Annotated in this window: 45 protein-coding genes, 1 tRNA gene and 1 pseudogene (1 of these 47 running past the window's edge); 26 read left to right on the forward strand and 21 right to left on the reverse strand. The window is 44.6% G+C overall.

All coding sequences use genetic code 11. The annotated features are described in order from the left end of the window. From GVV58_RS05930 to rplL, 8 genes and pseudogenes are all read left to right on the forward strand, one after another. A pseudogene (locus GVV58_RS05930) lies at positions 1–123 on the forward strand (elongation factor Tu); the annotation flags it as partial. Positions 124–175: 52 nt separating this feature from the next. Further along, a tRNA-Trp gene (locus GVV58_RS05935) sits at positions 176–251 on the forward strand. Between the two features lie 74 nt (positions 252–325). Continuing rightward, positions 326–766 carry a preprotein translocase subunit SecE gene (secE, locus tag GVV58_RS05940; RefSeq protein WP_005095267.1) on the forward strand — a complete coding sequence of 147 codons (441 nt, stop codon included), beginning with the start codon at positions 326–328 and terminating at the stop codon, positions 764–766. A 7-nt stretch (positions 767–773) separates the two neighbouring features. Next, the gene (gene nusG, locus GVV58_RS05945) at positions 774–1,307 is read left to right on the forward strand and encodes a transcription termination/antitermination protein NusG (RefSeq protein WP_004278615.1); all 534 of its coding nucleotides are present in this window, start codon (positions 774–776) and stop codon (positions 1,305–1,307) included. A gap of 119 nt (positions 1,308–1,426) precedes the next feature. Next, positions 1,427–1,855 (forward strand): 50S ribosomal protein L11, encoded by a 429-nt coding sequence (gene rplK, locus GVV58_RS05950; RefSeq protein WP_004278614.1) that lies wholly within the window; start codon positions 1,427–1,429, stop codon positions 1,853–1,855. 3 nt (positions 1,856–1,858) lie between these two features. Beyond that, positions 1,859–2,554 (forward strand): 50S ribosomal protein L1, encoded by a 696-nt coding sequence (rplA, locus tag GVV58_RS05955; protein ID WP_005095271.1) that lies wholly within the window; start codon positions 1,859–1,861, stop codon positions 2,552–2,554. A gap of 300 nt (positions 2,555–2,854) precedes the next feature. Further along, on the forward strand, positions 2,855–3,361 hold the full coding sequence (gene rplJ / locus GVV58_RS05960; protein WP_005095272.1) for a 50S ribosomal protein L10: 507 nt from the start codon (positions 2,855–2,857) through the stop codon (positions 3,359–3,361). A 48-nt stretch (positions 3,362–3,409) separates the two neighbouring features. After that, the gene (gene rplL, locus GVV58_RS05965; protein ID WP_005095274.1) at positions 3,410–3,775 is read left to right on the forward strand and encodes a 50S ribosomal protein L7/L12; all 366 of its coding nucleotides are present in this window, start codon (positions 3,410–3,412) and stop codon (positions 3,773–3,775) included. Between the two features lie 63 nt (positions 3,776–3,838). On the opposite strand, the gene GVV58_RS05970 is transcribed toward rplL, so the two are convergent. Next, on the reverse strand, positions 3,839–4,090 hold the full coding sequence (locus GVV58_RS05970; protein WP_034608820.1) for a hypothetical protein: 252 nt from the start codon (positions 4,088–4,090) through the stop codon (positions 3,839–3,841). Here GVV58_RS05970 and rpoB point away from each other — a divergent pair. From rpoB to GVV58_RS05985, 3 genes are all read left to right on the forward strand, one after another. Next, positions 4,084–8,172: a DNA-directed RNA polymerase subunit beta gene (gene rpoB, locus GVV58_RS05975; protein WP_005095277.1), complete on the forward strand. Its 4,089-nt coding sequence runs from the start codon at positions 4,084–4,086 to the stop codon at positions 8,170–8,172. The genes GVV58_RS05970 and rpoB overlap by 7 nt on opposite strands. A gap of 177 nt (positions 8,173–8,349) precedes the next feature. Then, positions 8,350–12,540, forward strand: coding sequence for a DNA-directed RNA polymerase subunit beta' (gene rpoC / locus GVV58_RS05980; protein WP_005173031.1), 4,191 nt, complete (start codon positions 8,350–8,352; stop codon positions 12,538–12,540). Between the two features lie 211 nt (positions 12,541–12,751). Then, positions 12,752–13,117, forward strand: coding sequence for a hypothetical protein (locus GVV58_RS05985; protein ID WP_005095281.1), 366 nt, complete (start codon positions 12,752–12,754; stop codon positions 13,115–13,117). A gap of 57 nt (positions 13,118–13,174) precedes the next feature. On the opposite strand, the gene GVV58_RS05990 is transcribed toward GVV58_RS05985, so the two are convergent. Next, on the reverse strand, positions 13,175–13,669 hold the full coding sequence (locus tag GVV58_RS05990; RefSeq protein ID WP_205668332.1) for a DUF4442 domain-containing protein: 495 nt from the start codon (positions 13,667–13,669) through the stop codon (positions 13,175–13,177). A 117-nt stretch (positions 13,670–13,786) separates the two neighbouring features. Between GVV58_RS05990 and GVV58_RS05995 the strand changes: the two genes are divergently transcribed. The 5 genes from GVV58_RS05995 (at position 13,787) to htpG (ending at position 19,669) form a co-directional block, all read left to right on the forward strand. Then, the gene (locus GVV58_RS05995; protein WP_100355509.1) at positions 13,787–14,662 is read left to right on the forward strand and encodes an alpha/beta fold hydrolase; all 876 of its coding nucleotides are present in this window, start codon (positions 13,787–13,789) and stop codon (positions 14,660–14,662) included. A gap of 100 nt (positions 14,663–14,762) precedes the next feature. Further along, positions 14,763–16,127 (forward strand): Na+/H+ antiporter NhaC family protein, encoded by a 1,365-nt coding sequence (locus tag GVV58_RS06000; protein WP_005173021.1) that lies wholly within the window; start codon positions 14,763–14,765, stop codon positions 16,125–16,127. A 331-nt stretch (positions 16,128–16,458) separates the two neighbouring features. After that, positions 16,459–17,064 (forward strand): OmpW family outer membrane protein, encoded by a 606-nt coding sequence (locus GVV58_RS06005; RefSeq protein ID WP_159516169.1) that lies wholly within the window; start codon positions 16,459–16,461, stop codon positions 17,062–17,064. Between the two features lie 182 nt (positions 17,065–17,246). Next, positions 17,247–17,591: a lysozyme inhibitor LprI family protein gene (locus tag GVV58_RS06010; RefSeq protein ID WP_005095291.1), complete on the forward strand. Its 345-nt coding sequence runs from the start codon at positions 17,247–17,249 to the stop codon at positions 17,589–17,591. A 158-nt stretch (positions 17,592–17,749) separates the two neighbouring features. Continuing rightward, positions 17,750–19,669: a molecular chaperone HtpG gene (gene htpG, locus GVV58_RS06015; protein ID WP_159516170.1), complete on the forward strand. Its 1,920-nt coding sequence runs from the start codon at positions 17,750–17,752 to the stop codon at positions 19,667–19,669. Positions 19,670–20,097: 428 nt separating this feature from the next. Here the strand turns inward: htpG and GVV58_RS06020 are convergent, their stop codons facing one another. The 4 genes from GVV58_RS06020 to GVV58_RS15455 form a co-directional block, all read right to left on the reverse strand. Continuing rightward, the gene (locus GVV58_RS06020; RefSeq protein WP_005095296.1) at positions 20,098–21,219 is read right to left on the reverse strand and encodes a hypothetical protein; all 1,122 of its coding nucleotides are present in this window, start codon (positions 21,217–21,219) and stop codon (positions 20,098–20,100) included. Positions 21,220–21,311: 92 nt separating this feature from the next. Continuing rightward, positions 21,312–22,706: a hypothetical protein gene (locus GVV58_RS06025; protein WP_005095298.1), complete on the reverse strand. Its 1,395-nt coding sequence runs from the start codon at positions 22,704–22,706 to the stop codon at positions 21,312–21,314. A 9-nt stretch (positions 22,707–22,715) separates the two neighbouring features. Beyond that, entirely contained in the window at positions 22,716–22,895 is a 180-nt protein-coding gene (locus GVV58_RS06030; RefSeq protein WP_005095300.1) for a hypothetical protein, read from the reverse strand. Between the two features lie 267 nt (positions 22,896–23,162). Next, a complete protein-coding gene (locus GVV58_RS15455) occupies positions 23,163–23,330 on the reverse strand; it encodes a hypothetical protein (RefSeq protein ID WP_171063334.1) in 168 nt (55 codons plus the stop codon). Between the two features lie 401 nt (positions 23,331–23,731). Between GVV58_RS15455 and GVV58_RS06035 the strand changes: the two genes are divergently transcribed. After that, complete coding sequence (locus GVV58_RS06035) at positions 23,732–23,932, forward strand: dodecin family protein (RefSeq protein WP_005095303.1); 201 nt, start codon at positions 23,732–23,734, stop codon at positions 23,930–23,932. 109 nt (positions 23,933–24,041) lie between these two features. Here the strand turns inward: GVV58_RS06035 and GVV58_RS06040 are convergent, their stop codons facing one another. From GVV58_RS06040 to ompR, 4 genes are all read right to left on the reverse strand, one after another. Continuing rightward, positions 24,042–24,692: a DsbA family oxidoreductase gene (locus tag GVV58_RS06040; RefSeq protein WP_005095305.1), complete on the reverse strand. Its 651-nt coding sequence runs from the start codon at positions 24,690–24,692 to the stop codon at positions 24,042–24,044. A gap of 229 nt (positions 24,693–24,921) precedes the next feature. Next, positions 24,922–26,439 carry an acetyl-CoA hydrolase/transferase family protein gene (locus tag GVV58_RS06045; protein ID WP_005095307.1) on the reverse strand — a complete coding sequence of 506 codons (1,518 nt, stop codon included), beginning with the start codon at positions 26,437–26,439 and terminating at the stop codon, positions 24,922–24,924. A 205-nt stretch (positions 26,440–26,644) separates the two neighbouring features. Next, on the reverse strand, positions 26,645–28,105 hold the full coding sequence (locus GVV58_RS06050) for an ATP-binding protein (RefSeq protein WP_100329320.1): 1,461 nt from the start codon (positions 28,103–28,105) through the stop codon (positions 26,645–26,647). Between the two features lie 259 nt (positions 28,106–28,364). Beyond that, positions 28,365–29,129, reverse strand: a complete 765-nt coding sequence (gene ompR, locus GVV58_RS06055) for a two-component system response regulator OmpR (protein ID WP_004278590.1) — start codon at positions 29,127–29,129, stop codon at positions 28,365–28,367. 336 nt (positions 29,130–29,465) lie between these two features. Between ompR and GVV58_RS06060 the strand changes: the two genes are divergently transcribed. The 3 genes from GVV58_RS06060 to GVV58_RS06070 all read left to right on the forward strand — a co-directional run bounded on the left by GVV58_RS06060 (position 29,466) and on the right by GVV58_RS06070 (position 33,536). Continuing rightward, positions 29,466–31,820: a Tex family protein gene (locus GVV58_RS06060; protein ID WP_159516171.1), complete on the forward strand. Its 2,355-nt coding sequence runs from the start codon at positions 29,466–29,468 to the stop codon at positions 31,818–31,820. A 102-nt stretch (positions 31,821–31,922) separates the two neighbouring features. Further along, positions 31,923–32,966: a hypothetical protein gene (locus GVV58_RS06065; protein ID WP_159516172.1), complete on the forward strand. Its 1,044-nt coding sequence runs from the start codon at positions 31,923–31,925 to the stop codon at positions 32,964–32,966. 6 nt (positions 32,967–32,972) lie between these two features. Next, on the forward strand, positions 32,973–33,536 hold the full coding sequence (locus tag GVV58_RS06070; RefSeq protein ID WP_159516173.1) for a hypothetical protein: 564 nt from the start codon (positions 32,973–32,975) through the stop codon (positions 33,534–33,536). Positions 33,537–33,570: 34 nt separating this feature from the next. Here GVV58_RS06070 and GVV58_RS06075 read toward each other — a convergent pair whose 3' ends face one another. The 6 genes from GVV58_RS06075 to GVV58_RS06100 form a co-directional block, all read right to left on the reverse strand. Beyond that, the gene (locus GVV58_RS06075; RefSeq protein ID WP_159516174.1) at positions 33,571–33,888 is read right to left on the reverse strand and encodes a hypothetical protein; all 318 of its coding nucleotides are present in this window, start codon (positions 33,886–33,888) and stop codon (positions 33,571–33,573) included. A gap of 60 nt (positions 33,889–33,948) precedes the next feature. Further along, entirely contained in the window at positions 33,949–35,028 is a 1,080-nt protein-coding gene (locus tag GVV58_RS06080) for a patatin-like phospholipase family protein (protein ID WP_159516175.1), read from the reverse strand. 585 nt (positions 35,029–35,613) lie between these two features. Next, positions 35,614–37,233, reverse strand: coding sequence for an AarF/UbiB family protein (locus GVV58_RS06085; protein ID WP_159516176.1), 1,620 nt, complete (start codon positions 37,231–37,233; stop codon positions 35,614–35,616). Between the two features lie 12 nt (positions 37,234–37,245). Beyond that, positions 37,246–37,923: a hypothetical protein gene (locus tag GVV58_RS06090; RefSeq protein ID WP_005095321.1), complete on the reverse strand. Its 678-nt coding sequence runs from the start codon at positions 37,921–37,923 to the stop codon at positions 37,246–37,248. A 12-nt stretch (positions 37,924–37,935) separates the two neighbouring features. Continuing rightward, the gene (gene ubiE / locus GVV58_RS06095) at positions 37,936–38,880 is read right to left on the reverse strand and encodes a bifunctional demethylmenaquinone methyltransferase/2-methoxy-6-polyprenyl-1,4-benzoquinol methylase UbiE (protein ID WP_159516177.1); all 945 of its coding nucleotides are present in this window, start codon (positions 38,878–38,880) and stop codon (positions 37,936–37,938) included. A gap of 146 nt (positions 38,881–39,026) precedes the next feature. Beyond that, positions 39,027–39,731 (reverse strand): hypothetical protein, encoded by a 705-nt coding sequence (locus GVV58_RS06100; protein WP_159516178.1) that lies wholly within the window; start codon positions 39,729–39,731, stop codon positions 39,027–39,029. A 211-nt stretch (positions 39,732–39,942) separates the two neighbouring features. Between GVV58_RS06100 and GVV58_RS06105 the strand changes: the two genes are divergently transcribed. Then, positions 39,943–41,355: a phosphate--AMP phosphotransferase gene (locus tag GVV58_RS06105; protein ID WP_159516179.1), complete on the forward strand. Its 1,413-nt coding sequence runs from the start codon at positions 39,943–39,945 to the stop codon at positions 41,353–41,355. 53 nt (positions 41,356–41,408) lie between these two features. Here the strand turns inward: GVV58_RS06105 and GVV58_RS06110 are convergent, their stop codons facing one another. Next, complete coding sequence (locus tag GVV58_RS06110) at positions 41,409–41,909, reverse strand: hypothetical protein (protein WP_005095328.1); 501 nt, start codon at positions 41,907–41,909, stop codon at positions 41,409–41,411. 175 nt (positions 41,910–42,084) lie between these two features. Between GVV58_RS06110 and GVV58_RS06115 the strand changes: the two genes are divergently transcribed. The 5 genes from GVV58_RS06115 (at position 42,085) to pnp (ending at position 55,283) form a co-directional block, all read left to right on the forward strand. After that, positions 42,085–45,789 (forward strand): exodeoxyribonuclease V subunit gamma, encoded by a 3,705-nt coding sequence (locus tag GVV58_RS06115; RefSeq protein ID WP_159516180.1) that lies wholly within the window; start codon positions 42,085–42,087, stop codon positions 45,787–45,789. Between the two features lie 4 nt (positions 45,790–45,793). Then, a complete protein-coding gene (locus tag GVV58_RS06120; protein ID WP_159516181.1) occupies positions 45,794–49,915 on the forward strand; it encodes a UvrD-helicase domain-containing protein in 4,122 nt (1,373 codons plus the stop codon). Between the two features lie 71 nt (positions 49,916–49,986). Next, complete coding sequence (gene recD / locus GVV58_RS06125) at positions 49,987–51,768, forward strand: exodeoxyribonuclease V subunit alpha (protein WP_159516182.1); 1,782 nt, start codon at positions 49,987–49,989, stop codon at positions 51,766–51,768. A gap of 898 nt (positions 51,769–52,666) precedes the next feature. Then, the gene (gene rpsO, locus GVV58_RS06130; protein ID WP_004637724.1) at positions 52,667–52,936 is read left to right on the forward strand and encodes a 30S ribosomal protein S15; all 270 of its coding nucleotides are present in this window, start codon (positions 52,667–52,669) and stop codon (positions 52,934–52,936) included. A 259-nt stretch (positions 52,937–53,195) separates the two neighbouring features. Next, on the forward strand, positions 53,196–55,283 hold the full coding sequence (gene pnp, locus GVV58_RS06135; protein ID WP_171063368.1) for a polyribonucleotide nucleotidyltransferase: 2,088 nt from the start codon (positions 53,196–53,198) through the stop codon (positions 55,281–55,283). Between the two features lie 198 nt (positions 55,284–55,481). On the opposite strand, the gene GVV58_RS06140 is transcribed toward pnp, so the two are convergent. The 4 genes from GVV58_RS06140 to GVV58_RS06155 all read right to left on the reverse strand — a co-directional run. Beyond that, positions 55,482–55,745 (reverse strand): YdcH family protein, encoded by a 264-nt coding sequence (locus tag GVV58_RS06140; RefSeq protein WP_005095339.1) that lies wholly within the window; start codon positions 55,743–55,745, stop codon positions 55,482–55,484. Between the two features lie 88 nt (positions 55,746–55,833). Next, positions 55,834–56,166, reverse strand: a complete 333-nt coding sequence (locus GVV58_RS06145; RefSeq protein ID WP_074383946.1) for a chaperone modulator CbpM — start codon at positions 56,164–56,166, stop codon at positions 55,834–55,836. A 446-nt stretch (positions 56,167–56,612) separates the two neighbouring features. Continuing rightward, positions 56,613–57,074, reverse strand: a complete 462-nt coding sequence (locus GVV58_RS06150; protein WP_005095344.1) for a DUF2147 domain-containing protein — start codon at positions 57,072–57,074, stop codon at positions 56,613–56,615. Between the two features lie 323 nt (positions 57,075–57,397). Then, positions 57,398–57,671 carry the 3' portion of an Hsp33 family molecular chaperone HslO gene (locus GVV58_RS06155; RefSeq protein WP_005095347.1) on the reverse strand. The gene runs 602 nt beyond the window's last position, so 274 of the gene's 876 nt are visible here — the last part of the coding sequence; the start codon falls outside the window, past its right edge — the gene reads right to left on this strand; its stop codon occupies positions 57,398–57,400.

Below are 57,671 nucleotides of genomic sequence, written 5' to 3' on the forward strand. Positions count from 1 at the left end.
GACAACGTTGAGATGTCAGTAGAGCTAATCCACCCAATCGCAATGGACCCAGGTCTACGTTTTGCGATCCGTGAAGGCGGTCGTACAGTGGGTGCTGGTGTAGTTGCTAAAGTAACTGCATAATCATAGAATAAGATAAACGGGTTGGGGTTTCGGCTCCAACTTGTTATTTTGCAGGTCAGTAGTTCAATTGGTAGAGCGTCGGTCTCCAAAACCGAATGTTGGGGGTTCGAGTCCCTCCTGACCTGCCAAGTTTTGAAAAAGACGCTTGATGTCGGCAAAATTGGTCATATAATAAGTCGCGAAACCTACGACGAGTACAAAAATGTCGAATGAAAAATCACGCGACGCATTAGGCGAAGCGGCAATTCCTCAAAGAAATAATCCTGCAGTAGATGTAAGTTCTGGTTCTCCATTAGACATGGTTCTATGGGTTATCGCCTTGATTTTATTGGTTGGTGCAATGATGGTAAACCAATATTTACCAGCATACTGGGCCCCTGCGAATGATATTTGGGTGCGTGTTGGGGTGATTTTGGCTTGTATCGTTGCAGCATTCGGTTTATTATACGCCACCCATCAAGGCAAAGGCTTTATTCGTCTGCTGAAAGATGCACGAATCGAGCTCCGTCGAGTGACCTGGCCTACCAAGCAAGAGACTGTGTCCACATCTTGGCAAGTTCTTGTTGTAGTCGTAATTACCTCCATTGTTTTATGGTGTTTCGATTATATTTTAGGCTGGTTAATCAAGTTTATTATCGGGTAAGAGAGCTATGAAACGTTGGTACATTATTCATGCCTATTCAGGTTATGAAAAACAAGTAATGCGTTCGCTTAATGATCGAATCCAGCGTAGCGCTGTTGCCGATAGCTTTGGTGAAGTCCTGGTTCCTACCGAAGAAGTGGTAGAAATGAAGGATGGCAAGAAACGTAAATCAGAGCGTAAGTTCTTTCCTGGCTATGTTCTAGTCGAAATGGAAATGAACGATGATACTTGGCACATTGTTAAAGAATGTCCGAAAGTTTTAGGCTTTATTGGTGGTACGGCGGAAAAACCGGCACCAATTACGCAAAAAGAAGCCGATGCGATTCTTGCGCGTGTACGCAATACTGGTGAAGCACCTCGTCCTAAGACGATGTTTGAACCAGGCGAAGAATTACTCGTAGTTGACGGTCCATTCACAGACTTTAAAGGTGTGGTGGAAGAAGTTCAGTACGAAAAGTCACGTTTAACGCTGACCATTAATGTATTTAACCGTCCAACTCAAGTTGAACTGGAATTTCGTCAAGTCGAAAAATCAGTTTAATTGGTTTGGGTTGAAAACGCCTGATTTGCGTGCAAATCAGGCATTGTTGTTGTAACGGTATCGTTACTTGAAATCATTGGGGAGCCTTCACCGGCGTTTGCACCCAGAGGTAATTTGAAATGGCTAAGAAGATTGACGGCTATATCAAGCTGCAAGTTCCAGCTGGTAAAGCGAATCCATCTCCACCGATTGGTCCTGCACTAGGTCAACGTGGTGTGAACATCATGGCATTCTGTAAAGAATTCAATGCTGCGACACAAAAAGTTGAAGCTGGTCTACCAATTCCAGTCGTGATCACTGTGTACAACGACAAGTCGTTCACATTCATCATGAAAACTCCACCTGCTGCTGTTCTTCTTAAGAAAGCTGCTGGTATCCAGAAGGGTTCAGCTGTACCTAACAAAACTAAAGTTGGTAAGTTGACTCGTGCTCAAATCGAAGAAATCGCGACTACTAAAGAACCAGATTTGACTGGTGCTGATTTAGACGCACGTGTACGTACCATTGCTGGTTCTGCGCGTTCTATGGGCTTGGAAGTGGAGCTTTAAGACATGGCTAAATTAACTAAACGTCAAAAAGCGATCGTAGCTGCTGTAGAAGCGCACAAAGTTTACACGCTAGAAGAAGCTGTTGCAGTTTTAGAGAGCCTTCCAGCTCCTAAATTCAAAGAATCTTTGGATATCGCGGTAAACCTAGGTGTTGATCCTCGTAAATCTGACCAAGTTGTTCGTGGCGCGACTACACTTCCTGCAGGTACGGGTAAAACTGTACGTGTAGCTGTATTCGCTCAAGGCGCTGCTGCTGAAGCTGCTAAAGCTGAAGGCGCAGACGTTGTTGGTTTCGATGATCTTGCTGAAAGCATCCAAGCGGGTAACCTTGACTTTGACGTTGTAATTGCTGCTCCAGATGCAATGCGCGTTGTAGGTAAACTTGGTACGATCCTTGGTCCACGTGGCTTAATGCCAAACCCTAAAGTGGGTACGGTAACTCCTGACGTAGCAACTGCAGTTAAAAATGCAAAAGCTGGTCAAGCACGTTACCGCGTAGACAAGGCGGGTATTATCCACGCTGCGATCGGTCAAGTAGGTTTCACTGCTGAAGCTGTTCGTTCAAACGTTGAAGCGCTCGTTGCTGACTTGAAACGTTTAAAGCCTGCGACTTCTAAAGGCGTATACATTCAAAAGATCACTTTGAGCTCAACTATGGGTCCTGGTTTGATCGTTGATGTAGCAAACGTTTCTAAATAAGTCTCGACTTATACAGAATTTTAAAGCCCTGAGTAAGTTTTAAAGCACTGCTTTAAAACTTACGCAAGAAACGCTCCGTCGTATTTTGCAAACTTAGGCAAACTTTGAATTGATAAATGAAAATTTATCAGCGTCAAAGACCGCGGGCGAGGGGAGTTTTATGCTTCGCTCTTAATCGTCCAGCCTGCGTAGACGCGGTGGTGTGATTTGTTCATCCTCCGCGTGTTAGTCCAGTGATGGATTAACGAATTGGGAGTGTACTTCGCGTAAGTACATAAATCACCGTTAGGAGGTTTTACAATGGCTCTTCTTATCGAAGGCAAAAAACAGATCGTAGCTGAAGTAACTGAAGTTGCTTCTACTGCATTTGCTGCTGTTGTTGCTGACTATCAAGGTTTAACTGTTGAGCAATTAACTGCTCTTCGCGTTGAAGCTCGTAAACTAGGTGTTCACACACGTATCGTGCGTAACACTTTGGCTAAACGCGCTCTTCAAGATACTCAATTCAATATCTTGAACGACAACCTTGTTGGCCCAACAATCTTAGCTTTCTCGACTTCTGAAGACGACATGGGTGCTGCTGCACGTTTGTTCGAAGAATTCGCTAAAACTAATAAAGCATTTGAACTTAAAGCTGCTGCATTTGATGGCAAACTTTATCAAGGCGAAGAAGTTAGCGTTATCGCGAATCTTCCGAACCAAGAGAAAGCGCTTACTATGCTTGCAAACGTTCTTCAAGCTCCTATTTCGAAATTGGGCCGCTTACTTACAGCGCTTCAAGAGAAAAACGAGTCAGAAGCTGCTTAAGCTCAAACTTACACACACATCATTCAATACCCATTTGGAGTTAATCTCATGGCTTTAACAAACGAAGAAATCCTAAACGCAGTTGCTGAAAAAACTGTTCTTGAACTTGTTGAACTTATTTCTGCTTTCGAAGAGAAATTCAACGTTTCTGCTGCTGCTGTAGCTGTTGCTGCTGGTCCTGCTGCTGCTGCTGCTGAAGAGCAATCTGAATTCAATGTTGAATTGACTTCTTTTGGCGCAAACAAAGTTGCTGTAATTAAAGCAGTTCGTGAAGCAACTGGCCTTGGCTTGAAAGAAGCTAAAGACATGGTTGAAAGCGCTCCTACAGTTCTTAAAGAAGGCGTTTCTAAAGAAGAAGGCGAAGAACTTAAGAAGAAACTTGAAGAAGCTGGTGCTACAGTTACTCTTAAGTAATAGCTTAAGGGAGCCGGTTTTTTTATAATCAGCTCCAAAAATTGGCTGATGGCTCTTGGGTCATCAGCCTTTTTGCGTTACAATAATCGGCTCGATTTTTGTTTGCATGATATAAAAATCATACAAATTAAAAATAAACATAATGAACAAACGTTTACCAATATTTTTCAGTAAAAAAATATTGATAAGCGTTTTAATACCACTAAAAATTGCAGCATTTGTAAAGAGTGGTGGCCATATCGGCCAGCGTAATTCCTTCTGAGCCCGTTCTGCAGGCGGGCTTGGTTTACACTTTCCGAGGACTCCAGATGGCATACTCATATACCGAAAAGAAACGGATCCGTAAGAATTTTGGTAAATTGCCTAGCGTTATGGATGCTCCGTACCTGCTCGCGATTCAAGTCGACTCGTACAGAACGTTCTTACAAGATGGCAAATCACCAAAAAACCGCGAAGATATCGGTCTCCAAGCCGCATTTCGTTCAGTTTTTCCTATAGAAAGTTATTCTGGCAATGCTGCTTTAGAATTTGTTGAGTATAGTCTTGGTAAGCCTGAGTTTGATGTACGCGAATGTATTCTTCGTGGCTCAACTTATGCAGCACCAATGCGTGTAAAAATTCGTTTGATCCTGAAAGATCGTGAAACGAAGTCAATTAAAGACGTACGTGAACAAGAAGTCTATATGGGCGAAATGCCATTGATGACGGATAACGGGACCTTTGTAATTAATGGTACCGAGCGTGTAATCGTATCTCAATTACACCGTTCACCAGGCGTATTCTTTGACCACGATAAAGGTAAGACTCACTCAAGTGGTAAAGTCCTTTATTCAGCGCGTATCATTCCTTACCGTGGTTCATGGTTAGATTTTGAATTCGATGCCAAAGACCTAGTCTATGTACGTATTGACCGTCGTCGTAAATTACTTGCGACTGTGGTGCTGCGTGCGCTGGGTTATAGCAACGAAAACATTCTCAACATGTTCTACGAGAAAGTCCCTGTGTATCTTGACATGGGTAGCTATCAAATTGACTTGGTGCCGGAACGTCTGCGCGGCGAAATGGCACAATTTGACATCTTGGATAAAGATGGCAAGGCAATCGTTGAACAAGGTAAACGTATTAACGCGCGTCATGTACGTCAAATGGAAGCTTCAGGTCTTGAAAAACTTGCAGTGCCTGATGAGTATTTGTATGAGCGTATCACGGCTGAAGACATCGCATTAAAAGATGGCGACGTGATTGCTGCAAATACCGTATTGAGCCATGAAGTCATGGTGAAAATTGCAGAAGGCGGCGTGAAGCAGTTTAATGTTCTGTTCACCAATGATATCGACCGTGGTTCATTCGTTGCAGATTCTCTACGTGCAGATACTACGACCACTCGTGAAGAAGCATTAGTAGAAATCTACAAAGTCATGCGTCCGGGCGAGCCACCAACCAAAGAAGCAGCTGAGAACCTGTTCAATAACCTGTTCTTCTCTTCTGAGCGTTATGACTTGTCTCCAGTCGGTCGTATGAAGTTCAACCGTCGTTTGGGTCGTCCTTATGAAGTGGGTACAGACCAGAAGTCGCGTGAAGTTGAAGGTATTCTCTCGAACGAAGATATCACTGATGTATTGAAAACATTAGTTGAAATCCGTAACGGTAAAGGTGAAGTCGACGATATCGATCACTTGGGTAACCGTCGTGTTCGTTCTGTGGGCGAAATGACAGAAAACCAATTCCGTGTCGGTCTGGTTCGTGTAGAACGTGCTGTTAAAGAACGTTTATCTCAAGCTGAAACAGACAACCTGTCTCCGCAAGATCTAATCAATGCGAAGCCTGTTGCTGCTGCAATCAAAGAATTCTTTGGTTCAAGCCAGTTGTCTCAGTTCATGGATCAAAACAACCCGTTGTCTGAAATCACGCATAAGCGTCGTGTATCAGCACTTGGTCCCGGTGGTTTGACGCGTGAACGTGCGGGCTTTGAAGTACGTGACGTACATCAAACGCATTACGGTCGTGTATGTCCAATTGAAACGCCGGAAGGTCCAAACATTGGTTTGATCAACTCGCTTTCTGTATATGCTAAAGCGAACAACTTCGGTTTCCTGGAAACGCCTTACCGTAAAGTAGTTGATGGCCGTGTAACCATGGACATTGAATACCTGTCTGCGATTGAAGAAGTGGGTACTGTGATTGCACAGGCCGATTCTGCAGTAGATGCTGATGGTAATTTATTAGAAGAAGTTGTATCTGTACGTCACCAAGGTGACTTCGTACGCATGCCGCCGGAAAAAGTAACGCATATGGATGTATCTGCTCAGCAGGTTGTATCTGTGGCTGCGTCACTGATTCCGTTCCTTGAACACGATGATGCCAACCGTGCATTGATGGGTTCAAACATGCAACGTCAGGCTGTTCCTACGTTAATCGCTGACAAACCACTCGTAGGTACGGGTATGGAAGCGAACGTAGCACATGACTCTGGTGTATGTGTGATCGCTCAGCGTGGTGGTCGTATCGAGTTTGTTGATGCATCTCGTGTCGTGATTCGTGTGAACGAAGAAGAGATGATCGCAGGTGAGGCAGGTGTAGATATCTATAACCTGATCAAATACACCCGTTCAAACCAAAACACCTGTATCAACCAGAAAGTTCTGGTGAACCTGGGCGATAAAGTGGGTCGTGGTGACGTATTAGCTGATGGTCCATCGACTGATGGCGGTGAGCTAGCGCTTGGTCAAAACATGCGCGTCGCATTCATGACCTGGAACGGTTATAACTACGAAGACTCGATCTTACTTTCAGAGCGTGTACTTCAAGAAGACCGTTTAACCTCGATTCATATCCAGGAATTGTCATGTGTCGCACGTGATACTAAGCTTGGTGCTGAAGAAATCACGGCCGATATCCCGAATGTGGGTGAAGCAGCGCTTTCTAAACTTGATGAATCAGGTATTGTTTACATCGGTGCTGAAGTAACAGCAGGTGATATTCTTGTTGGTAAAGTGACGCCTAAAGGTGAAACGCAGCTAACGCCGGAAGAAAAATTGCTTCGTGCAATCTTCGGTGAAAAAGCAGCTGACGTTAAAGATTCATCTTTACGCGTTCCATCTGGTACCAAAGGTACTGTGATTGATGTTCAAGTGTTTACACGTGATGGTCTTGAAAAAGACGAACGTGCTCAAGCAATTGAAAAAGCTCAGCTTGATGCTTACCGTAAAGACTTGAAAGAAGAGTTCAAGATCTTTGAAGAAGCAGCACGTGAACGTGTAATTCGTTTGTTGAACGGTCAAGAGTCGAATGGTGGCGGTACCACTAAACGTGGCGACAAACTGTCTGAAGACGTGTTGTCTGGTTTAGAGCTTGTTGATCTTCTTGAAATTCAACCGGTTGATGAAGCAATCGCTGAACGTCTAACGCAAATTCAAGTGTTCTTGAAAGAGAAGAGCTTCGAAATTGACGAGAAATTTGCTGAGAAAAAACGCAAACTTTCTACAGGCGATGAGCTGACCACTGGCGTATTGAAAGTAGTTAAAGTTTATCTTGCGGTAAAACGTCGCATCCAGCCGGGTGATAAGATGGCCGGTCGTCACGGTAACAAGGGTGTGGTATCAAACATCTTGCCGGTAGAAGACATGCCACACGATGCCAATGGTGTACCTGTTGATATCGTACTGAACCCGCTGGGCGTACCATCGCGTATGAACGTGGGTCAGATTCTTGAAACTCACTTGGGTATGGCTGCCAAAGGTCTTGGCGATCAAATCGACAAGATGATGAAAGAACAGCGTACTGTACTTGAGCTTCGTGATTTCCTGGACAAGATTTATAACAAAGTTGGTGGCGAGCAAGAAGATCTTGACAGCTTGACTGATGAAGAAATCTTGAAACTTTCTGGTAACTTGCGTGCTGGTGTGCCTTTGGCAACACCTGTATTCGATGGTGCTGAAGAAGGTCAGATCAAAGAATTGTTACAACTTGCAGGTCTATCAAGTACTGGTCAGACAGTATTATATGATGGTCGTACTGGTGAGCGTTTCGACCGTCCAGTAACTGTAGGTTATATGTACATGCTGAAACTGAACCACTTGGTTGATGACAAGATGCATGCGCGTTCAACTGGTTCTTATTCTCTAGTCACGCAACAGCCGCTGGGTGGTAAAGCACAATTCGGTGGTCAGCGTTTCGGTGAGATGGAAGTCTGGGCACTAGAAGCTTACGGTGCAGCATATACGCTACAAGAAATGCTGACTGTGAAATCGGATGACGTTGAAGGTCGTACCCGTATCTACAAGAATATTGTAGATGGTAACCATTATATGGACCCGGGTATGCCTGAATCGTTCAACGTATTGACCAAAGAGATCCGTTCTTTAGGTATCAACATTGAACTGAAAAATGGTGACTAATTAGTTCCATTGAATCTCCCTTGCGAAGCAGTGCTTCTCACCTCTTTAAGAAAGAGGTGAAAGTCCCCCTTTATAAAGGGGGATTTAGGGGGATTCTTGGGATTCCCAATTCAGTTAAAAACAATATTTGTGACCCAGTCGAGAAGTGAAAATCTCCTCGACACACGGAGAAAAAAATTGAAAGACTTGCTCGATATCATGCGCAAAAAGACGGATTCAGACGGTCATGCTCCTGTAGAGTTTGACCGCATCCGTATTGGTCTTGCGTCACCAGAAATGATTAAGTCATGGTCTCACGGTGAAGTTAAAAAGCCAGAAACCATTAACTATCGTACGTTCAAACCGGAACGTGATGGTTTGTTCTGTGCCAAAATCTTTGGTCCAGTAAAAGATTACGAATGCTTGTGTGGTAAATACAAGCGTATGAAATACAAAGGCGTCATTTGTGAAAAATGTGGCGTTGAAGTAACAACTGCGAAAGTTCGTCGTGAACGTATGGGTCACATCGAGCTAGCTTCTCCAGTTGCGCACATCTGGTTCTTGAAATCATTGCCGAGCCGTATCGGTCTTCTTTTAGACATGACGCTACGTGATATCGAACGCGTATTGTATTTCGAATCTTATGTGGTTACCGATCCCGGTATGACCCCATTTGAGAAATACCAGCTTCTGAACGATGAAGAATACTTCAATGCGTTGGAAGAACACGGTGATGAATTCACAGCGAAAATGGGTGCAGAAGCGGTTCAAGACTTGTTGAAAGACATCGATCTTGAAGCTGAAATTGCGCGTCTTCGTGAAGAAATTCCTGTGACAACTTCAGAAACCAAGCTGAAAAAAGCCTCTAAGCGTTTGAAGTTGATGGAAGCATTCAACGATTCGAACAACAAGCCAGAATGGATGGTGTTGACTGTACTTCCAGTTCTGCCACCAGACCTTCGTCCGTTGGTACCACTTGAAGGTGGTCGTTTCGCGACTTCTGACTTGAACGATCTTTACCGTCGTGTGATTAACCGTAACAACCGTTTGAAGCGTCTTCTTGACCTTGCGGCGCCAGACATCATCGTACGTAACGAAAAACGTATGTTGCAAGAGTCTGTCGATGCATTGTTGGACAACGGTCGTCGTGGTCGTGCAATTACCGGTTCGAACAAGCGTCCGCTTAAATCTTTGGCAGATATGATCAAAGGTAAGCAAGGTCGTTTCCGTCAGAACTTATTGGGTAAACGTGTCGATTACTCAGGTCGTTCGGTCATTACCGTTGGTCCAAACCTGCGTTTGCACCAATGTGGTCTTCCGAAGAAAATGGCACTTGAACTGTTCAAGCCATTCATTTTTGCGAAACTACAAGCATCTGGTCAAGCAACCACCATTAAAGCTGCGAAGAAAATGGTTGAGCGCGAGACGCCAGAAGTTTGGGACGTTCTTGCTCACGTGATCCGTCAACATCCAGTGATGTTGAACCGTGCGCCAACACTTCACCGTCTAGGTCTTCAAGCATTTGAACCGATCCTGATTGAAGGTAAGGCGATCCGTCTACACCCACTCGTGTGTGCTGCGTTTAACGCCGACTTCGATGGTGACCAAATGGCGGTACACGTACCATTAACACTTGAAGCGCAGTTAGAAGCGCGTGCGTTAATGATGTCGACCAACAACATCTTGTCTCCAGCGAACGGTGAGCCAATCATCGTGCCGTCTCAGGACGTTGTCTTGGGCTTGTATTACATCACGCGTGATGCAATCAATGCCAAAGGTGAGGGCATGGTGTTCGCGGATACTCACGAAGTAAACCGTGCACTGGCAACAGGTCAGGTTGATCTACACGCTCGCGTTAAAGCACGTGTACACCAGACTGTCATCGATGAAGATGGCAACCGTGAACATCAAACCATTATTGTAGATACCACACCTGGTCGCTGCCTACTTTGGGAAGTTGTGCCTGAAGGTATGGATTTCCAGCAAATTAACGTTGAGATGACCAAGAAAAACATCTCTAAGTTAATTAACTCTTGCTACCGTAAATTGGGTCTGAAAGATACTGTTATCTTCGCTGACCAATTGATGTACCTAGGCTTCCGTCAGGCGACGCGTTCAGGTGTATCTGTCGGTATGGAAGACATGGTTATTCCACCGCAAAAACAAGTCATTATTGGTAAAGCGGAAGCTGAAGTTCGTGAAATCGAACAACAGTTCGAACAAGGTTTCGTAACTGCCGGCGAACGTTATAACAAAGTGGTCGATATTTGGGCGCGTACCAATGACCAGGTTGCTAAAGCGATGATGGACAACTTGTCTTTCACGACTGTTAAAAACAAACAGGGTGAAGACGAGAAGCAAAAATCATTCAACTCGATTTACATGATGTCTGACTCGGGTGCCCGTGGTTCGGCAGCTCAGATTCGTCAGTTGGCGGGTATGCGTGGTTTGATGGCGAAGCCGGATGGCTCGATCATTGAGACCCCAATTAAAGCGAACTTCCGTGAAGGTTTGACTGTACTCCAGTACTTCATCTCGACACACGGTGCGCGTAAAGGTTTGGCCGATACAGCACTGAAAACTGCGAACTCTGGTTACTTGACGCGTCGTCTGGTAGACGTTGCGCAGGACTTGGTGATTACCGAGCCAGATTGTGGCACCTTCGACGGTCTAGTAATGACACCATTCATTCAAGGTGGTGATGTTATCGAGAACTTGGGTGCACGAGTATTGGGTCGTGTGGTTGCTGAAGATGTGAAACGTGTCGGTACAGACGAAGTTCTGCTTCCACGTAATACTTTAATTGACGAGAAACTGGCAACGTTTATCGAAAGCCAAGGTGTCGACGAAATTAAAGTACGTTCGGTTGTAAACTGTGCGTCTACTTTCGGTGTATGTGCGAAATGTTACGGCCGTGACTTGGCGCGTGGTCATCAGGTGAACCCGGGTGAGTCTGTTGGTGTCATGGCAGCTCAATCAATTGGTGAACCAGGTACACAGTTAACTATGCGTACCTTCCACGTGGGTGGTGCTGCAAGCCGAACGTCTGCTGCAAACAGCGTACAAGTTCGTAACCAGGGTACAGTGCGTTTCCACAACGTGAAAACAGTACAACATGCCAAAGGTCACTTGGTATCGACTTCACGTTCAGGTGAGATCGGTATTGCGGATGATTTAGGTCGTGAGCGCGAGCGCTATAAACTGCCTTACGGTGCATCTATCTTGCTAAAAGATGGCGAAGCTGTAGAAGCAGGCGGTATCGTGGCGACTTGGGATCCGCATACACATCCATTGGTAACAGAAGTTGCAGGTAAAGTGCGTTTCAGCCAGATCGCTGATGGCGTGACCGTGACTTCGAAAACTGATGATGCAACAGGTATGTCAACCATCGAAATCTTGCCAGTGACTTCACGTCCTGCGTCAGGTAAAGATTTGCGTCCTGCTGTAGTGTTAGACACAGTTGAAGGCACTGAACAGTTCTACTTCTTGCCACAAAACACTATTCTTTCTGTCCGTGATGGCGAAACGATTGGTGTCGGTGACGTTATTGGTCGTGTACCACAAGAATCTTCACGTACCCGTGATATTACCGGTGGTCTACCGCGTGTAGCTGACTTGTTCGAAGCACGTAAGCCGAAAGAGCATGCAATCCTTGCAGAAGTATCGGGTGTTGTGAGCTTCGGTAAAGAAACCAAAGGTAAGAACCGTCTGGTGATTACACCGGATGATGGCTCTGAGATTTACGAAGAGCTGATTCCGAAATGGCGTACCATTAACGTGTTCGAAGGCGAACATGTGAACCGTGGTGAAACCATTTCTGATGGCCCACAGAACCCGCATGACATTTTACGTCTGAAAGGTGAAGTGGCGTTGACCAACTACATCGTGAACGAAGTTCAGGACGTATACCGTCTGCAAGGTGTAAAAATCAACGACAAGCACATTGAAGTCATCGTACGTCAAATGCTGCGTAAAGTGGATATCACTGATGGTGGCGATACCAGCTTCATCAAAGGCGAACAAGTGGATTACATCCGTGTTGTACAAGAAAACCAAGCAGTTCTTGCACAAAACAAGTTCCCTGCGAAGTTTGAACGTCTGTTGATGGGTATTACCAAAGCGTCGCTTTCGACTGACTCGTTCATCTCTGCTGCATCGTTCCAGGAAACCACACGTGTGTTAACTGAAGCGGCTGTAACAGGTAAAGAAGATGACTTACGCGGTCTGAAAGAAAACGTGGTTGTAGGTCGTCTGATCCCAGCGGGTACAGGTTTGGCTTACCATCTCGAGCGTCGTCGTCAAGAAGCAGAAGCTGCAGAATTTGAACTGCACAATGACTTCTCTGATGTTGATCAAGCTTTAAGTCAAGCATTTAACGAAGAATTCTAATTCAAGTTAAAGCTAAAAAAGAGACGCCTTCGGGCGTCTTTTTTGTCTTAAATACATAAAAATTAAAAGCTAATTAAAGGCTAAACAGCGGAATAATCCATTGATACTTACAAAACTCAGCAGGAATACCGAGAGAAGTAACACGCTCCATGTTTTAGTTTTATAAAATGAAGATAAGCTAAATTAAAGTATGAAAAGGAAGGCCAAAGTCATGAAAAAATTAATGGGTGTGATGGCAGTTGCAACTCTCTCCACCTTTATGCTGGCAGGTTGTGAAAGTATGTCTGCCAATGAGCAGCGTATCGGTGCTGCCGCTTTAGGTGGTGCAGTCGGTGGTGGTGTGGGTAATAGTGTCGGGGGTGGTCTTGGTTCTGCAGTCGGTGGTGGTGCAGGCGCAGCCGTAGGAAGTAAGTCCCAAGGTGGCTCAAACCGTAATGCAACCTATAGTGGTGTCGGCGGTGCTGTAGGCTCAGCTGTAGGTAAAAGCATATTCGGTGGGAATGCTGGTGCTGCGATTGGTGGTGCAATCGGTGGTGGCGCAGGTGCTGCGATCGAACAGGATAACCGCCGTCGTTAAGTCTGCACTGACTTTAAATCGATTCAGATCTAAAAGCGCCCATGTGGCGCTTTTACCTTATCCAGTTTTTTGAATTTTTCCTTTGCTTTGTTTGCGCCGGATATAAACCGTTTTTTGTACTTCGGCAATTCGAACGCCAGCCTCATCATAGATATTGAGCTGGTAATGGCGATATACCGGTGCATAGTCAGCAGCCAGGTCAATAATAGTACTGACTTCTTCAGCAGAGATGCGCACATCAGCAAAGACGGTGCCGCGACCCGGTGCTAAAAACTGGATACTCGCGCCCTTATCCCAGACGATATATTTCGGCCCTAAATGATGCATCAGTAAGAGCATATAAAATGGATCGACCATTGAATATAAGCTGCCACCAAAATGGACGCCGACAATATTCTGGTTTTTACGGGTCAGTGGCATTTTGACCCGAATGTGATAATGATTAAAATCAATTTTATCAATTTCGATGCCTGCACCACGATAGGGGGCATAGCGGTTCAGAATAAATTTTGAAACCAAAGGCAGTTTTTGAATTTTCTGGAATAGGCTCATGCTGACATTCTTTTTTCTTGTGTAGTTATGCATACTAGAGCAACAAAAATGCGCTGGCATTGATAAATTATTCCGATTTATAAACTATGCGGTCAATAACAACAACAGGATCAAAACATGGAAATGCAATGGGTCGATACCACGGATCAGCAGCGTCTTTGCGTTAAAACTTACGGACAGCCCACACGGCCGGCATTGGTACTGGTTCATGGCTACCCCGATCATCAAGCGGTTTGGGAGCCAGTCATTGCTTATTTGAGTCAGGATTATTTTGTTGTGAGCTACGATGTGCGCGGCGCAGGTGAGTCCAGTATTCCTCAAAAAATCTCGGATTACCGCTTGGCACGCTTAAGTCAGGATCTGGAAGAGGTAGTGAGCAAGGTATTGCCGAATCGTGGTTTTCATCTGGCAGCGCATGACTGGGGTTCAATTCAGTCTTGGGAATCTGTCACAGATTTAAGATTCAAAGGCCGAATTCTGTCTTATAGCACGCTGTCTGGCCCTTGTCTGGATCATGCTGCTTTCTGGATGCGCGAGCAGTTCAATCAAGACAAAGCAAAATTTTTAAAGCAAATGAGCAAGTCCTGGTATATCGCGGTATTTCAGTTGCCTTTACTAGCCCCCTTGGCCTGGAATTTTTTTAATCCGCAGCGCTGGGCCAAGATTGTCCGGCAATTAGAAAGACGGGACGATCTGCCGCTGAACCCGAAGATCGTCAAAGATGGCAAGTATGGGGTAAACCTGTATCGGGCCAATTTTTTACCGCGTTTGGCCCGACCACGGCAGCGCTTTGCCATCTGTCCGGTACAAGCGATTGTACTGAAATATGACCAGTTTGTCGGGCCTGATCTGGTCGATGAGATGGCAAAATGGGTCGATAATTTCTCTAAAGTGGAACTGGACGCCAATCACTGGGCAATTCTGAGCCAGCCAGAACAAGTGGCTCAATTAATTGATCACTTCATTCAGCGTCAATCTGCTGAAGTCGTTTAATCAGCCTCAGCACTGAACATGACTGCTGAAAGGAAAAGTGGCGGAATTTTTATCCGAATTTTCTGATAAAATAGCCGCTTTCTCTCTATTCCGATTCATTATGTTCGCAATTCTTGCTGCTATTGGAGTCATGTTCGGACTCTCATTGGCACGTGTACCTGTGGTTTTTGCCCTGGTCATTGGTGCTGTTACGGGTGGTTTACTGGCAGGTCTTGGCCTTCAGGGAACCTTGGACGCGTTTAACAATGGCTTGGGCGGCGGTGCCAAAATTGCCTTGGCTTACGGTATTTTAGGTGCATTTGCTTTGGCGTTGGCACGTTCAGGTTTGCCGGATTTGTTGGCGTATAAAATGATCAACACCTTAAAAGGTGAGGCTGATTTTAAAGCACAAAACCGGGTGAAATATCTGATCTTTTTTACAGTAGCCATTGCTGCGGTATTTTCCCAGAACGTGATTCCGGTACATATCGCCTTTATTCCAGTCCTGATTCCACCATTATTGACTGTATTTAACCATTTAAAGCTCGACCGTCGTTTGATTGCCTGTTTGCTGACCTTTGGTCTGGTAGGCACCTATATGCTGATTCCGGTCGGTTTTGGTGCCATCTTCCTGAATGACATTCTGGGTCATAACATCAATACTTTTGGTAAGCCATATGGATTTGAAATTAGCTATGACCAGATTCCATCTGCGATGGCAATTCCAGTATTCGGTATGTTTGTGGGCTTATTGGTGGCGATCTTTATTAGCTATCGCAAACCACGTCAATATCAAGATATTCATGTCCAGGAACAGCAAAGTATTTCCGCTGAATTGGGTGTGGCTGAGCAGGTTAAACCGCAGATTGCCAAATTTACCATCTGGATGGCCGGCCTTGCAGTTATTGCCACATTGGCGGTACAGCTTTATTCAGACTCGATGATTCTGGCCGGTCTGGTCGGTGTCGCAATCCTGAGTTGTGCCGGGATCTTTAAATGGAAAGAAGCGGATGATGTGATCATTACCGGTATGCGCATGATGGCGCTAGTTGGCTTTATCATGATTGCGGCACAAGGCTTTGCCGCGGTGATTGAAGCGACTAATCAGGTACCAACCTTGGTTGAAGCATCAGTAAACTGGATTGGTAATAGTCAGGCACTGGCCGCATTTCTGATGCTGTTGATTGGTTTGCTGATCACATTGGGCATTGGTTCGTCTTTCTCGACCATTCCCATTCTGGCGATTATTTATGTTCCGCTGTGTATCCAGTTTGGTTTTAGTCCGGCTGCGACCATTGCCATTATCGGGACTGCGGCGGCTTTAGGCGATGCCGGCTCTCCAGCGTCAGATTCAACTCTAGGCCCAACTTCGGGTTTAAATATGGATGGTCAGCATGACCATATGAAGGACAGTGTGGTTCCAACCTTCATTCACTTTAATATTCCGTTGATGATTTTTGGCTGGATTGCAGCCATGGTTTTGTAAGTCAATTTCAATCTGCTCTGATATCTATTGGAGCAGATTTATCTGAATTTAAAATAAATAATAAGATGTATTTAAAATATATGTTTAAATAAAAATTAATATAAACCTGATTATTTTAGTCTGAATAAATTCATGTTTATCTGATTAATATACCTGGTATTTAAAACCAACCAATCTAGTCAATTTAAAATAAATTACTTTTTAAATCAGTATGTTAAATAATAATTAAAAATTAGTTTTATAATCCTTATTGCATATTATTTTTCCTCGTGTTTATTATTAATTAAGATTTATTTTCTTAATAATTATTCTTCCTGTGGGGTATTTTAAAATGTTAAAGCAAGCTGCTCTAATTGCATTAATGGGTCTTTCTGCATCGGCAATGGCTGGCCAATGGCAAGTGAAGATGGGTGCCAGTTCTTTAGCACCATCAAGTGACACTGAAATTGCACCAGGTTTAGTCGTAGAAGCAGATCAAGAATATGGTTTTACGCCTTCGGTCGAATACTTCTTTAATGACAATATCTCGGCAGAATTATTATTGGCTACCCCGTTTAACCATGACATTTCTGCTCAGGGTCTAGGGAAAATTGCCAAGATTAAACATCTCCCACCCACAATTACTGCTAAATATCACTTTAAAAACTCTACACGTTTTACTCCATACGTAGGTTTGGGTGGAACAGCTTTTATTGCTTGGGATGAAGAAGGTGCAGCAAAAGACGTCAAAGAGGAATTTGGTGTTGCTGGACAAGTCGGTTTTAACTATCAACCGGCAGATGCTAAAAACTGGGGGGTATTTGCTGACGTGCGCTATGCAGATTTGAGTCCTGAAGTGACTTTAGATGATGCAACAGCTGCAGCAGTTGGAAAATCTAAATTTAATTTAGATATTGATCCTTGGGTTTACACGATCGGCTATAGCTATAAATTCTAAGCTTTCATATTTCTGGATTGATTTTCCAAAGGCCTCATCTTGTATGAGGCTTTTTTTTCAAAATAACAACGATTTATAACCTATTGAAATTGAGCAGATTGGCAATGTTCAAATATATTAAAACGAATAAAGTAAATATTAATTGAATACGACTTAATAATTGAATAATAAGGAAGATCAGCATGAGATTTTTAATGAAGAGTATTGTGATCTTCTGCGGCCTGTTGGTCGCACCTGCCTATGCCGCAAGTTTTGATTGTCAGAAAGCTGAAACCGTGACCGAAAAAGCCATTTGTGAACATCGTCTGCTTAATGATGCCGATGTCAAAATGAGTACCAGCTATCATATCTTACGGCGTATGGTTCCCATGGGCACGCGTTCAGTGATACAGCGCGATCAGGTCAAATGGTTGCAGTTTCGCGACCAGTGTCTGGAATCGGTCTCTTGCCTGAACCAAGTCTATAATATGCGTCAACAGCAACTGGACTTGCAGTTTCAGCGCATTTATAAGCTTGGGCCTTATTAAGTCTGACAGTCGGTCTGGCAAAGATTAAAACCCTGCCAGATCAAGTGCTCAAAAATATCTTGTGAAAAAATATACCACTGACTATTGAAAATTGAGGAACTCACTCCATTCATATAGGCAACAGTATTGACCTGTATTTAAAATAAAAGGAGTGATTAATGAGCGAGTCTAACGCACAAAAACATAGTTTCCAGGCTGAAGTGGCTCAGTTACTACATCTCGTGACCCATTCGCTTTATTCAAACCCTGAAATTTTTCTGCGCGAACTGATTTCGAATGCCTCGGATGCTTGTGACAAATTGCGTTTTGAAGGGATCAATCATCCCGAATTTTATGAAAATGATCCGGATTTACGCGTTCGTGTCAGCCTTGATGCAGAGAATAAAACCATTACCATTTCAGATAACGGAATTGGTCTAAGCGAACAGGAAGCCATTGATAATTTAGGCACCATTGCCAAATCGGGCACCAAAGACTTTATGTCTAAACTGACCGGTGACCAGAAGGCCGATGCCCAGTTGATTGGCCAGTTTGGGGTCGGTTTCTATTCCGGTTTTATTGTGGCAGACAAAATCACGGTAGAATCACGTCGTGCCGGTGCAGATGCATCTGAAGGTGTACGCTGGATTAGTGGCGGCACTGGTGAATTTGAAGTTGAGCAAATTCAAAAAGCAGGCCGTGGTACCGATATTATTCTGCATCTGCGTGAAGATGCGCTGGACTATTTGCAAAGCCATAAGGTTAAGCAAATTATTAATAAATACTCAGACCACATCAGCCTGCCAATCCAGATGCAAAAAGAAGTCTGGCAGGAGGAAGAAGCGGCTGAAGGTGAAACACCGAAAGGTGGCCAGTATGTCAAGACTGATGAGTGGGAAGCGATTAACTCGGCCAGCGCACTCTGGACACGGAGCAAGTCTGAAATTACTGAAGAACAATATGTCGAGTTCTATAAAAACTTAAGCCATGATTTCACGGCGCCATTGGCTTGGGCGCATAACCGGGTGGAAGGCAGTACTGAATATACCCAGTTATTGTATATTCCAAGCAAAGCCCCACATGACATTTTCACCCGTGAATCAAAAGCCGGCATCAAGCTGTATGTGAAACGCGTCTTTATTATGGATGATGCGGATAATCTGATTCCGAATTACCTGCGCTTTGTACAAGGCGTGGTAGACAGTGCCGATTTACCACTGAACGTCAGCCGTGAGTTACTGCAAGAAAGCCGCGATGTGAAAACCATCCGTGACGGGAATGCCCGCCGTATCCTGACGATTCTGGATCATCTGGCCAAATCTGAAGATGAAAAAGATCAGGAAAAATTCAAGACTTTCCATCAGGAATTTGCTTCAGTGTTGAAAGAAGGCCTGGGTGAAGATTTTGCCAACCGTGAACGTATTTTGAAACTGCTGCGTTATGCAACCTCGAACAATGATGAAGTCAGCACGTCATTGGCAGACTATAAAGCAGGCATGAAAGATGGCCAGAAAGCCATCTATTATGTGACTGCAGACAGCCTGAATGCTGCAAAGAATTCACCGCAGCTGGAACTGTTCAAGAAGAAAGGCATTGAAGTTCTGCTCATGACCGAACGCGTAGATGAATGGGCGATGAACTTCGTGAATGAGTTCGATGGCACACCGTTGCAAAACGTGTCTAAGGGTGCAGTTGATTTGGGCGATCTTCAGGATGCTGAAGAGAAAAAAGCACTCGAAGAAGCCGCAGCCCAGTTTAAACCGGTGGTCGAGAAGCTGACGGATTCACTCAAAGACAAGACCAAAGAAGTGCGCGTGACTACGCGTCTGGTCGATTCACCGGCCTGTCTGGTGACTGGAGAAGGGGAATTATCTCCACAATTAATCCGTATGCTGAAAGATGCAGGTCAGCCTGTACCGGATATGAAGCCGATTCTGGAAATCAACCCGGAACATCCTTTGGTGAAAAAACTGGATGGCTCAGCGCAGTTTGACGATCTGGCCAATGTGATCTTTGATCAGGCGGTGATTGCAGAAGGCGGATTACCAGAAAATCCTGCTGAGTATGTGAAGCGTATCAATAGCTTGTTGCTTGCTTAATACATGATGCTCTAAGCTAAAAAATCCCTCTACGGAGTAATGCCAGTCAGTTAAGGAATTGACTGGCATTTTCTTTTTCAAATTCATGATTATATCTGATAGATAGAAAAGTCATTCGCAACTGTTTAAGGCATGAGGTGTATTGCACTGCAAGATTTAAAAATGATTGTTTCTGCGACAAATTTACTAGTCGATGGTGGTTGACGAGTTTTGCGGTGAGGAGTGTTGCTTCGCAAGATGCCTTCCTTGCGAAGCTTCGCTTCTCATTTGGGCGAAACCAAAGTAACAAATTATTTTTAAGTATTTGATTTATAAATTTAAGACTCCGTCGTGAACGACTAAAAAGTTAAAGAGTCTATTTCTAAACTCCTTAACTGATCAGCATTACCTCTACGGAGGGATTTTTTAGCTTTGCACCGCGCTTGAGTTTAAAACAATGCCTCTAAACGCACCAAAGCACCAACATAGTGATCACGATCTTCGCGATGATCATTCAGATAGTTGAGGTCGGTCTGGACAAAAAACCATTCACGTAAAAAAGGCTGTCTCCAGGACACATACGGTCCCCAGCGATTCAGACGCAGATCCTTGTCATTTAGATAACCGCCAGTATAAATACCATAGCTAAAACGGTTGTCCTGAAAAAACTGATGTTGCCTAAAGGTATAGTTGTCCCAGGTCAGATCATCATCTTGATCATCTGCATAGGTCAGACTGAGCTGATTGGAAAAAAATGCCTGATTGGGACGGGCATGGATCAGTTCCAGATTGGTACGCAAATAGTTTTCACTTTGAATCCCGTAGCGATAAATCTGTTCGGCATGAAAAAAGTAGTCATTTTCCAGTGTCCAATCTTTACTGGCTTTGACGCGCAGGTAAATATCATCTCCGGAGCGTAAACCCAGATCCAGATCGGTTTCAAAAGGAATCCGGTCTGACCATTCCGACCAGCGTAAGGCGAATGAGCTGTTATCCTGGCGTGCGCGCTTGGTATCGAGACGCTTATCTCCAGATGTTGCCGGATTTTCATTGGTAATCGCGACATTACTGTCTAATTCATTGTCCAGACTGTCATCACCGAAGACCAGACTCAGCTTTTGTTCTAAGGTGGGAAGTTTGATTCTGCCACGGATACGGGGCTTAATCTCATAGCCCTCATATTCATCCCAGCGATTATCCAAAATGACACGCAGTGTGGCGGCAGCCGGCTGATCCGGATCAGTTTCACCAAACCAGTTATCAATTTTATGCGCAGTACGATCTGCCCATTCTCGGATGCTTTTCTGTTTCTGATCGGCCCATGAATGATTTTCCGTTTCTAGCGTTGGCGGGACGATGGCGGTATTCGACTGCTCTGGAAGAATGGTTGGTGTTGCATCAATCAAACGCGGAATTTGATCCAGAAGTCCTGAACGTGCCGGCTCAACACTCTCCGAGTTTTTTTCCTGGTCTGAAGAAGCATCTTTTACTGAATTTGCCCAAGACATGCTACTGCTGATTCCCATGCCAAGAGAGAGCAGGAAGATCTGAGTAATTCGATTTATTTGCATGAGATATTTATTACTCTTGTATTCTTTTATTCAGCTGTAGTTTTCTTAAATATAGCGATAAAAAGCAAGTTAAAGCTACAAAATAACAGCAATTATTCAATGATTTGAGTCTGAATTGCCTGATAAAGCTCCATGACCTGAATGGGTTGCGACATCATTAAAATAATCGTGTGAATTTTTTGCCAGTTTAGCTGTTGATCACGTTGCAGCAAGATAGATGGATAGGCCAGTTCATCCTCTGCGAGAGACAGGCGTTTTTCACCATGAATCACGCGTATTCGCTGATGTTCTTGCAATAAGAGTATCGGTGTAGAGAAATCCGCAAGGGCTTCCTCAAATGAGATAAATTTTTGTTTCTGAATCGAATCTGCCGGAATATAAGGATAATAATCGGGTTGTGTCCAGACTATTTCTGCTTGTTGCAAATAGGCTTTTGACAACAGATGCAATTGCGTGAAACCTGTACTTAATTGAGGCCACGACAGCGATTTAATCGCAGCAGCCTGATACTGATGCTGACTCAACCAATGCTCAATACAATAGTGCGCCTGTAATTGACTTGATGCACCCAAAAGCATCAGATATTTAATAAACTGGCCTTGCAGATTCAGCTGCTCCACCAAATAAACTTGGCGTGCCTGCCAGTGATCTTCTGCGGCATAATACAGCACAATATCCAGATAGGCTGGATGCCCGACATCAGGTTCCAATTCTAAAGCACAAAGCCGCTGGAGATTGGTATCTTCCGGAGTCAAAGGCTGAACCTGCGCAATCACGTCTCCCAGTTGAATCTCGGTGGGAAAATCGATCACTTCTGGGACAATAATTTTTTCCTGCACAATCGCAGTTTCAGTGGGTAATGGATGATCTAGATACTCAGACGTGGCCTGTATCTGAATGTGTGGTTCATCTGAATGATTTAAGCTTAATGAGTTGATTTTTGCTTTTTGTCGGCCACGATGATATCGAGTCGTTGCCGCCGCTTTTAAGCTGGCTTCTGCTTCATTCAGGGATAAGGCCGGTACAGTCAATGGAGGAGCCGCTTGCAGACCGGTTGTCAATTGTTGCTGTGACAGCCAGATAGAACATTGTTGTAACTCATTCCATTCACTGTTTAGTGCAGGATGCTTCGGTGCCGGAATTAGCCAGACCTGCCAGCCACGCTCAGGATGATGTAGAATTGCCCAGCCTATATCTGGCTGGGTATACAGTGCCTTTTCCAGAGCTGGAATTTCAGTGAAATAACCACAAAAACTTAGATGATAGGGGGTACTGGCGGAAAATTGATAGGCAGCAAGTTCAGGCTGGGTCTGGGCTTTAAACGCTAAAATCTGATTTTTAAAAATAGGTTCATCACAAAGATTAAAGATATCACGAATTCTTTTTTTGAAACGGGCCACGTCGTACAGAGGTAGAGCCTGATGCTCCAGTTGCTGGATCAATTCATGTAATTCCTTGACTAAGTGTGCTTTTTTTAAAGCGTTCATTTTATATCTCTAGATATGTTTTAGCGCTTTATCCAAAGTTTGGGCCAGCACCATATTCAGCGCCAACTCGATTAATTTGTATTCAGCAGAATGAGGATCTGTATGGCGTTCTGCCATTTCAATCAGAAAATCAATAGAAATGGACTGAGGTGAAATTTTGCCCTGCACCAATGCCTGAAGTCTGTTCATAACAATGCTTTTGTATTATCAGTATTTTTATATTGCTACAATTATATGCGTAGATCACATGAAATAGTGATTTATTTTAACTGTTTTATATTTATAAACTAGTAAATTTAATGACAAAAAAGCGATCAATATCAATGGAAAATAACAAAATATGAAATGATCGATAATTTTTAAAATACAGATTTTCTTCAGAGAGCAGCTAAATTAAATCGATATAAAAAAACAGGCTGAATCAATCAGCCTGTTTGCATAAAAACTTGTTGGGTATTAAGCAGTTTTTTCAGTTGCCGGCGTTGCAGTTTCTGTATTTACAGTTTCAGCAGGTGCTTTGCTTGCCGGAAAGTCTGGCAGATAAACCACTTGTGCCATTTGCGCTGATGCTTGAACAGAAAAAGCCATAACAGTTGCTGCGAAAGCAAATTTAAGAGCATTCATGGGACGACCTTTAATATCAGGGTGCTCAATAACTTGAGCAGAGGGGAGAGTATTTAAACTTGATTTGGGTGAAATCATAACAAATAAGGCTGAATAGAAAATGATAGATTCGGCAAAAGCAGCACCTAAAAAATTAGAAAAATTATTCTACAAAACAATATATTAGTGTATTTGCTCTAGTCTGGGTTTCAGCTGTTTATGGGGCTTTTATGGTTGTTAGTCACAATGGAAATTTGAATACCATGAACTGCCAAAATAAGGTCAACAGATTTTCATCTGCTCAGATGAAAGCTTTGTTCAATCCATGTAAGTTTTTGCTGTCGCTTGTTTACGCGCTGCTGCAATCCTGTGGGAATGAACTAAGATGGATTTTCATTCATGTTTACAATGAGAGTTTCATTATGGCAATTGCAAAAGTGGTGGAAGTTAATTCAAGCAGTACGAAAAGCTTTGAAGATGCGATTCAAACCGGTATTCAAAAAGTCACAGAAACCATCAAAAATGTACAAGGTGCCTGGATCAATGAACAGAAGGTGGTCATCAAAGAAAATAAAATCACGGAATATCGTGTAAATTTAAAAATTAGTTTTCTGGTCGACTAAGTCAATGAGTGTAAATGACATGCAAAAAACATCCCCATCTGAAATGGGGATGTTTTTATAAATTTTCTGAGTTCGATTGCCTAGGCGTATTGCAACTCTCTGTTGAGTATTATTCAGCCGGATTTTCTGCTGCAGTCTCCAGCGCTTTCTCAAAAACCTGCAAGAACACGTCTTTAGGCTGCGCGCCTGCCAAGGCCACACGTTGATCAAAAACAAAGAAAGGTACACCAGTCACTTTGAGCTGATCCTGTGCCACTTCCTGATCAAATTTGACAAAATCGGAAAATTCATCAGAGTCCAGTAAGTCATCGACCTCGACCGGATTCAGGCCAATACGTGCTGCGACATCTTCCAGTGTTTCACGCTCTCCAATGGCCAAGCCTTGCGTCATATAGCTATAGAAGAAAGCTTCCTGTGCATCAGTACCCAAACCTTTGCTTTGCGCCAGATGAATAATACGATGCGCATTGAAAGTATTGCCTGAGTTGGCACCTTCCCAGTTAAATTCAATGCCTTCAGCTTTGGCCATCTCGGCAATATTACGCTGCATTTCTTCGACTTCAGCTACGCTACGACCATATTTTTGTGCCAGACGCTCAGAATTGGACACTTCCTGGCGCACTGGTGCTTCAGGGTCGAGCTGGTAACTGTGCCAATGCACTTCAAGTTCAATGCCTGCTTCTTGTGCAGCTGCTTCTAAACGTTTTTTACCAATATAGCAGAAGGGGCAAACCACATCTGACCAGATATCTACGCGCATGTCATGTCTCTAATTTACTCTTGTGTTTAAGTATGAGGGTGAAGAATCAGAATTTAAAGTCCTTGAGCATCAGAAGGGGATTTCTACAGCATATTGGCAGCATGAAGATTGGACGAGAATATGAATGATAGCCTGATGATTTTGTCCAGAGAGTCTACTTATGGCTATTCAACAAAGATAAAAATCCCATAAAAAAACGCCCCGTAGGGCGTTTTTCGAATGCAGTCAATTATGCAGTTTTTACTGCAGCTTCAACAGCCAGCATGTGACCATTTTCTTCGAAGTTTGAATGCCAAGACAGCGCTTCACGAAGCAGATGAGGTGTATGGCCGCCTTTTGCAGAAGCACGGTCAAAGTAATCATTCAGGGCATCACGATACATGGGGTGTGCACAGTGATCAATCACTGCACGGGCACGCTCACGTGGCGCTAAACCACGAAGATCTGCAAGACCTTGTTCAGTTACCAGAATGTCTACATCGTGTTCTGCATGGTCGATATGTGAAGCAAACGGCACTACAGAAGAGATGTCGCCACCTTTCGCAATAGATTTGGTCACGAAGATCGCCAAGTGCGCATTACGTGCGAAGTCACCTGAACCACCAATACCGTTCATCATTTTGGTACCGCAGACGTGAGTCGAGTTCACGTTACCGTAAATATCAAACTCAAGTGCCGTGTTGATACCAATAATACCTAAACGACGTACCAGTTCAGGATGGTTCGAAATTTCCTGTGGACGTAATACCAGTTTGTCTTTGTATTGTTCCAGGTTGTTAAATACTTTCTCGCCATATTTAGCAGACAGGGTAATCGAAGAACCTGAAGCAAACTTCATTTTGCCTGCATCAATCAATTCAAAGGTACAGTCTTGTAGTACTTCTGAGTACATGATCAAGTCTTCGAAGTTCGAATCTTTCAGACCGGTCAATACTGCGTTGGCAATTGAGCCAATCCCCGCCTGTAATGGACCTAAGTTTTTCGGTAGACGCTCTTCAGCCACTTCTTTTTCAAAGAAAGCGATCAAATGATTGGCGATGCTTTGCGTCTCATCATCTGGTGCAGTCACTGTAGATGGTGAGTCGTGCAAGTCATTGTTGAATACGATACCGACAATTTTTGCTGGATCAATATTGATCGCATGTGTCCCGATACGCTCATCCACTTGAGTCAAAGGAATCGCTTGACGCGTTGGACGGTATGACGGGATATAGATATCGTGTAAGCCTTCAAATGCCGGGCTTAAGTTGGTATTGATTTCTACAATTACTTTTTCAGCAAAGATTGCAAAGCTTGCAGAGTTACCTACAGATGTGGTTGGAATGATGCCGCCATCTTCAGTGATTGCAACCGCTTCAATGATCGCAACATCTGGTTTTTTCAGCTGTTGGTTACGCATTTGTTCAACAGTTTCAGACAAATGCTGGTCGATGAACATCACTTCGCCGTTGTTGATCGCCTTACGTAAAGTGTTGTCGACCTGGAACGGTAAACGACGTGCCAGTACGCCAGCTTCAGTCAGTTGTTTGTCTAGATCGTTTCCTAGTGATGCACCAGTAATTAACGTGATCTTTAATGGATTTGCTTTTGCTTGTTGAACTAAAGCTAAAGGAACCGCCTTCGCTTCACCCGCGCGAGTAAAGCCACTCATACCCACAGTCATGCCATCTTTGATGAATTCAGCCGCTTGTTCTGGACTGATGACTTTGTTGTGTAGGGAGGCTAAACGGATACGATCTAAAGACATTTTAACTCTCATTAATTCTTAAACTATGAGACGGATTGTACCGCTCAAAAAATGTATTGTGCATAGGTGTTAGGCTAAGGTCTAATTTTTTAGCTAAATGTAGGTATAATAAAAAATGATGATTTTTAAGTGATTGAATTAATGAAATATAAAATGAATTGTATAGAAAAACTACAAAATCATTTGCTCACTGACTGATCGTTTCTTAAAAGCGATCAGTCAGTGTTTGGCGGATTTTATCAAGTGTGGTGGCTGGGGGAGGCGTCTCTGGGTTAAGCTGATTCAAGGGGAGTGAGATGATGGCTTCAAGTCCACCTTCAGGGCGATTATGAATGCGTAATTGACCTTGATGAATATCGACAATCCGTTTCACAATAGCCAGTCCCAAGCCACTGCCTTGGACGGTTCGTGCTGAATTTCCCCGTACAAAAGGCTGCATCAGCGCTTCAATCTGATCTTCCGGAATGCCTTCGCCATGATCTGCAACACAAATTAACAGCTGGTTTTCCTCGACATGTGCAGAGATTTCAATCGGTTCTGAACCATAGCGTTTTGAGTTATTGATCAGGTTGCCAATCAGTCTTTTTAGCGACATGCTGCGCGCCTGAATCAACGGTATTTCTTGCGGACTGAAACGGATATCGAGCGGTTTAAACTGCTTGACCAGTTCCTGAAGCAATACATTGACATTGGTGTCCTGTGGTTCTTCATCGGAACCATCGCGCATATAGGAAATGAACTGATCCAGAATCGCGTCCATATCTTCCACATCATAAATCAGACCTTCTTTGAGAAAGTCTTCATCGGGCATCATTTCGGCACTGAGACGAATCCGCGTTAAAGGCGTGCGCAAGTCATGTGAAATACCGGCCAGCATGATGCGGCGTTCCCGCTCGGTCTGGTCCAAGGTATAAATCATCTGGTTAAAGGCATGATTGACCTGACGGATTTCCAGTGGGCCATGATTGGTGTCCAGATAAGGTGCTGAACCAATGCGGCTATAACTGTTGGCGGCATTCTGCAAGCGGCGTAAAGGACGGTTGAGCTGACGCACCAAGGTCAGGATAATAATGCCGACAATAATCGGCGTGCCCAGTAACCAGCCCAGAATCAGCTCATTACTATAATTGGCATAGGTTTTTAAAGGCTCTTGCACCCAGTGACCATTCATTTCAGGGGTCTGGATCCAGATACGCGGGCTTGGTTTAAACTGGAAATAGACCGTGGCCTCTTCAATACGTAGTTCTTTGGCCAGCTTGGTTTCGATCTGCCGGGTAAAAAATTCTGCAATCACTTTTTCCCGGACAGTGGGATACTCTGCCGGATTGGTCACATATTCAATACCAACGCGGTTTTTTAACCAGGTATCAATATCGACTTCCTGCTGTTTATGATACAGGCGTAGATCGGGATTATTGAGAATTTCCAGTTCCATGGCCAGATAGCGCGCATGTTGCTGGATTTCAGGTAAAAATAAGGTACGCCAGAAGAACCACAAAGACATGAACAGGCTGAAACAGACCACAAAGACCACCAGAACTGTGGTACGCATGGCGGCAGAACGCGGTTTGATCTTGTCCAGAAAGCGTTCCCCACGCGTGCGTTTTTTTTCTGAGTAGGTAACAAAATCGGTAAATTTTTGTGGGTCGATGGGGTCGAGTTTCACACTGCGTCCTTTTGCTCAAAAGGGGAGGCTTCCCCCGTAGTTGGATACACGTTAAGGTCATCCGCAACTGTTTGAGGCAGGACTCAAGATGGTCAATGATGTTTCTGCGAGAGAATTGCTTGAATGACGGAGGTTGTCGAGTTTTGCGGATGACAATGGTTTTGCTTACTTTTGTCGAAACAAAAGTAAGGCGAATCGCAGGTTAAACCCTATAAATGAGCTTAAACCATCAGACTCCGTCATGAATCAAGGTATTAATTTACTCCGCACCATCTGGAACAAACACATAACCCACCCCCCAAACGGTCTGGATATAACGCGCACGCGCCGGATTTTCTTCAACCAGACGGCGTAAACGTGACACCTGAACATCAATCGAACGTTCCATGGCACCCCATTCACGACCACGCGCCAGATTCATCAGCTTGTCACGGGTGAGCGGTTCGCGTGGATGCTGAACCAGAGCTTTCAATACCGCAAACTCACCTGTGGTTAAAGTCACGACTTGACCTTCACGGGTCAATGTACGGGTTGATAAATCCAGTGACCAGGGGCCAAATGAGACCACTTCCATTTGCTGGCTCGGTGCGCCCGGTACTTCACGCACTTGACGACGCAATACCGCACGAATACGCGCCAGCAATTCATTCGGATTAAACGGTTTAGGCAGGTAATCGTCCGCACCGGCTTCAAGCCCTGCAATACGGTCAGAATCGCTGCCGCGCGCGGTCAGCATAATAATGGGCGTATCGATATTGGATTGGCGTAAACGACGACAGATACTTAAACCGTCTTCGACCGGAAGCATAAAGTCGAGCACGATCAGAGAAAACAGTTCCCGCTGTAAAAGTCGATCCATCTGCGTGGCATCGTGTGCAGTTTTCACCACAAAGCCTTTATCTTCGAGGAAACGTTGCAATAGGGTACGCAGACGAACATCATCATCAACAACCAAGATGCGTTCGACTCGGTCTGTTTCGGTATGTACGGCATCGGCTTTTTCAGCAGGTACAACTAAACTCATGAGATGCTCCTTTATTCTTTATTGTCGTCATAAACAAAAAATGAAATATGCTTTGAGTATACGATTCATTGATATTAATTGACTATGCTCTAAAGCACCAAATATTGCAGTTAAAATCAAGACATAGATACCAAATATATACATCTAAATGGACAAAAAATATGATTTGGAGCGAGATAAAAAGCAAAGTTCATGCAAACTATATTCAGAAAAGCTGAAAACTGTCGCACTTCATAATATAAAGTTGAGACAAATTAATAAAAACAATGGTGGATTTTATAGGCCCGGTCTTTATAATCATGCCATTTAGTACTTATCCTTGTGGGATCAAACACGATGACTGACTTAGTTCAGCAGTTGGCAAAAGAACTTGCCGTACGTCCAAACCAAGTTGAAGCTGCCATCAAGCTTATTGATGAAGGTGCCAGTGTTCCTTTTATTGCACGTTACCGTAAAGAAGTAACGCAAGGCTTAGACGATACGCAACTACGTCAATTGGATACGCGTCTATCATACTTGCGTGATTTGTATGAGCGCCGTGATAAGGTGATTGAATCACTCAAAGAACAAGATAAATTGTCTGATGATTTGTTGGCGCGTGTGAATGCAGCTGAAACCAAAAATGCATTAGAAGAAATTTACGCACCGTACCGTCCAAAACGTACCAGTAAATCATTTAAGGCCAAGGAAGCCGGTTTAGGCCCAATCGCTGAGAAAATTTTTGCTGAAGCGGTAGATCCAAGCGACGCATTGGCCGGTTTTAGCCATGACGATTATCCAGATACTGAAAGCCAGCTTGATGCGATCCAGCACATCCTGATTGATGACTGGGCACAAAATATCGCGCTGACCACTGAACTGAAAGCCACTTTTGCCAAAACTGCAGTGCTGAAAAGTTTGGTTGCTTCTGAAGAAAAGAAAGAAGTCGGTAAAAAATTCCGTGATTATTTCGATTTCTCTGAAAACCTGAACAAAGTGCCTTCACATCGTTTATTGGCGATGCTGCGTGGCCGTCAAGAAAACGTTCTGGGCCTAAAAGTGGATGGCGAAGATGCTGCACCATTGGCACGCATTGAGACTGAATACAATTTAGACACGATTCAGCCGCAAGCACGTCAGGATTTCTTGAAGCAAACCGCAAAACTGTTCTGGCTTGGCAAAGTGCGTCCAAGCATTGAACATTCATTGCTGACTGAAAAACGTCTGGCTGCTGAAACAGAAGCCATGAACGTATTTGCTGAAAATTTGCGTCATTTACTGCTTTCTGCTCCTGCAGGCGCGCGCACTACTCTGGGCGTTGACCCGGGTATCCGTACCGGTGTGAAACTGGCTGTGGTAAATGCATCGGGTGATGTGCTGGCACACAGCACGATTTATCCATTTGCACCCAAAGATGATAAAGCAGGTTCATTGGCTGAACTGGCACGTTTATGCCGCGAGTTCAATGTTGACCTGATTGCAGTGGGTAATGGAACGGCAAGCCGTGAAACTGAAGCTTTAGTGGCTGAAATGATGGCTGCGAATAGCGATCTTAAACTGACGCGTGTATCTGTGTCTGAAGCAGGTGCCTCGGTGTATTCAGCATCAGAACTGGCTTCTCAAGAACTGCCAGAGCTGGATGTGTCGATTCGTGGTGCAGTGTCAATTGCACGCCGTTTACAGGATCCATTGGCTGAACTGGTGAAAATTGATCCGAAATCGATTGGTGTGGGTCAGTATCAACATGATGTGAACCAGACTGGTCTGGCGAAAACCCTTGAAGCAGTGGTAGAGGACTGTGTGAACTCGGTGGGTGTCGATGTCAACACGGCATCTGCGGCGATTTTGGGTTATATCGCAGGTCTGAATAAATCGATTGCACAGCAAATTGTGGAATTCCGTAAGGAAAATGGCCGTTTTGATAATCGCCAGTCCTTGAAGAAAGTGCCACGTTTAGGCGAGCGTACTTTTGAGCAGGCAGCAGGCTTCTTGCGTATTCAAGATGGTTCTGAGCCATTAGATGCATCTGCAGTGCATCCAGAATCTTATGCACTTGTATCTAAAATTGTTGAAGCGAAAGCGACGACAGTGAAAGATATCATTGGCAATACTGAAATCATTCGTCAGGTCAATGCTGAAGAATTTGCAGATGAGAAGTTCGGTCTGCCAACTATCAAAGATGTTTTAAGCGAACTGGAAAAACCGGGTCGTGACCCGCGTCCAGAATTCCGTACGGCGAAGTTCCGTGATGACATTACTGAAGTTGCGCAATTGTCTGAAGGCATGCAGCTTGAAGGTGTGGTGACCAATGTCACTAACTTCGGTGCATTTGTCGATGTCGGTGTGCATCAAGACGGTTTGGTGCATATTTCTGAACTTGCCAATGAATTTGTCGCTGATCCGCATAAAGTGGTGAAACCGGGTCAAATCGTACAAGTCCGTGTTTTGAATGTGGATGCTGAACGTAATCGTGTGAATTTGTCGATGCGTCCTGAAGGTTCTGAAGCTCCGGCGAAAGCACCACGTCAGCCACGTCGTGAGAACAATGAGCCACGCGGTGAACGTAAGCCTCAAGGCAAGCGTCCACAGCAAGCACGTCCGCAAGGTGATCGTCCTCAGGGCAAGAAACCTCAAGCGGCTAAACCACAAGAGCAAAAAATTGGTGGTTTGGGTGCGCTATTACTTCAAGCAGGGATTAAAGGTTCGAAATAATCTTTAATTGCTAAAAGAAAACCTCCCCATCGGGAGGTTTTTTATTGTGGTTAAAATATAATCTGATACTATTTAGTTTATTGAATAAAATAAGATTTTTAAATGAATACACAAGTTAGTCGTAAAGCTACATCACTTCAAAAAATAACTGTTAAGCAAGATATTTGTATTGAATTTTATAGTTTAAATTTCATAGCTAAAGAGGATAATAAAAAAAATGATGGTTTAGAAGGAAAACCAAAGACTATTCCGAATATTTTAGAAATTTTTAAAATTTTCGAAACTGAAGCGATGAATTTTGAAATCACAAGAAATAAAGGTAGGTACGAACATACTATTGAGAAAATTAGATTTCAAACCAGAAGTATTGAGCTTTTAGTTAGTTGTAATGATACTCAACATCAAGGTGTTATTAAAAAGCATAGAAAAAGTAAACAAAGAACATCTGTACCATTTTTAATTGATGAAGGTAGTGAAACAATATCCCATATTGTTATAAGATTCGATCATGAAAATGAGCTTTTAGGAACAGTATTTTTTGAGAGAGTCCAAGGAATAACCCTAAAAGTAGTTGAAACTATAGTAAATAAATTATTAGAAAAATTAAGAAAAGAGGGTAATTATGCTCAAATTTTCCAAGAACCTTATGTATCAGATAACACAACACCATACTTTTTTAAAATTGAAGCTGAATTTAAACCAATTGCAGACAAAGAAATTCTGGAGCGTTTAAAATCAGGAGATTTTCTAGATTTAAGAATTATTGAAAAAGAAATTGAGCAACCACAGCACGAACTTCCAATTTTAAAAATGCAAGAAAGTCATAATATTTTTAAACCGACGAATATAGTTGTGGAAAACTTAAGTCTAAAAGGAATTGTATCGGGATTGGTAAAATTAGGTAGAGGGCGGAAGAAATCTAATAATGAGATCCCATTAACTTATAAAATGCGTTACTCGGATGCGGGGAATACTAGAATAGTTGAGTTACAACCTGAAGAAGAAAACATAGCAAATATGTGCCAAAAGAAAAAATGGTTTAGAGATTATGAGCGTCAGGTTCTTACTGATCAAATGCTTTTTGATGAAACTCTCTGTAAAAAGATGTTTAACATAAACATTGATGACTATGAGGATCTAGAGTGAATTTAAATGCTTAAATACATAAGATCATATCTGAAAATTGAATGGTTGCATGATGGTAAAGATATTAAAAAGAAGATAGATACGTTTTATCCATTAGCTATATCGGGTTTAGTATTTTGTATCTATTTGATAGTTTTCTTTAAATTTAATATAGATATAGAGCTTATTTTTAGAAGTGAAAGCTTCGCAAGTTTGATGAATTTATTTTTCGCTTTACCTGGTTTTTACATAGCAGCATTAGCTGCTTGCTTAACTATTAATAATCCTTACTTCATATATGTTAACGCTAAAAATAATTTAAAAGGAGTGATAGCTGGTGATAGAGTACATATACCTATCAGGACATTGTTCACTACAGCATTTTCATATTTAACTTATTTAAGCTTTTTATTATTGCTTCTCTATTATGTATCGGATTACTTCTATGAAAATCAATTTTTTAAAGTTACTAATAATATTTATTATATTTTAAAAAATATATTTAACAGTTTGATTATATTTATTTTTTTAAGAATTATATTCGTAACTTTAGCTTGTGTTGCATACTTAGGAGATCGAGCACAAAGATAAAAAACCTCCCAATTGGGAGGTTTTTATTTGATATTTATGAGTTAATCATCGGCACAATCCAGCTGGTGATAATCAGCAAAATACCCAGATGCCCCATTTTTCGCGTCACATAGACCAGCTTAGACGGTGGCTGTTCTAGTCTTTTTGCATATTCTTCCATGCTAATGCCGGGCTTGCCTTTACTGGTAAATAAAAATACCGCCAGGTCGATACAGATCAGAATCGTACCGATATCAGCAACCAGCTCCATCAGGACAAAATCCTGACTATACAGCGACATGCTGACGCTATAAATCAGATAAATGGCAAAGGCCAGACACAGGTATTGCAGGACAACTAAAAACTTCTGCATAAATCTCAACAGTTCACAAAATTAAAGCAATTATACAAATAATCGGGCAGCTGCGGCCAATTACAAGGCCAGCATTATCTCAGCAAAATTCTGCTTCTCGACCAGTTCCAGAAATTCATCGCCCAGCCGCTGACTTTCCGCAATACATTGTTTCCAGAGCTGAATCCGTTGGGTTTGATCCAAACCTTTTAAGTTAAAGTCTTTACGATCAGGCAAACGACCCAAAGGCAAACTTTGCAGATATTCCTGAGACGGAGAAAGCAGCAAAGTTCGTGCCTGATTTTCTGGATTTGAGGTACGTTTAAATAACTTGTCGAACCAGCCGGGGGTAATGCTATCGGTAAAATGTGGATACAGCACAATGCCTTTGCTCTGAAAGGGCAGGTCAATGTGATAATCAATCAGGCCACCATCGCGATAATAACCCTGTGGCGCATCCGGAATATTGTTCACCGCTGCCATCACTCCGGGAATAGACGCTGAAGCCATCAGCCAGGACAACACACTCTGTTCGGTCAGTGCATGATAATGCGTGGTAAATCCATCTTCAGCGATTTTAAACTGTTCACCCGTATTCGGTTGGCTGATCACACGTTGCATGAAATGACGGCTGTGCCGGCGCGCGACTGCGGTCGTTCCAAGAATTCCAGCCACAGAAGCCAACAACGGCAATGCCTTGTCACTCTGGAAAATGTGCTGGGCTTTAATTGAAATGACTGCGAGATGATAATCTGGATGATTGACCAGATCGTTTTCTTTGCCTTGTACCAGATCCAGCAGCATGCCACGGCAGATGTCGCTGACATCTTGACGGGTCATTTTTTTATGAAAATAGAGATTGGTATACAGCTCAGCCAATCGTTCGGTTCCCTGTTGAGCCCCATGTGCAGCCATACTGGCAAAACGCCAACTGCCAATCGAAGAGCCCACCAAAGTTCTACGCTGAGGGGCACGTGGGAAAAACTCGCCAAAAATCGCCTGATCCAGTCCTTGGATCCCAATGCCTTTGGGGCCACCTGCAGCACCGGGCACGATATCGACCTGTTCAGGTTGTAATCCTTGTTGCAGAATCAGCTCACGTGCCAGATGGCCAGCACGAATCGTCAGCGCAGGCGCCCGTTTTTGTAAAATCTGTACCATGATTCAACCCATACCAGCCAAGTGTGTGCTTATTTTAATCGATGCGTCTTTAGACCCAATGGCAAGATATGTCCTAAGGTGACTTGAGAGTCATGGCATCGGGTTGATGTAAGTGTGCATGAGTTCTTTATTGCGTAAATTAAAAAAAGGTAGATTAAATGAAATAATCAAAAGCGTGGTTATAGGATAGCTTGGCCAGTAAAAAGCATGAATTAGAAACAAACTACCTGCAAGACCTATCCATATTTTTAAAGCTAGTATTAGCTGTGTTTGTCGTAGACAGAATGGAAATAACAACGGAAGCAGGTTAAAGCTGACAATGAGCCAGAAATAGTCACTATGAATCAGGAGGTAGAATGTGGTATTGGCAGCAGGGGACCATGCAAGCCAATGGGCTGTTTGGTTGATATAGAAAAAAATATCTATCCATGTTGGGAAGCTGTAAAGTAGTGCAGTGAGAAAGGTTTTTTGTCTATTCTGGCGATACAGTGCGCATAAAAAACTATATTTCATTTGGATATTCTTGTTTTATTTTTTCAATAATTTAAGCATAAAAAAGCCTGACGAATCAGGCTATTTAAAAAATTATTTCGCAATTCGCCAGACGGCAAGAACACTCGCTAGCACAATCAGAAGCACCGACACAAACCATGGTGAAATAATCGCAATCGACAGCAGAATGGCCATGATACTGCCAAACATCCAGCTACGTTTTTGCTGAAGTTCCATTTGCAGGCGCATGCTTTGCAGTTCATTCAGCTGTTTGGCATGCCAGGCTGACTGATTTTTCAGACCGTTCAGGCTGTCAATCATCAAGGTCGGTAGATCCTGTGCACCCAAGAGCAGATCTGGAATTTTCTGTCCCAGTTCTTTCAGGTTTTTCTGCGGATTCATCTGCGCCTTGATCCAGTCGGTCAGGATCGGTTTGGCCAGACTCCAGATATCCAGTTCCGGATACAGGTCAGTGCCCAGACCTTCGACATGCACCAAGGTTTTGAGTAACAGCATCAGTTGCGGTGGAATTTCCAGATGGAAGCGGCGTGCAATGTCCATCACTTCAATCAGAATGCCAGCAAAATCCAGCTCATGCATCGGTTTAGAGACCATTGGCCCGACACTACGGCGCATTTCCCGTGCCAAGGCATCCTGATCGGTGCCTGGTGGAATCCAGCCGGCCTGATGTACCACCTGAATCAGCTGCATAAAGTCGCTGTTCATGACCGCCAGCAGCATGCGTGCTACCGTCATCTGGTCATGTTTGGACAGCTCGCCCATAATCGCGCAGTCCAGCGCAATAAAGCGCGGATTGCTCGGATTGATGGTTTCGACAAAGACATTGCCCGGATGCATGTCGGCATGGAAAAAGTTATCGCGAAAGACCTGGGTAAAGAAAATAGTCAGGCCTTTACGTGCCAGATCAGCACGATCCATGCCGAGTCGGTCAAAGGTCGCGATATCTGAAATTGGCACTCCGGTAATGCGCTCGGCCACCAGCACATCTTTGCTGTCCATATACACTTCCGGCACGTACATCATGCTGGAGCCGGTAAAGTGATGGCGCATACGGCGGGTATTGTCCGCTTCCAGGGTCAGGTCCAGTTCATTCAAAATGATCTGACGATAATCCTGAATAATTTCAGACAAATGTAAAGCACGTGCAGCTTCGAGACGTTTTTCCAAAAAGTCCCCCAGCCATTGCAGAATTTCAAAATCCTGCAAAATCTGCTGGCGAATATTCGGACGGGTCACCTTGACCACCACTTCACGACCATCGTGCAGGGCTGCGGTATGCACCTGTGCAATCGAGGCTGCTGCGAGTGGTTGCACATCAAAACGGGCAAACAGGGTATTTACATCGGCTTTCAGCGATTCCTGAATGCGCATCCGCGCCACGTCATTGTCAAAGGGCTTGACCTGATCTTGGAGCAAGACCAGTTGCTGTAAAAGTTCAGGTGCAATCAGGTCGCGACGTGTAGAGAGTAACTGACCCATTTTAATGGCCAGCGGACCCATTTCCTCTAAAGCCAGTTTTAGCTTGAGCGGGTTTTTACGTTCACGACTGGACCAGGCGGCCGGATGCATACGGATCAAAGACAGAATATGCCGGGCCTTTTCTGGTAATTCTTCCGCAGGAAACAACGTGTCGAGTCGATAGTGCGCGGCGATGCGCCAAAGTTCGAGTAAACGTGAAACATGCGGAATCATAAAGCAGCGTACCTAGTCTTGAGTAGAATTGTTTGAGGTATCGATCTGGGCCTGAAGCTGCTGGATTTTCGCTTCAACCCGATCTAAATTTTGATTCAGGATACGGGTGTCCTGATTCAGGTCATCCATTTGCCAGCGTGGGGCAAACAGACCACTGTCTTCTTTTAAGGCATCTTCGGCAAAGAATAGCTGACTTTGCAGGGTACGTTTCAGCTGTTTGGGTAATAGCTGAAATTTACCAATTTCATGTGCCAGTGCCGGGCCAATCCAGGGACTTAAGTGCGCCGCCAGATCCAGCTCTGCCTGTTGCATGATGCGCTGGATTTCCTGCAATAACTTGTAGTCACCTTGCAGTGGAATATTGCCGACTTCATCGGACAGCAGCAGCTTGAGTAATTCCACCACATTGCTGACCTGCAAGGTTGCAGTCGCTTCGGTGACTGTAGATGAGCCAGCATCAAATGGACGCTGTTCAAAGATTGAAGATGCTTCACTATGACCAGTCGCGGTCGGCTCCAGACGAAGCTTGTCTTTATCAAAAAACACATCGACCGAAAGCTGCGGCGAAGCAATCACCACCCGCAGCATTTTACCAGACAAAGCATTTAGCTGGATGCGGGTAATCGCATCCAGATCAATCACATGGTGAATCACGCGTTCAACAGCACCGAGTGCCAGAATTGACCACATAGGGAGTGAACCTTAAAGTTTAAAACCGCGGTGAACTGCAACAATCCCGCCAGTCAGGTTGTGATAGTCACAATTCTGGAAGCCGGCATTTTCCATCATGCCTTTCAGGGTGCGCTGGTCTGGATGCATACGGATCGATTCGGCCAGGTATTTATAACTTTCAGAATCGTTGGCGATGATTTTACCCATGATTGGCAAGGCTGTGAACGAATACAGGTCATATAGCTTAGAGAATGGCTCAAACACCGGTTTAGAGAATTCCAGTACCAGTAAACGGCCACCTGGCTTCAACACGCGGTACATCGATGCAAGTGCGGCATCTTTATCGGTCACGTTACGCAGGCCAAAAGAAATGGTCAAAAGATCAAAGCTGTTGTCTGCAAATGGCTCTAGAGTTTCGGCATTGGCCAGTACGAAATCGACATTGGTACAGCCGGCATCGATCAGACGGTCACGACCGACATTCAGCATTGACTCGTTAATATCAGACAGCACCACATGACCGGTCGGGCCCACTTCGCGGCTAAAGACTTTGGCCAGGTCGCCGGTACCGCCGGCGATATCCAGCACATGCTGGCCACGGCGTACACCCGACATATTGATTGCAAAACGTTTCCACAGACGGTGAATGCCGAAAGACATCAGGTCATTCATGATGTCGTATTTGCTGGCGACAGAATGGAAAACTTCTGCGACTTTTTGGGCTTTTTCTTCGCTGTTTACCGTCTGATAGCCAAAGTGTGTGGTCGCGCCGACATTGCCGGTACTGGCACCACGTGGCAGGTTATATTTTGGCACCGAGCCTGTTACCGGCGTGTCGGTCAGACGTTGTTCGAGAGATTGTTGCTGACCTTGCGGTGTACCTTGTGGAAGAGGTTCAGTTAAGAATGGGCTCACTTTGTCTGTCTGTTGTGCCGACTCAGGGGTAGGGGTAGGCGTTGTATTTTCATTCGACATTGGAGTCACTCCTAACATATCAATCGGGTTAATCTTGCATTGTCTGCATCATGACAGATTCTAAAGGCTTATTCAGCAATCATGATGCAATTGTTATGAATAATATACAGAAAAATGCACGCTTGTCAGAAATACTGTACTGCTATTTATTGAAACGGCAATGCATCGCCAGAGTGTACTTTATCAATAATCCTGCGTTCGGTTGCAGTAAATTCACGAACAAATTTTTCTGCCGATTTGAGTGGCTTCATCGCCAGGAAACCATCCTGCATAAACTCATACATCACCTGAAAATTATATTTATGTGCTGCGCCCTTACACATTTTGAAGGCCGCATAAACCATAAAGGAACGCATGTATTTATCCAGGCTCATGCCGAGCTGATCGAGCAGATCCAGCTGTTTCAAGCGCGCCTCGCCTTGATCCAGTTTTAAATAGGTCAGGCGCATCATCTCATCGGTCAGTGGTTCATGTGGATGATAATCCTGCAATAGCTGAATCGCGACCTGTTCATCCAGCTGTACTGCCAGAATCGCCAGCTCCACACCCAAGGTACCGGTTTTAATGGCATTTTCCGGAATGACTTTTTCTGCCTTATGCGCATATTTCATCAGCCGGGCAATCTGTTCTGCCAGTGCATCAAATTCGGCGCCGCCATAGAGACGGTTCAGGAAATATTCGGACATCAGCTGATTGGCTTTTTCCGCAAAATGCGCCTGATGGGTTCGCTGCATGCGAACTTTCTGCCAGGCCTGTACATCCTGCAAACGGCTCAGAATGTCCGGTCGGGTATGATAACCCAGCTGATAATAATGCTCTAACAGATCATCGAGAACGGCAAGTTTGGACATGAGGCTTCAATTATAGTTTGATGATGCAAGAATCTTAGAGGCTGGCGCACAATCCTGCTATGACAAATTGAACAGAGATCGGACATTTGTAGGTCAATCTGTTGTTTAAATAGCCAATTTAATCGTGTGAAAAACGTTGCCAAAGCTATTTTTGCGCCAAAACTCATCGTTATACTGCATATAAAATAAAAGATCAGGGTTGAAGACAGATATGGCACAACCACAATTTCAGTTAATGGATGAAGATCAGTTATCGGTCGAGCTGATTGATGCCCAGTATGATTTAAAAAAAACACGCGGCCGCAAAAATGCCAAAAGCCTGTTGATTCTGGTCAACGGAATTGAGCTGGCCGGTAAGGGTGAAGCGGTCAAGCAGCTACGCGAATGGGTCGATCCGCGTTATTTGCGTGTGAAAGCGGATGCACCGCAAGTGGCCGGGCCGAAACAGACCTTGTGGCAGCCTTATGCGCATTTCATTCCGGCCGAAGGGCAGATCATGGTCTTGTTTGGCAACTGGTACAGCGACCTGCTGAGCAGCGCCATGCAAGCTTCAGATCCGATCACTAATACACAGTTCAATCATTATCTGCAAGAGATGCAGGCCTTTGAACAGGACCTGAAAAATAATCATGTCGATGTGGTCAAGGTCTGGTTTGACCTGTCCTGGAAAGCCCTGCAAAAACGGCTGGATGCCATGGATCCGAGTGAAGCGCACTGGCATCAGCTGCATGGTCTGGACTGGCGCAACAGAAAACAGTACGACACCTTGCAGCGCTTGCGTCAGCATTTTACCGAAGACTGGTTCATTATTGAGGGTGAAGATGAACAGCAGCGTGACCAGCAATTTGCCCAGCATATTCTGGGTGCTCTCAAGCATTGCCCCAATCATCCGGCCAGAGCCAGTGGACGATGGAAACAGGCCAAGATTCCCGAACTGTTAAAACATCCTGCCGAAACTCGAGCCAAGGCAGAGGATTACAAGCCGGAGCTGAAAAAATTAACAGCTAAGGTGGCCAAGGCGATGCGGTCCGATCCGCGGAATGTGGTGATTCTGTTTGAGGGCATGGATGCTGCTGGAAAGGGCGGCGCGATCAAGCGCATTGTGAAAAAACTGGATCCGCGTGAATATGAAATTCATACCATTGCCGCACCAGAAAAATATGAGCTGAGCCGTCCCTATTTATGGCGCTTCTGGACCAAGCTGCAAAGCGATGATGATATCTGTATTTTTGACCGTTCCTGGTATGGGCGGGTGCTGGTAGAGCGGATAGAAGGTTTTGCCAGTGCCGCAGAATGGCAACGTGCGTATGCGGAAATTAACCGTTTTGAGCAAAGTCTGGTCAAGCATCAAACCGTGGTGATCAAACTGTGGCTGGCCATTTCCAAAGATGAACAGGCCGCACGTTTCAAGGCACGCGAAGATACACCGCATAAGCGTTTTAAAATTACTGAGGATGACTGGCGTAACCGGGAACGTTGGGAGGATTATCTGAAAGCGGCAGCCGACATGTTTGAACGTAGCTCGACCGATTATGCGCCTTGGCATATTATTGCGACCGATGATAAAAATACCGCACGGGTCGAGGTGTTAAAGGCCATTTTAAAACAGCTTCAGGCAGAATAATCTGCCTGAAGTAGCACGGGCTCAGCTGTTTAAAATATTGAGCTCAAATGTGCTTAACCTTGAGCGACCTGTTTTTGCTGGATATTTTTAGCCGCACGGTAGCATTCCTCGACATGGGCTTCGGCAATTTTTTTCATGACAAAATAGCCCAGACTGGCGGCAATCAATTGACCACCCAGGGGAATGAATTTTGTCACTTGCTTTGTGATCACTTTCGCTGCAACATTGTTCAAAGATTTTTTGACAGCAGTTCGCGCGACCACCAGACCAGAAAATTCTACGCCGCGTTTACGCAGCTCATTCCAGTGCACCTGACGGGTTTTGGGATCATAGACACTGATCTGATCAGGCGCCAGTCCGAAGCGGGCATTGATCTCGGGAATCAATTGCGACAAGATGCCGATGTCAATGACGACATCCATAAACGGCACTGGAATAATGGCGGCACCCGCAGAATAGTAGGCACGTTTTTTGGTGAGTTCCAGGCACTCGGCACGAATTTGTTCCAAATCTAAGCTTGGATCGATACGTTCAGGAATTTTATCTAATTTCATGGGCACTACCTAAGCTCTATGTTGTTTTTTTCTATGCAAGCATCATTAAGATGCTTTTTTCAAAGAAATTTTTCGACTGAAGTGTGATTTTAAAGTGTCATACAGCGCTCGAGATGTATAGTAACTAATCTTTATCATTTTGTAGTAAAACTAGTTCAGCAGTTCAGGGGAAACGATGGCAATCCATGTTATTCAGAGTCAACGCATTGATGTGCTTTTGGATAGTATGCTGCGTATTGTCAATCAAACTGCCCGGCATCCGTTTGAAGTGTTACAGCCCCGGCATTTTATTGTGCCGTCTCCGGCCGTAGAAAGCTGGTTGACTCAAAAAATTGCCGAGAAGAAAGGCATCAGTGCCAATAGCCAGTTCCATCACCGGATTCGTGCCTTTCAGTGGACGTCTTATCAGTGGGTGCTGAATGCGCCTAAAGAAGTCGAACAGGTTCGAGAAGCCAATATTCCGCGTATTATCATCAAATGGCGCGTGTTTCAGGCACTGCGTAAATGTATTCTGCCAGAACATATTCCCTTAGACGTCGATCATCCGCTGTATTCAATTGTAAAGCGGATTTACGACAGTGCCGACCGGCTGGAGCAGGGCACGGAAAAACAGCTGAAAAAACAGAGCATGCTGTACTGGGTGGCCGAGCAGGTATCGCGCTTGTTCAGCCATTATATGGATTATCGCGGCTATTGTGCACGTAACTGTCCACCGCAAAGCTGCAGCTGCCCGACCAACTGGCTAGAGGCCTGGGGACAGGATGTTGCGCTGGATATCGAGCAGATGATTTATAGTCCCAAAGATGAAAATGGTCACGAAATGCAGGTGGCCGATTTCGTCAAAATTCAGGCGCGTGAGCTGGAAGCCTGGCAACGCTGGTTGTGGCAGCATGTATTTCAGGAGGATTATGCCAAAATTCTGGAGATTGAGCGCCTGTATTGGGAACGGCTGGAGAATCCGGAAACACGAAGCGAAGCCCTGAAACGCTTGCCGGCACAGATAGTGGTATTTAGCCTGCTGGAACTTCCGCCCAGCCAGCTGGACTTTTTACGCCGGCTGGGGCAATACATAGACATTTATATCTTTCATTTTAACCCCTCGCAGGAATACTGGGCCGACAGTGTCGATCCGGACTGGAAAGCCAAATTTGATCTGCAACGGGAAGAGCGCTTTATTCAGCGCTTTGAAAAAACTCGCCAACGTAAACCGAATGATGCTGAACTGAAAGAATTTCGAATCAAGCAGCTTAACTTTAATGCCGAAGATCGTGAATCGCGGCATCCGCTGTTGACCCGATTTGGCAAGCAGGCGCGGGATCATTTCTCTTTACTCTCCAAACTGTCTTCTGGAGAAGAAGGTCTCTGGGCCGATGTTTTTGTCGATGACTATCAGGACAAGCTGCTGGCAAAAATCCAGTCAGATATTTTATATTTACTCGAACCTGAACAGCATCAATATGCTTTAAGTCCGGCCGATAATTCGGTGCAGATTCATGTCTGTCATTCCTCGTTGCGTCAGCTGGAAGTACTCAAAGAACAGGTTATTCACTGGCTGGCACAAGGTACGGAACAGCAGCCACGGCAACCGAGCGACATTCTGGTGCTGAGTCCGAATCTGAAAGAACTGGAACCGGCGATTCGCAGTGTCTTTGCCCCGCCGCCACGTGAGCGTGAGATCGGCAGCCAACGGTTGCAGAAAGATAACCTGTATTTACCGATCCAGATTGCCGGGGTGTCGCGTCTGGATGTTAGCAATGCCTGGCGCGCGGTACTGGGCCGGATCCAGTGGGTACGTCGCCGTTTCAGTATTGAGGACTTTGCCGACTGGCTCAGCCTGAATGCCACCCAGCAACGTTATGCTTTGGACTATAGTCAGGTAGAACGGATGTTGCAGTTGCTGACGGAGGCTGGCTTCAAGCGCGGTCTGGACCAGCAGCATTTACAGCAAAGCCTGAGCGCAGGCGATGATGATTACCGTTTTAGTTTTAAATTCGCGCTAGACCGTCTGGCTTTGGGCCTGGCCATTCCTGAACATACAATGTTTGAGGATACCTTGAGTTATGCCAAGGTTCTGACCAGTGATTTCCCGTTGATTTCGACCCTGATCCAGATTTATCAGGATCTGGTGCAGCGCCGTGACTGGCTGACTTTGCATGAGACCGGACAGCGCACGCCGGTGAAAACCTGGCTGGAATATTTGCGCGCCGATCTGAATGAATTTCGTGATGCCGGGGTGGAATCGCTCAAAACTGTGGCCGAGATTATCGACAAGCAGATGCGGATGCTGACCCTGGCCGATTATCATGAGCAGGATGATTCACATGCCAGTCAGGAGCTGGTGGCACTGAGTTTGCCTTTGCCTTATGTGCTGGAAGAAATTCAGAATACGCTAGAAATGCAGCTGGATCAGGCCGAACCAACCGGACAGATCACTTTTAGCCAGATTGGCCAGATCCGGCCACTCCCTTATCAGCTGGTGGTGATGCTGAATCTGGATAGCGGTAAGTTTCCGAGCCGGAATCAGCAGGTGCCGTTTGATCTGATGCGCAGCCTGAAGCCGCAACTCGGCGATCGTTCGCGTCTGGATGATGAGCAGGGTGCTTTTCTGGATGCCTTACTATTGGCGCAGGATAATTTATGGCTGTTTTATAATGGCTTTGATCTGGACGATGGCGAGGCCCGAGATCCATCCACTGCCTTGCAGGAACTGATTCAGCATATCGCATTCATCTGTCAGTCGGAACAGCCGGATGCCGAAGTCGATCCTGTGGTGGAAATCAATGGTCTGTCAGTCGCCCAACATATCCAGCAGCTTTATCATGTACATCCCTTGCAGCCTTTTGATCCAGCCGGATTTGCAGATGCGCAAACACCGCGTTATCGGGATCAGTGGTTTGCGGTGGCAGAATATATCCGAAGTGCCGAAGGCAAGCGCAGCAGCTGGATCAATGCGCATTATCCGGCAGTTGAACAAAAAGAACTACGGGTGCTGAAAGGGGATGAGTGGATTCGGGACATGATTTTCCCGGCACGTTTATTTCTGAAAAGTGTCGGAATTTCCACAATTCGCTATGCAGATTTGCCGAGTTCCCGTGAGCCCTTGTTATTAAACAAGCTGGAACAATATCAGGTGCGGGATTTTCTATTACAACAAGATCAGCAGATTGAGCCGAGCTTGATGCTAGACCGTTTGCCAGTAGGCAAAACCCAGCAAGCCACCTGGCTCAGCAGTCAGCAGGAACAGCAGTTGTTGCAAGAACGTTTGCTACAGCTCGGCAAAGAACTGACGCCGGTGACCCAGCAATCCCTGCAATTTAGTCCTGAACTGATCATTCATATCAGCGTACCACAAGCCTCGCACAGCAGTTACTGGTTAAGTCTGCAATCTTCTTCGGCCTCGGAAAAACGCCGTGCCCAGATCTGGCTGGAATATCTGTTATGGCTGGCTTACTTAAATGATGATGCACGCTCACCAGAACTGGAACGTATTGTGATTTTCAGTAATAAAACCCTGAAGTTTTCCGGATTGAGTTCGAGTAAAGCGCGAGAATATTTACAGTTCTGGTTCAAAGCCTGGGAAATTGGTCAAAAGCAGCCACTGGTGTTGCCGGCAGAATTATTGATGAAAAAAGAGTGGCAGTGGGCCGAAAATGAACAGGGCAAAATGACCATTGTGGAAATGCCGGAACTGCTAAAAGCCTGGAACAATAGCTATGAAAGTGCCAAGCCTTTGGCTTCGGATGAATCCAGCCTGTTGCATCAGGACTGGCAGTTTATTTTGCAGGATCAGGACCCGGATCTGGCCTTGCAGCGCTGCTGTCATGATTTCGCCCATGCTCTGTATGCGCCGATTCACCAACATCTGGAATGGGTGAAATAGCAATATGACCGTGTTAAAGCAGCAGATGCAAAAAGCCATTTCTACCAATCCGATTCAGGACATGACGTTCCGGGGCTTACACTGGATTGAGGCCTCGGCAGGCACCGGCAAGACCTATACTTTATCCAGTTTGATGGTGCGAATTTTTCTGGATCAGTATTATCCGCATCAGGTGATTGCAACCACCTTTACCCGTAAGGCAACGGCCGAACTGAAAAACCGGGTACGGCTGCGGGTCGAAGAAACTTTGGCCTATATCCAGCGTCATCAGCAGCTCAATTCTGTGGAAATTGCAGCGAAGATTCAGAGCGAAACTGATCCTTTATTTCAGCAGGTGTTGAAAGATTATGGTACACGGATGGACTATGCCCGTCGCCGTTTGCGTCTGGTACTGAACCAGCTGGATGAACTGTTTGTCGGGACGCTGGACAGCTTTAGCCAGAAACTTTTACGTGAATTTGCCTTTGAAAGTGGCAAGATTGAACGTGCTGAACTGACCGAAGATCAGGATTTATATATCCAGCAACTGATTCATGATGTGCTGCGTGACTGGATTCAGCAGCAGCCCCAATATATGGTCAATCATCTGTATGTGCAGAATCTGCTGAAACCGGTCGAGCATTATACCGGGCTGGTTCGGGATGCCCTGAATTTTAGCAATCAGCAATTCCAGAAGGTCGAGCCGGCTGAATGTGATCTAGGTAAATTAGAAGCCTGTATTACCCAATTATTGAATATTCATGAGCATGATCTCGAAGTCATGCGGCGCTATTGTCAGGAAAGTCCAAAGTATTTTCACAAGAGTTTTTTGACCAAGTTAACCGACGTTTGTGAAAACTTTATGACCTGGAGCGCAGCCCTAAAAACTCAGGGTGGCATGAGTTTCTTTGATGCGGAATTGCAACCGATTTTACTGAATCTGTGCCATTTACGCCGTAAAAAAACTGATTTCCAGCCGACCACTCAGGTTTTTAACAAGAGCTGTCCGGAAGCGGAGCAGCAGCTGATTTTGCAACACAGCCTGATTGTGGCAATTGATGCACTGTGTGAGGTCAAACAGGATCTGGATGAGCAGTTGAAGCAGCTCACGACCTATCTGGAATTTCATATTATTCAAAGTGTGCAAACTCGTTTGCCGCAAACCCTGCAACAGCAGGGTGAAACGACTTTTTCCCAGCAAATCCGCACACTGGCAGAAGCACTGCAAGGACAACAAGGCCAGCGCTTTGCCCAGTTTGTACAGGCACGTTATCCGCTGATTCTGGTGGATGAATTTCAGGACACCAATCAGGATCAGGATGACCTGCTGGCCAAGATCTGGCGGGATGCCAGCCGGGTTCAATCCGGCTGCATGATTATGGTCGGCGATCCGAAACAGGCGATTTATGGTTTCCGTGGTGGCGACATGCTGACCTATAACAAGGCACATGCTGACGTGCGGCAGAAGCAGGGCCGCGAATATACCCTGATGCAGAACCATCGTTCGGTCAAAGCGCTGGTCGAAGTGGTCGATGCTTTATTTCAATGCCAGATGGATTTTGGTGAACAGGTGCAGTACACCCTGATTCAGGCCGGTAGTCGGCCACATCCGGATCTCATCGATAGCGCTGTCTGCAATCCGCAGCCCTTACGCTGGATTCAGTTGGGTGAGTCGGATGTAGAAGCCGATCAGGTGGCCTGGAAAATCCGTGCACTCCTCAATCAGTCTGCTCAACAGCAGTTATATTTTCAGCAGCAGAACAGTATTCAAAGCCTGAAAGCCGATGATATTACAGTGCTAGGGTTTGGACATTTTGCCCTTGAGCAGGTCAAGCAGCGCCTACAGCGTATGGGTATTCCTTGTTATAAAGAATCCAAACAAAGTGTTTTTGCCAGTGCTATTGCGCAGGATGTCGCGGCCGTCTTGACTGCGATCATGGATCCTTTTAATGAATCCAAGGTCAAACGTGCCTTACTGACCCGCCTGCTGGGCTTCAACCTGAAAAAACTGATTGAGTTACAGGCGCAGAGTGAAGGGCTCAGTCGCTATATTGCCGATCTGGATGCAATTCGGGAAATGTGGTTCGAAAAAGGTTTTCTCACGGCATGGAATTATGCCTTAAACTTGTTTCAGGTCTGGACTCATCTGGTGGCCAGTCAAAGTCTGGATAATGAACGGGTGGTGGTGAATTTGCGTCATCTGACCGAAATTCTGAGCCAGCAAAGTGAATATTATCAGGGTGCCCAAAAACTCTATCACTGGTATTTGCGTCAGTTACAGTCCCCTTCAGGCAAAGACAGTGAAAAAGAACGCAAGCTGTCTGGTGATCATGGGGTACAGCTGATGACCATCCATGCCTCTAAAGGGCTGGAATTTAAAGTGGTATTTTTATTGGGCGCAGATGCTGCTTTTGATGTGAATAAAGGCAACTTGAACTTTTCATTAAGTGGCACACTGTCTGAAAGTATTTTAGAACAATCCCGGGTGATTGCGGTCAATCATAAGCATTTGCACGAGCAGGCGATTTTACAGAATGCAGCGCGTAATGCAGCGGAAAATCACCGGCTTTGGTATGTGGCGCTGACCCGTGCCAGTCATCGGGTGTATGCCATGTTGCAAGACCACGCTTCACAATCCGATTCGGGCTTGGCGTTCTGGCGTGGCCAGGGCGATGCCATCTTCGAACATGCTTTATCTCTGGTCGAGCCGCCTCTGTCTCAGGAACCACCGCGTCTGGTCGAGCAGTTGAACCATCATCAGATTGACATGCGGGCGCAACCTTTGCCAGAGCGGCAGTTTTATCCACGCACCAAAACCAGTTTTACCGCATTGTCGCAACACCAGTCACATGCGCCAGTTTTGCAGGATGATCTGGTCAATGCACAGGAACACCCGGATAGTGCAGCGGATGAAATCAATCTGAATGCTTTAGCAGATCAGCCGGCTGTCACACCGCTAGACTGGATCAAGCTGAATTTCCCCAAAGGTACGGTGGCCGGAACTTTCTTGCACAGTATTTTTGAACATATCAATTTTCAGGATAGCAGTTACTGGAATCTGGAAATTCGCCGTCGTTTTAAAAATACTGCACCGCAAATCTGGCAGGAGCTAAAAGAAAAATTCGAACAGGCCTTTCAACTGCGTACTGTGCTGGAGCAGACCTTTGCGCCGCATTATCAGGCCGCAGCGGTGAATCTGCGTAGCCTGTTTCAAGCCGCAGCGCAGGCAAATTTCAAAGCAGATGAGTTGCAACAGAGTATGCAACGCGTTTTGTCCAGCCTGAACTATAAATTGCTGAGCGGCATTCGCCTGCATGATCAGAGCGAAGCTTATCGTCAACAATGGCGACAGTTATTTCAATCGGCACAGCAAGACCGATCAGCCTTGATGCTCTTTTTAAGTCAGTTTGAGCGTTATTTCACCGAGCTGGATGATGACAGCTTTATCCTGTTTTTTGAACAGGAAATGGCCCAGATTGCACACCTTGCAAGTCCTGAACAGCTCAATGTCGAAAGCATATTCCAGACTGCTTTAGATGGATTGCTTGATGAAATTAGGGAAGATATTTTACTCAATCTGATGCATGACTGGGTGCATGATATTCTGGTCACTCCGATTCAGGCAGATTTTTTTTTGGCACAACTGGGTGATCAACAGTATCTGTCAGAGTTCCCTTTTTATCTGTCACTCACCGATGCGCCTTTGCAGATCCGACAAATTCATCAGCTCTTTGTTGAACATGACATTGTCATGAGCGATTTTAATGAAGCCAAATCGGCACGTTATCTGACCGGTTCCATCGATCTGGTGTATTTCGATGGCCAGCGCTACCATATTGCCGATTATAAAAGTAACTTTCTCGGCCCAGATCAACAGCATTATACCGCTGAGGCTATTCAGCAGAATATGAGCCAGTCCAGTTACTGGTTGCAGGCAGCCTTGTATCTGGTGGCCCTGCATCGTTATCTGAACGCAAATATGCAGGCGTATTCAATGCAGCAGCATCTGGGCGGCGCAAGCTATTTATATTTACGCGGTATGCACGGGCAGATGGAACAAGGTGTATATCACTGGCAACCAGACATCGAATTCGTTGAAAAACTGGATCAGATTTTGGGCTATTTTGAGCAGAAAAAAACAGCATAATTTTGCTGCCTGATAAAATATATAGAGATTAAACAGAAAATTATCCTGTGGATAACTTTGAGGATAACTGTGTGGAAAATGAGCAGAATCACGTGTCGCAACAAAACGCCAGTTTGATGGCCTGGATTGACTATTTATGTCAGCCTCCATTTAGCTCGGCTACATTTGATCCGGCAGCAAAATTACTGATTCAGCAATTGCTTGAGGCGATGCAGGCCGGCGATAGCTGCATTGAAGCGCTTCCTCAACAAATGGCATTATTGCATAATCTGGTGCGTGATCATGCTCAGCAAGGCACGGGTATTGCCCCCTTGGTGTTTGAAGATCAGCATTTATATCTGTACCGCTACTGGCAGCTGGAACAGGCAGTGGCAACGCATATAGCACGAATCAAGACCCAGTCTATTGCAGCCCTGGAGTTAACAGCACGTGACCGCAGTCTGCTCTCAGATCCACAGCAGCAAAAAGCCCTGCAAATGGTGGCAGAGCAAGCCTTCAGTATTATTACTGGCGGGCCGGGAACCGGTAAAACTTATACGCTGGCGCATATTATTGCAGTTTTATATGATGCGCTGCCGAATATCCGGATTGCCATGGCCGCGCCGACCGGAAAGGCTGCACAGCGGATGAAAGAAGCGCTGCAAAAAGCCTTACAGACTGAAGTTTTGCAGCAGTTTGAAATAGCTGCACTACAACAGTTACAACCCGTGACCCTGCATCGTTTATTGGGATTGGGCACGCGCGGACAGCCACGTTTTCATGCCAAACAGCCTTTGCCCTATGACGTAATTGTGGTCGATGAAGCCTCGATGCTGGATTTAAGTCTGTCACAGATGTTGCTGGCCGCTGTACCATCTCAGGCACGTCTGATTTTACTTGGCGATGCAGACCAGTTGGCTTCTGTGGATGTCGGCACCGTTCTGGCAGATCTGCAACAGGTTGCGACTTTGCAGGATAATCGGGTCAACTTAATCACCACACGACGTTTTAAAGCAGGGGCCAAGATTGGGGCAATGGCTGATTTTATTCAGCAGCAGCATGAAGCTGCCAATGTCCTGCAAAAATTTGAGCAGCAGATTGTCACTGCCAGTGAATTACAAGCCATCACCTTGGATCGGGTTGAGATTGACCAGCTCCAGTTGCAATATTTAGCGCCTAGTGCTGAACAGACGGCCACTACATTGAATCAATATTATGATCAGTTGATGTATGGTTATCAGGCCTATACACAGGCTGTCAAAAATAAGCAAGGCTTAGATGATTTCGAGCAATATGTACAACAGGTGGTGAGATCATTTGATGATTACCGTATTTTAACTGCGATTCGTTCTGGTGATCTGGGCTTATTCAAAATCAATCTACAGATTGAACAACGCTTTTTAGCCGCTCAAGGTCAACTGAAGCAGGGTGACTGGTATGTCGGGCGGCCGGTCATGATGACCTATAACGATTATCAACTGGGTTTATCCAATGGTGATATTGGCATCTGTTTTTTACGTGAGCAGTCTGGTCAGTGCCAGTTTGAAGTCTATTTTCCGAGTCTGGAAAAATGGGTCTTAGCCACCCGTTTGCCAAAGAGTATAGAAACCGCTTTTGCACTGACCATTCACAAATCTCAAGGTTCAGAATTTGCACATACCGCAGTGGTGCTGGATCAATATGCGCAAAATCTATTAAGTAAAGAGTTGATTTATACTGCAATTACCCGTGCTAAAAAAGTGGTCAGTTTATTGGTAGATTGTGACGCTTTTACACAAGCCTTATGCGTACGAACCACACGTAAAAGTGGTTTAAGTCAAAAAATACTTGAACAATCTACTAGTTTATTGGCAAAAAATAATCAGATCTTGTAGGTAAAAGCTTACACGGATTCAAGAAATTGCCGCATGGAGCTTTTACTCAGTTTTTGAGAAGATTGGTCATACAAAATAACTCAACACGGAAAGTTGAGCATAATCGTATAATTATAAAAAGAATGTCAGTAGACAGCGAACTTACAGTGAGGTAAGTAAAAAGAGGAAACTTACAGCCGCTAAGCCTTGTAGTTTTGGGAGAGACTACAAGGCTTTTTTATATTTAATTAATTTATATTTCAAAATACTAGATATTTACCTTAATTCTAAAGTTGGATATTGTTGTGGAATGGCTGGATTTAAGCGAATTAGGTTAAATAAAGTGGTATTAATGTAATATTATGCAACTTTTAGGCTAGTTATTGTACGAAATAGCTTACAGCAAGATACGCTAAATGCCTCTACTTGTCTTTGTAGAATATGGCAAAATCTACCACACAAGGAAGGTGATTTTTCAACAGGATGTTTGAAAATAATAACAAGCGTAAAACGCTATAAAAAACACAATAAATAATAATGATAAGAGAAAGAACTACAGCGCCAAAAAGCCCGACTAAACTCGGGCTTTTTTTTATCTATTTTTTATTCAGACAGACGACGGTACATTAAAACAATAGAAAAAGCGTTCTAATTGCTTAGGTCGATTTCTCTATTTAAGTGGTCTAGATGATCTCGCTTAAAACAGTACAGATCTTGAATAACTCAGGATCAATGGACAACAGCTTCGCTTTAAATAAATCACCGATTGAAAACATTTAAAAGTGCTGATCTATTTTTGCAATTTGGCGCATTTTCCCTTAAAATATGCAACTTGCTGTAGTGATGCACGGCAGTCAAGGTTTTGAATTCTCATTACATTGATTTTTATCAAAATATATAAGCATCTCGGAGAAATCGAATGGCTTTAACTAACGCAGATCGCGCAGAGATCATTGCTAAATTCGCACGCGCTGAAAACGACACTGGTTCACCAGAAGTTCAAGTAGCTCTTTTGACTGCTCAAATCAATGACTTACAAGGTCACTTCAAAGAGCACAAACACGACCACCATAGCCGTCGCGGTCTAATCCGTATGGTTAACCAACGTCGTAAGCTGCTTGACTACCTAAATGGTAAAGACCACGGTCGTTATGTAGCATTGATCGGTGCTTTAGGTTTACGTCGTTAATTCGATTTAAACTTTATTTTCGGGTTATTGCATGCTTTGTGCTTTATTGCTGAAAACTAAAGTCGGTTTAGCTTTTGGCTAGGCCAGTGGAAGGGGCGAATGTTTCGCTCCTTCTTTGTGTTTAAAAATAGTATTTAATCTGGTGAGGTCGGCTTCTAAGCTTTGTCATTTGTTCGTCTATATGGTCGTGAATGCCAAACCTTAGGGGTCTCCACTAGAATAATTGTTCACAAGAACTAGGAAAAAATAAAACATGTCGATGTTTAATATTATTCGTAAAGAATTCCAATTCGGTCAACACAACGTGATTCTTGAAACAGGTCGCGTTGCACGTCAAGCAAACACTGTTGTGATCACCATGGGCGGCGTACAGGTTCTTGTTGCTGTTGTAGCGCAACCTAAAGCAAAAGCCGGTCAAGACTTCTTCCCATTGACTGTTAACTACCAAGAAAAGCAATATGCTGCAGGTCGTATCCCGGGTGGTTATGGTAAGCGTGAAGGCCGTCAGTCTGAAGCTGAAACTTTAATTTCACGTCTGATCGACCGTCCAATTCGTCCATTGTTCCCAGAAGGTTACTTCAACGAAATTCAAGTGACTGCGACAGTAATTTCATCTGACAAAACCATGGATGCTGACATTGCTGCAATGCTGGGTACTTCTGCTGCATTGTCGATTGCGGGTACGCCTTTCCGTGGTCCAATCGGCGGCGCGCGCGTTGGTTTGATCAACGGTGAATACATCCTGAACCCGAACCACGAACAGTTAAAAGAGTCTGATCTTGATCTGGTTGTAGCAGGTACTGAAGCTGCAGTATTGATGGTTGAATCTGAAGCGAAAGAACTTTCAGAAGACCAAATGCTGGGCGCTGTATTGTTCGGTCATGACGAAATGCAAATCGCGATTCAAGCGATCAAAGAATTTGCTGCAGCAGCTGGCGCAGTGGAGTCAACTTGGGTTGCTCCAAGCAAAAATGAAGCGCTTCTTGGTCAATTAAAAGATGCATTCGAAGCGAAAATCTCTGAAGCCTACACAATTGCTGTGAAACAAGACCGTTATGCGGCGCTTGATGCACTTCACGCAGAAGCGGTTGCTCAGTTCGTTCCTGAAGAAGATGAAACAGGTATTGCTGACGAAGTAAACGAACTCTTCGAAGATCTTAAATACCGCACGGTTCGTGACAACATCTTGTCTGGTAAGCCACGTATTGATGGTCGTGATACTAAAACTGTTCGTGCAATCGATGTACAAGTGGGCGTATTAGGTCGTGCACATGGTTCTGCATTGTTCACACGTGGTGAAACTCAGGCATTGGTTACAACAACTTTGGGTAATACCCGTGATGCGTTGATGGTTGATACCCTTGCAGGTACTAAAACTGACAACTTCATGCTTCACTACAACTTCCCTGCATACTCTGTAGGTGAAACGGGTCGTGAATCTGGTCCTAAGCGTCGTGAAATCGGTCACGGTCGTCTAGCACGTCGTGGTGTTCAAGCGGTTCTTCCTGCAGCTGACCGCTTCCCGTACGTGATCCGTATCGTATCTGACATCACAGAATCGAACGGTTCATCTTCAATGGCTTCTGTATGTGGTGCTTCTCTATCACTTATGGATGCCGGTGTTCCATTGAAAGCACCAGTTGCGGGTATCGCAATGGGTCTAGTGAAAGAAGGCGAGCGTTTCGCAGTTCTTTCTGACATCCTGGGTGATGAAGATCATCTTGGCGACATGGACTTTAAAGTCGCAGGTTCTGCAAACGGTATTACTGCACTGCAAATGGACATCAAGATCGAAGGGATTACTGAAGAGATCATGGAGTCTGCATTGAACCAGGCTTATGCCGGTCGTATGCACATTCTTAATGAGATGAACCAAGTAATTTCACGCGCTCGTCCTGAAATTTCGATGCATGCACCAACATTCCAAGTGATCAACATCAACCCGGACAAAATCCGTGATGTAATCGGTAAAGGCGGCGCGACGATTCGTGCGATTACTGAAGAAACGAAAGCTGCAATCGATATTGAAGATAACGGTACAGTTCGCGTATTCGGTGAAACTAAAGCGGCAGCCGCTGCTGCAGTTGCGAAGATTCAAGCATTAACTGCTGAGATCGAACCAGGTACAATTTACGTGGGTAAAGTGATTCGTATCGTTGAATTCGGTGCGTTCGTGAATATTCTTCCGGGTACTGATGGCTTACTTCATATCTCTCAAATCTCGAACGAACGCATTGCGAACGTTGCAGATGTATTGAAAGAAGGTCAAGAAGTGAAGGTACAGGTTGCAGACGTTGACAACCGTGGCCGTATCAAATTGACCATGAAAGACATCGAACAAGTTTAATCTACTGAATATTCCCATGAGTTAGCTCATGGGAATGAAATATCAAAAGCCCTGAGCTTGATCAAAGTGCTTACTTTGGCTGTTCAGGGCTTTTTTTATGCTTCGGAAAATCTCCGCACATCTGGCCAAAATGTTTGAATCGGCCCACAGGCTGTCAACGATTGTCGCACGATCTGAGTCTGTATTAAGCAGTTGATCTTAGGTCAGGGGATCGGCTTCAGAACTTTTTAGCAGACGATAAATTTCATCTTTCAATTTTAGCTTTTTACGCTTGATCGCTTCAATATCATTGTTGATATGATTGACCGGGTCGAGTTCAAGCTGACTAATTTTCCTGTCCAGCTCATTATGTTCCTCAAACAATTTGGCAAAGTATGGATTTTCCTCGCGAAGTTGCACAATCAAGTCGCGGTATTCGGGAAACATGTATTTCATTTTTTTATTACAATCTTTGGTTTTCATAGCGCTTTTTATACTCTAATCATCAAATTAAAAATAAATATGCCCTGATCTGCAGCGAAAGATGCAGATAGACAGAGCATCAAAGGACTTACTTAAAATGCAAATGTTTGACCTCGCGGCGTAACTCCTGCACTTCATCGATGAGGTCCAGCATCATCGCGACTGCGGTAAATGACGCATCAAAATCGCGTTGCAGGCGATAGGCGCGTTGTGCACGCGAAATATCCTCACCGAGGAAAGTGCTGGCTGGCGTGATAGGAGAACGATCGGGCAGAATTCCATGTTCAATCAATTGCATGACCCATTCCGGGCTTTGTCCGCATGCTTCTGCGAAGTGGATGAGGTCAAATGAGTGATCGTCCATAATTTCTGACGGGGTATAGTCCTGTGAAAAGCTTTCTTGGTACTGAATTGTAGTCATGGCTCTACTCCTTAAACAGCCAAGTGTGCAAAATTGAGAGAATGAAAAGGTGCTGAAGTAAAACGCTTTCTATTCTTCGGATATGCAGACTCAAATGATCACGAGAAAAAAATCGGTATGTTTCGGTATTCAATGCCTCAGGAACGCGCGAATAAGAGAAGGTGAAAGTGAACGCTGTTTTTATAGTTTTATGTTTTATTGACCGAGTGTGTTCAAACACTTTCCTGTGTTGAATATACGCTGCCCTATGAGGACGGCAAAGCAGACCTGATGACAGAATTGAACAAGGCTGAAGATTGATCATCATAAATGGATAAAAAATAACCGTCTTCGATCCATTATTATGACTTTAGCTGCGCCAAAACAGTTTTTATTTGTACCTTATTGTTTCAAATCATGACAAAGAAAAAGCCCCTGATACAGAGGCTTTGAAAATCTTTCTGAAATTAATGTTTTATCCAGGTTACACTGCGGCCAATTACTGAGACACCGACATAACCACGCAAGGTTAGACGTTTGCCATTGGCGCTTAGGCGTGCTTTGCCTTTGTAAATTTTGCCACTGATCGGATCAAGCACTTTGCCGTCATGGTATTCACGTGGCTTTTTCGGATCTGCTTTAAAATCCCAGATAAACGGCAGGCCTATAAACGGTTTGTCTTTGAGCTGACCTGGACATTTATGACAGATGCCCATTTTCTCTGCGCCAGGCAAGCTACGTGTTGCGACAATTATTCCTTCATAGCTACCATCCGCTTTCTTACGAACTTCTACATCCGCACGAGAATAGCCTGATTGATCATCAATGGTTTTCCATTTACCCACTAATGGATCTTCATAGGCAAAGGCCAAGCTAGAAACCGCAGCCAAACTTATCCCCATCACTAGAGTGTTCAATAATTTTTTCATAACATACCTGTTAAATTTGATACTGTATTCATTTTAGAATTATTACTCTAATTTATTTTAAAAGCATAATTAAATCAATACTATAAAATGTGATTGTATTCTCATAATTTTTTTAAAACGATGATTATTTGGTCTTTGTTAATGTGAATAGTCTTATAATTTAAATGGGATTTTGAGGTGGGGTTTATCTGAGGATCGGATTCAGTGAATAGGCAGGTTTTCTACTGGAGGTAAATATGCTCTGTTGAGCTTCGTCATGTAAATTTTAAAACATAAAAAAGCACTCCTGAGGAATGCTTTTTTAAACTCATGCTTAGCACCGTTTAGCTTAGATGTTCACCACATAGACCTAAGGCCTCTTCGGCTGTAAAGGTATATTGGCTATTACAGAACTGACAATCCATTTTGATCGGATTCTGGAATTCCAGTGTTTCACGTATTGATTCTACGCCAATCTGTTGTAAGGCCACTGCACAGCGCTCTTTAGAGCAGGTACAGCCAAATTTCAAGGCTTCAGTTTCTGGTAAGCGCACCTCTTCCTCATTATATAAACGGTAAAGAATGTCAGTGGCTTGCAGGCCGATTAGTTCTTCAGTT

Origin of the sequence: Acinetobacter sp. 18QD2AZ41W (genome assembly GCF_009829025.1) — a bacterium.
In the GTDB taxonomy this organism is placed as follows: domain Bacteria; phylum Pseudomonadota; class Gammaproteobacteria; order Pseudomonadales; family Moraxellaceae; genus Acinetobacter; species Acinetobacter pseudolwoffii.

What these genes read in the sequence shown, in the direction of transcription:
- GVV58_RS06145 (WP_074383946.1), bottom strand. Translation starts at nt 56,166, where the DNA reads ATGACTACAATTCAGTACCAAGAAAGCTTTTCACAGGACTATACCCCG.
- GVV58_RS06040 (WP_005095305.1), bottom strand. Translation starts at nt 24,692, where the DNA reads ATGCGCGTAGATATCTGGTCAGATGTGGTTTGCCCCTTCTGCTATATT.
- GVV58_RS06010 (WP_005095291.1), top strand. Translation starts at nt 17,247, where the DNA reads ATGAGATTTTTAATGAAGAGTATTGTGATCTTCTGCGGCCTGTTGGTC.
- GVV58_RS06115 (WP_159516180.1), top strand. Translation starts at nt 42,085, where the DNA reads ATGGCAATCCATGTTATTCAGAGTCAACGCATTGATGTGCTTTTGGAT.
- GVV58_RS05985 (WP_005095281.1), top strand. Translation starts at nt 12,752, where the DNA reads ATGAAAAAATTAATGGGTGTGATGGCAGTTGCAACTCTCTCCACCTTT.
- GVV58_RS06045 (WP_005095307.1), bottom strand. Translation starts at nt 26,439, where the DNA reads ATGTCTTTAGATCGTATCCGTTTAGCCTCCCTACACAACAAAGTCATC.
- rpoB (WP_005095277.1), top strand. Translation starts at nt 4,084, where the DNA reads ATGGCATACTCATATACCGAAAAGAAACGGATCCGTAAGAATTTTGGT.
- GVV58_RS06090 (WP_005095321.1), bottom strand. Translation starts at nt 37,923, where the DNA reads ATGTGGTCAATTCTGGCACTCGGTGCTGTTGAACGCGTGATTCACCAT.
- GVV58_RS06075 (WP_159516174.1), bottom strand. Translation starts at nt 33,888, where the DNA reads ATGCAGAAGTTTTTAGTTGTCCTGCAATACCTGTGTCTGGCCTTTGCC.
- GVV58_RS15455 (WP_171063334.1), bottom strand. Translation starts at nt 23,330, where the DNA reads ATGAATGCTCTTAAATTTGCTTTCGCAGCAACTGTTATGGCTTTTTCT.
- GVV58_RS06000 (WP_005173021.1), top strand. Translation starts at nt 14,763, where the DNA reads ATGTTCGCAATTCTTGCTGCTATTGGAGTCATGTTCGGACTCTCATTG.
- GVV58_RS06065 (WP_159516172.1), top strand. Translation starts at nt 31,923, where the DNA reads ATGAATACACAAGTTAGTCGTAAAGCTACATCACTTCAAAAAATAACT.
- GVV58_RS06020 (WP_005095296.1), bottom strand. Translation starts at nt 21,219, where the DNA reads ATGCAAATAAATCGAATTACTCAGATCTTCCTGCTCTCTCTTGGCATG.
- GVV58_RS06105 (WP_159516179.1), top strand. Translation starts at nt 39,943, where the DNA reads ATGGCACAACCACAATTTCAGTTAATGGATGAAGATCAGTTATCGGTC.
- pnp (WP_171063368.1), top strand. Translation starts at nt 53,196, where the DNA reads ATGTTTAATATTATTCGTAAAGAATTCCAATTCGGTCAACACAACGTG.
- nusG (WP_004278615.1), top strand. Translation starts at nt 774, where the DNA reads ATGAAACGTTGGTACATTATTCATGCCTATTCAGGTTATGAAAAACAA.
- rpsO (WP_004637724.1), top strand. Translation starts at nt 52,667, where the DNA reads ATGGCTTTAACTAACGCAGATCGCGCAGAGATCATTGCTAAATTCGCA.
- GVV58_RS06080 (WP_159516175.1), bottom strand. Translation starts at nt 35,028, where the DNA reads ATGGTACAGATTTTACAAAAACGGGCGCCTGCGCTGACGATTCGTGCT.
- GVV58_RS05990 (WP_205668332.1), bottom strand. Translation starts at nt 13,669, where the DNA reads ATGAGCCTATTCCAGAAAATTCAAAAACTGCCTTTGGTTTCAAAATTT.
- GVV58_RS06085 (WP_159516176.1), bottom strand. Translation starts at nt 37,233, where the DNA reads ATGATTCCGCATGTTTCACGTTTACTCGAACTTTGGCGCATCGCCGCG.
- rplJ (WP_005095272.1), top strand. Translation starts at nt 2,855, where the DNA reads ATGGCTCTTCTTATCGAAGGCAAAAAACAGATCGTAGCTGAAGTAACT.
- GVV58_RS05995 (WP_100355509.1), top strand. Translation starts at nt 13,787, where the DNA reads ATGGAAATGCAATGGGTCGATACCACGGATCAGCAGCGTCTTTGCGTT.
- GVV58_RS06070 (WP_159516173.1), top strand. Translation starts at nt 32,973, where the DNA reads ATGCTTAAATACATAAGATCATATCTGAAAATTGAATGGTTGCATGAT.
- GVV58_RS06110 (WP_005095328.1), bottom strand. Translation starts at nt 41,909, where the DNA reads ATGAAATTAGATAAAATTCCTGAACGTATCGATCCAAGCTTAGATTTG.
- ubiE (WP_159516177.1), bottom strand. Translation starts at nt 38,880, where the DNA reads ATGTCGAATGAAAATACAACGCCTACCCCTACCCCTGAGTCGGCACAA.
- GVV58_RS06150 (WP_005095344.1), bottom strand. Translation starts at nt 57,074, where the DNA reads ATGAAAAAATTATTGAACACTCTAGTGATGGGGATAAGTTTGGCTGCG.
- GVV58_RS06005 (WP_159516169.1), top strand. Translation starts at nt 16,459, where the DNA reads ATGTTAAAGCAAGCTGCTCTAATTGCATTAATGGGTCTTTCTGCATCG.
- rplA (WP_005095271.1), top strand. Translation starts at nt 1,859, where the DNA reads ATGGCTAAATTAACTAAACGTCAAAAAGCGATCGTAGCTGCTGTAGAA.
- secE (WP_005095267.1), top strand. Translation starts at nt 326, where the DNA reads ATGTCGAATGAAAAATCACGCGACGCATTAGGCGAAGCGGCAATTCCT.
- GVV58_RS06035 (WP_005095303.1), top strand. Translation starts at nt 23,732, where the DNA reads ATGGCAATTGCAAAAGTGGTGGAAGTTAATTCAAGCAGTACGAAAAGC.
- GVV58_RS06030 (WP_005095300.1), bottom strand. Translation starts at nt 22,895, where the DNA reads ATGAACAGACTTCAGGCATTGGTGCAGGGCAAAATTTCACCTCAGTCC.
- htpG (WP_159516170.1), top strand. Translation starts at nt 17,750, where the DNA reads ATGAGCGAGTCTAACGCACAAAAACATAGTTTCCAGGCTGAAGTGGCT.
- ompR (WP_004278590.1), bottom strand. Translation starts at nt 29,129, where the DNA reads ATGAGTTTAGTTGTACCTGCTGAAAAAGCCGATGCCGTACATACCGAA.
- rplK (WP_004278614.1), top strand. Translation starts at nt 1,427, where the DNA reads ATGGCTAAGAAGATTGACGGCTATATCAAGCTGCAAGTTCCAGCTGGT.
- GVV58_RS06100 (WP_159516178.1), bottom strand. Translation starts at nt 39,731, where the DNA reads ATGTCCAAACTTGCCGTTCTCGATGATCTGTTAGAGCATTATTATCAG.
- GVV58_RS05970 (WP_034608820.1), bottom strand. Translation starts at nt 4,090, where the DNA reads ATGCCATCTGGAGTCCTCGGAAAGTGTAAACCAAGCCCGCCTGCAGAA.
- GVV58_RS06025 (WP_005095298.1), bottom strand. Translation starts at nt 22,706, where the DNA reads ATGAACGCTTTAAAAAAAGCACACTTAGTCAAGGAATTACATGAATTG.
- GVV58_RS06120 (WP_159516181.1), top strand. Translation starts at nt 45,794, where the DNA reads ATGACCGTGTTAAAGCAGCAGATGCAAAAAGCCATTTCTACCAATCCG.
- GVV58_RS06060 (WP_159516171.1), top strand. Translation starts at nt 29,466, where the DNA reads ATGACTGACTTAGTTCAGCAGTTGGCAAAAGAACTTGCCGTACGTCCA.
- rplL (WP_005095274.1), top strand. Translation starts at nt 3,410, where the DNA reads ATGGCTTTAACAAACGAAGAAATCCTAAACGCAGTTGCTGAAAAAACT.
- GVV58_RS06140 (WP_005095339.1), bottom strand. Translation starts at nt 55,745, where the DNA reads ATGAAAACCAAAGATTGTAATAAAAAAATGAAATACATGTTTCCCGAA.